Origin of the sequence: Wolbachia endosymbiont (group B) of Horisme vitalbata (assembly GCF_964028625.1) — a bacterium.
Lineage (GTDB): Bacteria > Pseudomonadota > Alphaproteobacteria > Rickettsiales > Anaplasmataceae > Wolbachia.
Map to the genome: position 1 here is coordinate 346,029 of NZ_OZ034797.1, position 57,671 is coordinate 403,699.

Consider the following 57,671-nt stretch of genomic DNA (forward strand, 5'->3'; position numbering starts at 1 on the left):
TTATTATCGTGAGTTTTTATGAAAAAAGTTAAAACGGTTGGTAAGAATACAAAAAGGTTTATTACTGGTATTGTCCATATTCGTGCAACTTTTAATAATACTTTTGTAAATGTGACTGATGTTTGTGGTAATACGCTTTACCAGACTTCTGTTGGTGCATGTGGTTTTTCTGGTTCGAGAAAATCCACACCTTATGCTGCAGGTAAGGTTGCCGATTCTGCTGCGAAGAAAGTAATAGAGAGATTTGGTATGAAGGTTGTTTCTGTAATAATTCGTGGTCCTGGTTTTGGTGCAGAAGCTGCAGTTAAAGCACTTAGGAATTGTGGATTGACTGTCACTTCAATTGCAGATAAAACGGCGATACCTCATAATGGGTGTAGACTAAGGAAAAAAAGAAGAGTATAGGATATTTGGAAGGTTTTTGTATGTATTATAGTGATAATGTCTCTTTCTGTGGAAATTTAGATAGATTAACTAAGCCTAATGCGATTAAGGTAATATCAGGTGATTCAAGTAAAAAAGGTGATATAGTTCTAGAACCTTTGGAAAGTGGTTTTGCTTTAACGTTGGGTCATGCATTAAGGCGTGTAATGTTGTCTTCTCTTCGCGGTAGTGCTGTTTATGGAATAAAAATTGAAGGCGTGAATCATGAATTTACTTCGATCCAAGGAGTTAGGGAAGACATAACTGATATAGCATTAAATATGGGCATGTTGAGATGTAAGCTAAATAACACGTCTAATAAGTGCTTAAATTTGAGCGCTAAAGGGCCTTGTCAAGTATTAGCTGGAATGATAGAAACTGATGACCAATGCTCTATTGTTAATAAAGATTTGGTGATATGTACACTAGGTCAAGATGTGGAGCTTAACATTACTATATATGTTGCTAGCGGAAAAGGTTATCTTCCTGTAAATAAATATAAAGAAAATGAATTTTTAAAGCTTATGAATGAACAAGATTTAATTGGTTTTATTCCAGTTAATGCTTTATATAGTCCTGTCGAGAGGGTTTCGTATAGAGTAGAGAATAGTCGTGTTGGTCAAGTTACTGATAAAGATAAGCTAATATTGTCAATTGAAACTGATGGTACAATCTCTCCAAGTCAAGCTGTTGACTATGCTGCAAGAATATTACAGGAGCAATTTCAGCCTTTTATTAGTTCTGATATAAGTTATAAAAAATCGCAGGTTTCTTTGTCTAGTGGTGCTAAAGATTTGGGCTATGATCCTGTTCTATTGCGTAAAGTAGATGAAATGGAATTATCTGTTAGATCTCATAACTGTCTGAAAAATGAAAATATCACTTATATAGGTGATCTTGTGCAAAAGACGGAAGTTGAAATGTTAAGAACTGCTAATTTTGGCCGAAAGTCTTTGAATGAAATCAAGGCAATTTTAAATAATTCAGGTTTGTCTTTGGGTATGAATATACCAAATTGGCCGCCTAAGGATATAGATGAACTGGCTAAACAACATACTGATGAGGATTAGGTAGTATATGAAACATGGAATAAAGAAAAATAAACTGTCTCGTTGTACCGAGCATAGGTTATCAATGTTAAAGAATCTATCTATCTCGTTAATTAATCATGAGCAGATTGTAACTACTTTACCAAAGGCTAAAGCACTTCGTCCATATGTGGAAAAGTTTATTACAATTGCTAAGAATAACGATTCTTTACATGGTAGAAGGCTTTTGCTTTCACGTCTTCATAATAGTAAGTTAGTAGTTGATAAATTATTAAGCGTTCTAGCTAATCGTTATCAAGACCGTAAAGGTGGATATTCTAGAATAATAAAATTTGGTACTCGAAAGGGTGATTGCGCTCCAATGGCAGTGATAGAGCTAGTTGATAGAGATATTTCAGCAAAAGGTGAGATTTATAGTAAAAATAAAAAAGGAAGCAAAGTAGTTACACAAAGCTAATTATTCTTTTTATGGTAAGTAGGTTACGCTATTTTGTAGGTTACTTTGGAGAATTGTTAGTTTCGATATATTTAAAGCTGAAATTCTATAATGTTATAAAACGTCGCTTCCGTTGTAAGTTGGGTGAAATTGACTTAATTGTATCTAAAAAAAGGGAGCTGATTTTTATAGAAGTTAAAACAAGTTTATTTGGAAAAGAAGTACCGATATCTCATTTTCAGTGTCAGTCTATTATAAATTCTTCTAAATATTTCTTAAGTAAAAATCTTGATTTTTTAGATTATTCAGTCAGATATGATTTATGTTTTCTTTCCTTAAGGAGAAGACCTATTTATATAAAAAATGCTTGGATTGAACAATGGTAGCTAAAATAATTTAGATTTACTAGAACAGGTAATTGAATATGAAAAACAATAATTTAGTTTCATCTTATGCTAGAGCACTGTTTCATGTCTCAGGAAGCAGATTAGGTATTATAAGAAAAGAAGTAGAATTTTTGTTAGCTTTTTTTAAAGATCAAGATGTTTTTGTGTATCTATCTCATCCTATGGTTTCTCTTTTGCACAAAAAAGAAGCGATACTTTCTATAAAGGAGAACTTGAGTGAAAACTTAGTCAAATTTATTATGGTTACACTTGCAAACAAGCGCTCCCGTTTATTAATCCTTATATTAGAAAAATTCTTAAATCTTGTAAGGGAAAGTGAAAATGAATTGGAAATTACTATAAAATCAGCAGAGATTTTAAAGAAACCTGATATAAAAATAATTACTGAATCTTTGAACTTTCTTGGTAAAATAATAAAAGTCAGTCATGTGGTTGATCCTTCTATACTAGGTGGCTTTGTAGTTAGGTATGGTTTTAACGTGATTGATGCTTCGCTTAAGAGTTATTTGGATAGATTGGTTGATTTGAGTAAAATGGAAATGTTGAAAATAAGGAATTGTATATGAAGAATAGCATAAATGCCTCTGAAGTAGTAAACATAATAAAAGAGAAGGTTGAGACATTTGATAATCCTATAAAACGAGAAAATATAGGTGAAGTAATTTCAGTAACGGATGGTATCACATTGGTCTATGGGCTGGAAAAAGCAAAGTTTGGTGAAAAGGTATCTTTTGCAAGCGGTGTAGAAGGAATAGTTCTTGATTTAGATCATGATACAGCTGGAATAGTTGTGCTTGGCAATGACCGTGATGTAAAAGAAGGGGACGTTGTAAAATGTAGTGGTGATGTTGTACAGGTGCCTGTAGGTCATGAATTATTAGGGAGAGTTGTAAATGCATTAGGCGATCCTATAGACGATGGCGGAGAAATTAGAGCCAAGAACAAAATGTATATAGAATCTAAAGCGCCAGGTATTATTGACCGTAAATCTGTGCATGAACCTCTGCAGACAGGAATTAAAATTATAGATTTGTTGATTCCTATAGGTAGAGGGCAACGTGAATTAATTATTGGCGATAGACAAATTGGTAAAACCACTATTGCGATTGATACTATTATCAATCAGAAGAAGATTAATGATGAGGTAAACGAAAATCAAAAAATTTACTGTGTTTATGTTGCTATTGGACAAAAAATTTCGACAGTAGCAAAAGTGGTGAATAAGCTAAAAGAAAGTGGAGCATTAGAGTATACAACCGTAGTTGTGGCTAGCGCATCTGACTGCGCGCCTATGCAATTTTTAGCACCTTATACCGGTTGCACTATTGGAGAATTTTTCCGTGATAATGGAATGCATTGCTTGGTGGTATATGATGATTTATCTAAGCATGCTGTGGCATATAGGCAGATGTCCTTATTGCTCAGACGTCCTCCTGGTCGTGAAGCTTATCCTGGAGATATATTCTATGTACACTCTCGCTTGCTTGAAAGAGCTGCCAAAATGTCTGATGAAAAAGGACAGGGATCTTTGACTGCTTTGCCGATTATTGAGACTCAGGCTGGCGATGTATCTGCATATGTTCCAACTAATGTGATTTCAATTACAGATGGACAAATTTTTCTTGAGTCTGAATTGTTTCACAAAGGATTTCGCCCTGCAGTGAATATAGGTTTATCGGTTTCTCGGGTTGGCTCTGCTGCACAATTGAAATCTGTGAAAAAAGTTGCTGGTTCTATAAAGCTGAGTTTGGCCCAATATAGAGAACTGGAAGACTTTGCTAAATTTGGTTCTGATCTTGATGCTACTGTTCAATTGTCCTTAAACAAAGGTAAATACCTTATTGAATTATTAAAGCAAAAACAGTATTCACCTATGCAAATAGAAGAGCAAGTATTGCTTATGTATATCTTTTCTAATCTGTATGGTCAATTAAATAAGGTACAGGTGAGCAACATCAATAGGTTCGAGTGTGATCTTATCAATTATTTTCAAACTGTTCACCCTGGAGTTTTAAAAAAGTTGTCAGGTGACATGAATGATGATATAAAAGATGATATTCTTGGTATTGTGAGTGATTTTGTCACTCAATTTAATTGCGTTTAGGCGGTGATTATGACTTCATCCATTGTTAACAAGTTTCCTATTACAAGGGAAGGTTTTGAGAGTATGCAAGTCGAACTTGAGAAATTAAAGGAAGAAAAACCTTCTATCATACAGGCTATTTCTGATGCTCGTGATCAAGGCGATTTATCTGAAAATGCAGAATATCATGCAGCACGGGAAAGATTAAGTTTTATTGAAGGCCGCATAATTGAGGTAGAGAGTAAACTTTCACATGCAGAAGTGATAGAAGTAAAAAATTTGTCTGGTGATACAGTAATGTTTGGTGCAACTGTTACGGTAAGCATGCTCGGTGATGATAACAGTGAAATAGAATATGTTTATAAGATTGTAGGTGGGTATGAAGCTGATGCTTCAAAGCAGTTGATCTCTACGGATTCACCACTCGGTAGTGCTTTAATTGGCAAAAAAGTTGGTGAGTATGTGGAAGTGATAGTGCCAAATGGAGAGAAATTGTATAAAATAGTTAAGATTGAGTTTAAGTAAATCATGGTACAAGTAACTTATCCTTCAATTAGTCTACCCGGTATTTCTTCTGTGGAAGATGTATTGAGGGATGCTAGTTCTGGTAAATTATTCATTTTAGTTGACGATGAAAACAGAGAGAATGAAGGTGATCTGATTGTATTAGCTGAGAAATTAGAGCCAGAACATGTGGCTTTTATGGTTAGATACGGTACAGGGATTGTTTGTTTAGCAATGACTAAAGTTCACATGAAAAGGTTAGGCCTTAGTTTCATGGAAAAAAAAAATGTTGGTGAAAATCATACTGCTTTTACTACATCAATTGATGCACGTTATGGTATTACTACGGGTGTTTCAGCTGAGGATAGAACAAAAACTATACGTGTTGCTATTGATAAAAATAGAACTCAGGATGACATTATAACTCCCGGTCATATTTTTCCTGTGATTGCACATGAGGGTGGAGTAGAGCAACGTGCTGGTCATACTGAAGCAAGTGTTGAGATAGCTAAGTTAGTGGGATGTAATCATTCTGCAGTTATTTGTGAATTAGTGAATGATGATGGCTCTATGATGCGCTTACCCCAGTTGCTTGAATTTGCTGAACAACATAATATTAAGTTAACTACCATTGATAAACTTATCAGTTACGTTCAAAATTTAAACTAGCGTTTATAGATTCGTATAGTTTAAGTGTTAAAATATAAAATTCCTCAAAGTTATACAAACAAGGAATTTCCATGTCTAAGCTTTTTGTTTTACTATTTTTTTTCGTATACTGTAATAGCGCTTACTCTGTTAGTATTATTAGAGATAGTGAAGTGGAAGCGGTAGTTAAGGATCTAGCGCAACCTTTATTTTCTGCTGCGGGTATTGATAATGATAAAATAAAAGTTTTTATAGTTGATGATAGATCGATTAATGCTTTTGTAATTAACAATAATAGCATTTTCATTCATTTAGGGCTTTTACAATATTCGACTGAACCTTATGTCTTACTTGGTATATTAGCACATGAAATTGCTCATATATCTGCTGGTCATGTATTACAAATGAGTAGTGCTGTAGGTTATTTTCAATCAATAGCAATGATTAGTTATATGGTAGGATTAGTTTCTAGTATTGTCATTAACCCTCAGGTTGCGAGTGCAATCTTGCTTAGTGGTGTAACGCTTAGTTCAAGGTTGTTTTTTAACTATTCTCAAGAGCAAGAGAGTGTAGCAGATAGCTATGCTTTAAGATACCTAGATGAATCTGGCTATGATAATTTGGGTATGAAAGAGATTTTTGACTATTTTAAGAGTATTGAGCATGAAAACACTGAAGAGTATTTCCGCACTCACCCACTTAGTGATAAGCGTATATTTGCTGTACAGAATTATAAGGTTAAAAACAATATAAAACCAATCCTTGCAGATAAATTGCTGAAGTTTGAGCGTATGGTTGCAAAGCTAGACTCTTTCTTTGCTCCTATTCATGTGTTATCTAATAAATATGAAGGTAGTTCTAAGTATGTAAATGCTGTAATTCACTATAGGCAAGGAAAGATAGAAGAGGCTATTACTAAAGTTAATTCATTGATTCAAGAGTCACGCAATGATCCTTATTTATATGAATTAAAAGCGGAGATGTTATACAAAGCTGGAAATTTAAGTGAAGCAATAAAAATGTATGAAGAATCACTTAGATATTTATCTGAGAAGAATAACTATTTAGTGAAACTTGCATTATCTCATACTTTATTGTTATACGGTGACGTAGAGAAGGCAATTTTTTACCTGGAGCAGATTGCAAGCGTAGAAGCAAATAACGCTTTTGTCTGGAAGTATTTAAGTATTGCATATAAACGTAGCGCTGATATGGCAATGTATTACTTTGCTTTGACGAAAAAGGCTTGTATTGAAGGTAATTTAGAGAAATTTATGAAGTACGCTGAGTTAGCTATTAAAACTTTACCGAGAGATAGCTCTTGCTTGCTGCAAATTGAAGATATGAAGGAACAATACACACAAAAAAATCCTGATTTTTAAGTTATTTTTCCCCACACTTGCTCAACATACTATCTTGTTTAATGCTATCGGGTATAATTTTCATTATAATCGCTTTGGCACCAAAAAATACACCACAAAACATACCTAGGGCAAAGAGAGCTGGCCATGGCATTCTACCAAATATTGCAAGCAAAGCTGCACCTATTATGACTACAGTCATAAGTGGCCCACCTATTCCCCAAATATAACCAATAATATTGCATATTACTTGGGCAGTTGTATCATCTATATCAGTAGCAGCATTTGCGTAATCTGAAAAAGAGAGAAACAGCACTATACATAAAGCATTAAAAAATTTTTTTATTATATAGCTCATTCTTTTGCCTCCAAGTAATAAACTAGTGTGAATCTAAATTTATATATATATTTATTTTAGGGTAAAACTCATAGTTTGTCCATAAATAAGTGTTGCTACATAAATAGCCCACCATTGATGTTAAGCACATGCCCCGTTATATATCTTGCTTCGTCGCTTGCTAAAAACAATACTCCTGCTGCTATTTCTTTCCCTGTTCCCATTCTTTGCATTGGAATATTATCTAATATTTTTTCTTTTTGTTTTTCATTTAAAACTTCAGTCATCTTAGTATCTATAAACCCAGGAGCAATGCAATTTACTGTTACACCGCGACTTGCAACTTCTTTTGCTATAGATTTACTCATGGCTATTATCCCAGCTTTAGAAGCTGCATAATTTGCTTGCCCGGCATTGCCTGTTAAACCTACTATTGAGGAAATATTTATAATTCTTCCCCAATTATTTTTAATCAGTTTCCTGCATGCTTCTCTATTTAACTTAAACGTGGAGTTCAAATTAATGTCAATCACCTTTTGCCATGCTTCATCTGTCATTCTCAGCAATAAACTGTCTTGTGTAATGCCTGCATTGCATATGAGCCCATCAAAGCCTTTCATCGACTCACCTGCTTCATTTATTAGTTGATTTACCTCTTCAGCATTTGATAAGTCACAAGGGAGTACATGAATGTTTTTTTCATATTTTTTAGCAACTTCTTCTAGTACTTCTTTTTTTGTGCCAGAGATACATAAAGTTGCTCCGGCTTTATGCATAACCTCTACAATTGCCTGCCCTATTCCGCCTGATGCACCAGTAATCAGAAATTTCCTGTCTTCTAATCCGAACATGATAATTTTTATATTATCCCAGCTCTTAACAGAATATTAAAAGACTTGCAATAGATTTTTTTCATAACTTTCATTTAATAGAAGATTCTTGACAAATCTTGTGTTTATTGGCGAAATTATGGCGGCTGCATGCCTTTTTTTATTTTTTTCTATTCAGCCTAAACACGCTTCGTTTAAGCGTTAGCACATTATCAATTACAGTAATAAAATCAGCACCATGTGGATTCTTTTGCCTTTTTTTGATTGGTAAATTTCTTAACACTTATAGCTAAAGTAATTTAAGAGAGCCAGCGCGTGACTAGTTCTTATTACTTGATCAGTCTTCTGGATCCCAGTGTCTGGGCACTGGGATGACAGGAGTGTGAGATAAGGCTACATTCATACTCCAACAGGAATGACATCATAGAGGTCATTGAGATGACAGGAAAGAATACTTGAATGACAATAGGGACACTAGAATGAAAGGAAAAGAGGCTATTTAATTGTGCTGAATTTTACAAAATTTATTACTCCTGCCTGACAAATTTATTAGAATAGTATGTATAGTATGTTTATTAGTGAAAATCCGAAAAAAATGCAAGAAAAGTTAATATATTACTTTAGCCAAAGCAACTGTGAAGGTAATGCAGCAATGAGAAATCTACTAGGAGGGAAGGGAGCAAATCTGGCAGAGATGTGTAACATTGGCATTCCTGTTCCACCTGGTTTTACAATTTCCACTGCTGTTTGTCAGGCCTATTGTCAAGATAATGAATTGTCTTGTGATCTACGTAACGAGATAAAAAACTACATGGCGATGCTCGAAAGTGACATCGGTTGTAAATTCGGGGATTCAAATAATCCTTTATTAGTTTCCATACGCTCTGGTAGTGTGAATTCAATGCCGGGCATGCTTGATACTATTTTAAATGTTGGTCTAAATGATGAAACCGTTGTTGGGCTTGCAAAAAAAAGTGGCGAACGTTTTGCTTACGATAGCTACTGCCGTTTCATCATGATGTACTCCAATGTTGTACTACAGCTTGATCATCACCTATTTCAAGATGTTATTGATAATGAGCAGCAAAAGAGTGGAGCAAAAAGCTTAGCTGATCTTGATGTTAATGTTTTAAAGAAAATTGTTAATGATTTTAAAGAGATAGTATGTGAGAAAATAGGAAAAAATTTCCCGCAGAACGTTGAAGAGCAATTGTTAAACTCAGTTAATGCAGTATTTGCCTCTTGGAAAAATGATAGGGCTGTTTCCTATAGAAGAATACATAATATTCCTGAAAACCTTGGAACAGCGGTCAACGTGCAAGCAATGGTTTTTGGTAATTTAAATGATAATTCTGCAACCGGCGTGATATTTACACGTAATCCTTCAACTGGAGAAAAAAAGCTTTTTGGTGAGTTTTTAGTTAATGCTCAGGGTGAGGATGTGGTTTCTGGTGTTTATACTCCTATGCCAATTGACGGGGAGCAAGAAAGTACCATGGAGAAGTTGCTACCAAGTGTCTACCGAGAATTATGCGCGGTATGTGAAAAACTTGAAAGTCATAATAAGGACATGCAGGATATCGAATTTACTGTACAGGACGGTAAGTTATGGATTTTGCAGACTAGGTCTGGCAAGCGCACAGCCGAAGCTGCTATTCGCATAATAGTTGATATGGTAAACGAAGGAGTGATTACAAAAGAGGAAGGAATATTGAGAATTGATCCAAAAACTTTTGACAATTTATTGCATCCAGTTCTTGATGTTAAAATCGATCAAGAAGTAATAGGCAAAGGACTGCCAGCTTCTCCAGGTGTTGCTTCTGGATATGTAGTATTCAGTGCAAGTGATGCTGAAAAAGCTGCAGAGCAGGGTAAAAAAGTAATTTTGGTAAGATCAGAGACGAGCCCTGAAGATATTAATGGAATGAATGCTGCAAGTGGAATAGTAACAGCGCGAGGAGGTATGACCTCGCATGCCGCTGTTGTAACTCGTGGAATGGGTAAACCATGCATTTGTAGTCTAAATGGACTTTATATTGATAAAGATGAAAAATTTCTTTCTATGGGGGATATAAAAGTAAATAAAGGTGAATCAATCACCATCAATGGAGGAACAGGAGAGGTTATGCTTGGTATTCTTCCTACAATTTTGCCTGAATTATCTCAAGAATTCAAAACGATAATTAACTGGGTAGATGAAATCAAAACAGTGAAGGTGAGAGCGAATGCTGATACTCCAAAAGATGCAAAAATTGCAAAAGAATTCGGTTCAGAAGGTATAGGATTATGTCGCACAGAACATATGTTTTTTGCTAGTGATAGAATCGAATTCATTCAAAAGTTGATAATAGCTGATGATGAAAATGAAAGGACAAATGCATTAAATAAACTCGAAGAAATGCAAAAGTCTGATTTCAAAGAAATATTTTCTATTATGGAGGGCAGGGAGGTTACTATACGTTTACTTGATCCACCTCTACATGAGTTTTTGCCCCACAATCAATCTATTATAGAGAAAATTGCCAAATCACTGAATAAGTCAGTTGAATCAGTAAAAAATAGAATAGCACAGTTATCAGAAAAAAATCCAATGCTTGGCCATCGAGGTTGTAGACTTGCTATTTCTCATCCTGAAATATATGGCATGCAAATTAGGGCAATACTCAGTGCTGCAAGTGAATTAAGGAAAGAAAAGAAGATAGAAGTGAAACCTGAAATCATGATTCCTTTTATCATGAGTGAGAAAGAGTTTATTCTGATATGCGAGTTAATAAAGAAAGAAGCCGAAAATTTCGATGTGAACTATTCAATTGGAACGATGATAGAACTGCCAAGAGCAGCACTTATTGCTGACAAACTCGCAAAACACGCAGAATTTTTTAGTTTTGGCACTAATGATTTAACACAAACAACTATGGGACTTTCACGAGATGATTCAGTTAATTTCCTCGATTCTTATAAGGAAAGCAACATATTCAAAAACGATCCCTTTGAGGTGCTAGATGTCGAAGGGGTAGGGGAATTAATCAGAATAGCTATCGAAAGGGGCAAAAAAACCAGAAAAGAAATTAAACTTGGTATATGTGGAGAGCATGGAGCGAATCCACAGTCCATAGAGTTTTTCATCAAATCAGGGGTTGATTATGTGTCATGCTCGCCTTATAGAGTACTGGTTGCAAAATTAGTGGCAGCACAGCTTAGCATAAGTTTGTTGGGTAAATAGCGATAACTAACTGTGCGAACATAGATTCCGCTAACAAGTAGCGGAATGATGATTTTTCAAATTGTCGATAAATCTAAGTCAGTTTAGCTATTTTGCTGCTGCTTTTTCTTTTCTTAATATCTTAAGAAAGATTGACTTTTTGTCTAAAATAATATAGGATAAAATAATAGTGAGTGAGGTAAAAATGTCAATATCAAAAGAACGTAAGGAATATTTACTAGAAAAGTTTAAATATGCTGCCAAAGAATTTGGCAAGTCTGGTACAAAGTCCAATCATCTAGCAGTACCAAAAGAACAGCAACTCTCTATTGATTTAGGTAATAGAAAAGTTTTTGGTATCATAAATAAGATTCTGTATTGGATAGAGAATAATTTTACTTATTTTTTTCCACGATATAATTTGTTTCCAGAAGTTGGAGTTGAAGGAAGAAAAATTCCTGGAACTAATACAAGGGTTAAGTATTTTAACTCTGATGAACAATTTGATCAAAGAAAATTTATTGGCGAGCAAGATGGGGAACTTAAGTTATACAACTTAGAGGGCAAATTATATGATACAACTGATAAAATTAGTAAGGGTAAAAAAGGTTGTGTAGCTTATGTTATCACGCTTGATGGAAAATTAGTAACTCATGAACATATTAATGTTAACAAAAGCGAATGGGCTTATCGTCATTCAACTCTTGCAGGCGGTAAGCCGATTTTATGTTCTGGTTTAATGAAAGTGGTAAATGGTAAAATAACTTATATAGACAATAATAGCGGGCATTATAAACCAGAATCAGCAAACTTATACAATGCAGTGAAAAAGTTAGAAGGTCTATTTTCGAAAGATGCGAAAGTTGTTTGCTTACCATATTGGATTAGCTTGAAAAAACAAATTCCGCTTACACGCAAAATTAATCTAGCCAAACGAGAGCCAGTAGAGGAATTCTTGAAAAGGATGGAGAAAAAAGGGAAAGATGGATTGACTCAATATGAAAGACATTTTGAAAAGATAAAGAAATTTAATGAGCAATATGAACAAAAATTGCTTCTTGCAAACTATAAGTCACCTACAAATGAACTGTCCTACAAACCAACTATACATAAAAAACACAGATTGAAATACTCTGAATATATTAACTTACACCTTAATTTTTTGAAAGAGTTTGATGAAAGTCCTGAAGTGCAAAAAATAGCAATAGAACATTCAATAAGAAGGGTTATTGGAGCAAATTATGGCCATAAGCCTACAGTTGCGCTTGCTAAGGCACAGGTAATAGATAAAGATGGAAAGCTGCAAGAAACGGACGAAATAGTAGGTATAAATGTTGCTTTTCACCATGAGAATGATCGTGATGGCTTTGCTAAACTTCTAGATTTTAAAAAGTATAGCTATATTTGCGAACCTCATTTGCAAGATAAAAAAAATAGAGCAGATATGGAAAAATTAATGCCCAATAAACATACAGTTTTTATGAGTACAGACCAGGCTAATAAATTTATAAAGGGCACTTTACAAATTAAAATTGATAGTGTTGAGCAATTGGGTGTTGGTTTAGTGATGGGCTAAAGCTCTGTTTAAATATATATTTAGTTTTGTTACAATATTCTTATTTTCATCATATAATATGATGGAAATTTTATGCACAACTTTTTTATTTGATTAAAAATTGCATTTTTGCAATAAAAACTTATTTATTGTAAGAAAACTTGCTCATATAAAACTATTTATAGAGTGACAATAGCTGTGTTATACTTACACTTCTGATTCGAAAACTTATGCAGTTATTTCTAACAAGATTGGTCAATAAATTTTACTGTTTAAGGATGAGAAACAAAGTAATCATCGTTTCTGGTATTGCTCTTATTCTACTGTTTTTTATCAACAGTACATTTTTAAAAAAAGATCAGGCGGTTCATAGTGATAATCCAATTAGTAGTTTTTCAGTAAAAACTCAGGATTATACTCCACAAAATCGCACTGTATATTTAAATTTTTCTGGTACGGTAAATCCCTTGCATAGGGTCAGCCTTGTCTCAAGAACAAGTGGTCAAGTTATTGCTATTTATTTGTCTGATGGTGAAAAAGTAAAAAGAGGCGATGTAATTTTAAAGATAGAAGATTATGACAGAGTTGCACAAGTTGAGAAAGCCAAAGCTTTATTAAATCAGCGTGAAATTGAGTATGATTCCTCTCGAAAATTGAATAAAAAAGGCTATGGAGCACAGATAAGAGTGGAATCAGCTTTTACTGCATTGCAGAGTGCAAAAGCTGACCTAAAAAGGCTAGAATTGGATTTAGAAAACACTGCGATTAAATCTCCTATTGATGGTTATATAGATAAGATCAACGTAAATGAAGGGGATTTTGTTAATCTTGGACATAAGATAACTGACATAGTTAATTTTGATCAGGTTCTTGTAGTGTTGTATGTTTCAGAAAATGAAGTAAATAAAATAAAAATGGGTAGTGCAGCGCAAATTAATTTGCTAGACGGGAGGGAATTAGTAGGTGAAGTGAGTTTTATTAGTAAAATTGCTGAGCCTAAAACTGGATCTTATAGAGTGGAGGTCAAGGTAACTGATAATGAAATTATATCCTTGCAAGGACTGACTGCTAGTGTAAACCTACCTTCAGGTGAAAGATTTGCATATAAAATTCCTTCTTCGGCCTTAAGCTTAAGTGACGATGGTGTTCTTGGAATAAAGATTGTTGATGACAATAATTATGTAGTATTTACACCAATAGAAATTGTTGATCATGAAAACGATGGTGTTTGGGTGGTGGTAAATAACGAAGATAAGCCTATAAAGTTAATAACATTGGGCCATCTATTTGTTAAGCCTGGTGATAAGGTTTAAGACATAACTTCAGTATCAGTTATAGCCCTTCCCATAATAGTCCAAAAAGGTCATAAGAAAGAAGAATCGACAGCATGACGAAAAGATTTGAATAAAGGAATGTTTTTCCTAGCTCTGTTTTTTATAGCAAACCAATAATGTTCAATTTTGTTAAAATCTGGAGAATATGGAGGAAGATATAAAATTTCTGCACCAACTCCTTTAGCAAATCTTATTAGACTTATGAAAAGTAGCATTATCAAGGATAACAGTTTGTCCAGGTTCCAAAATCGGTGTCAGAAACTGCTCAAACCATTTATTAAAGATATCCATATTGCAGTGGCCTTCAAAGGTTAACGGAGCAATTATTTTTCTTCCACTTAAGGCTGCAACCATGCTAATTCGTTGAGTTTTCTTCCCAGATTTTAGGGCATAAAACCGCTGTCCTTTCTGGCAATACCCATAGGTTCAGTGTCCAGACTCATCTATATACACTAATTCTTTAGGTTCTTTTGTTGCTATAACCTTTGAAAATTGAGCTCGCTTTTCTTCATTTCTTTCTTTATATCCGTAGGTCTTTTTTTTCTTGTGAATCCTATATTTTTAAGTGCTCGATGAATTGTTTGTCTACTAATATTGCCCCAGCATCTCTGACTGAGTTTTGCCACCTTGCTCATTTGCAAATTCGGCAAATGCATTCCAGTCGGTAATTTTATGCGACGCTTCCAGGCTTTTTTGACTGAAAATCTCCCGTTTTCTCACGTCTTTTCTTCCACTCATATAAAGTTGTTTTTCCGATCTTAAATCTTGCTGCCACCGTTTCCCTGCTTTCTCCTTCTTCTAGTGCTTCCATTGCTTTTTTTATAACTATATGCTACTGGCATCCTTACCTTCCACTACTATCAATCCATATCTTACTCTTTTTGGACTATTATGAGAAGGGCTATAGTACTCTCAACCAGAACTTCACTTTCAGCCAAATAAAAACCCAAAACTTCTTTTCTGCCATTTTGCTAATATGTTATACATACATTTGCTTACACAATCTCCTTGACCTTAAAAAACCATGAACACTATTGGATATACAGATTGCAGCGGACGACTGCGCCATTCGTTGATTACCGGTAACAATTTGTCAGTAATACTTGATATCTCTGCTGCAGATATTTTATATTTCTTCTACATGCGATGCTATATCCCATGCCACTGGCATATGTACTTAAAACCTTTGCTTCAAGTTCGGTTGTTTGCCTTTTTCTGACTACTTGTAGCTCGAAACTTCCTTCTCTATCTCTTGGTGTCAATAGTTCAAATACTTGTCCGTAAAGTCTTTGAATTTCTTCGGTTGTTTTCTTCGCTTTCAGCCGACAAATGGTTTTCTATCTCGCCTTCCCTCTAGCAGTTTTTTTATAAATGGTGTTAATGTTCCATCTCTTCCTGTCAATGGTCTTCCTTCTCGTATAGATGATAAGATATTTGTTTCTAATTCTTTATAGTCTACCAAACCGGTAGTTGTGTTTGCTTGACTCATTGTCAAACCTCCATTTTTTTATCAATTTATTACTTTACTTCTCGGTTTGACACAGTTTATTTAACCATACGCGTCAAGTTAAGGAACTGTGGTAATAAACTTAGTGTAAGGAAGAGAAAAAAAAGATATAAGTTCTCTTAAATCTAACAAAGAAAACGGAGAACTTATACAATGAAAAGAATAGTTTGCATCTCAAAAAAGCTCAAAGAATTTTTTAATGAAAAAGCAGATAAAATCTCAGCTACAACAGGGTTCATAAAAAGAAAGAGGAAGCTAAAAGGCTCGTCGTTCATAAAAGCCATCGTTTTGGGTAATATAGGGGTTGATAATTGTAGTATAGAGACAGTGTGTCAATTATTGAATGAAGACTCGATAAATATAACAAAACAAGGTCTGGACTTTAGATTTACCAAGGAAGCAGTGGAATTTATGAAAAGAATGTATAATGAATCTTTAACGTTACTTAAAAATACCTTACAAGTTGATTGCAGAATCTTGAAGCACTTTGGAGGTGTTAAATTATTAGACAGCAGCTACATTAGCTTACCTAACAGTATGGAAGAAATGTATAAAGGTTATGGTACCAGCTACAGTGGTTATGAAAGCAATACTAAGTCTGGAATAAAGTTACAATTAGTTTTTGACTACCTAAACCAGACATTAGACCAGCTTAATATAACTGAGGGAATAAGGTCAGATCAGGGTTATAGAAGCCATTTAAGCAATATATCGAACAACGATTTACTAATATCTGATTTGGGTTATTTTGTGCCAAGTTCTTTTAAACAAATCAATGAAATAGGAGCTTATTTCATAAGTCGTTATAAATCCGATACTAACATATATGATATAGAGACAGGTCAAAAAATAGATTTACTAGAACATTTGGGAGATCGATCTTTTCTAGAACAGGAGGTATTGTGAGGAAAAGAGACAAGGGTTAAAGTAAGAATTATATTTAAAAAACTAACTGAAGAACAAGCTATGGCTAGAAGAAGAAAGGCTAATAGGTTAGCAAGATCACATGGATACACATCTTCTCAAAGGAACCAAAAGTTACTAAATTGGTCGATATTTATAACTAATGTTCCAAAAAGTAAGATTAATGCTGAGCAAATACTAGTAGTTTACCGAATAAGATGGCAAATTGAATTATTGTTCAAATTATATAAGAGTAATATAAGGCTTGATAAGCTGAGAGGAAAGCCATACAGAGTATTATGTGAGCTATATGCCAAATTGTGTGCAATTCTTATATTTCATGGAATAGTGGGTTGCACAGAACTGAAAAAAAATACGGAGCTTAGCTTAACAAAGGCATTTATTGAGCTAAAAAGACGGGTTAGAGAGTTATTTTTAGCACTAAATAATAAAATTAAAGGCTTAAATATTTTTCTCAAAAAGCTTACCATAACTTGGTCGCAGTTTTCATTAAAAGACAAGTACAGAAAAACTAGAGTATCCACCTTAACTTCTCTAAATTTGCTCACAATCTCTTAACTTGACGCGTATGGTTTATTTAACACTCCCCTTTTTGTTTAGTAATGGTTAATGCTTCCTTCTATAATGCAAAACCCATACTCACCCAATCCAATCAATTACTTGCAATCTGGATTCCAGTTTTAAGCTACTCGTATGACAGAGAAAGGGCTACTTGCATGAAATGAAAAGGAGCACCGAGCAGATCACTTCTTCACAAAGATCTTATCAGCAACACGCATATCAATTATGCTCCAATTGCTAAAAGTAAAGTCGGTTGTATTTTGCAAGTGGCTTAAATAATCCCATGCGCTATAAGGATTATCTTCAGGCAATTTTACTGTGGCACTGTTATCGAGTATGATATTCCATCTTCTATTGCCTACATAAACACAAGAAGAAATATGATCACTTAATTGAGTTTTCCTCTCTAGTATATCTTTAATGAATTTTAGGCTTGATAACGAATTTTGTCCTTTGATTATAACGAGGTTATCTATCTGGTAATCATCTACGATTACTTTACCTTCAGAGTCAATTACTGAAGTTCTGTTATCATCTTTCCAAAGAGCAAAAGGTTTGTGTTCATTTACATCAATGCGTAAGGTGTTGGGTAAAATCCTATAAATTCTTACATGTTTTATCCATTCGCTTACAGATTGTATATTATCTGTTAGTTTTGAGAGTGATACATACATGATAGGTTGTGTTCTATCTACTAAACTTAGAATGTCCTGTTCATTTGTAAATTTGTTTCCAGTAACGGTTACTTTGTCGATTGAAAATCCATTGCTAATTAATAAGCTCGATAAGCGATCGTTACACCAAGTAAAGTAGTAATTGAATCGATTTGTTATTTTATCAAGTGAACTATAAAGTACTAGTGTAAGGAAAAGTGCAGTTATAATCATGAAAGCACACTTGCGCAAAAAACTCCTTTGGCTTCTAGTAACATTGTTCAACATCGGCTTGATCTCTAATATTCTTGTGGTGTAAACTGTCTTTGACAATAATTTTAATTAATTCATTAAAATCAATTCCTTTTGTCAATTTTGCAATTTCTGGTACTAACGATAATTCAGTAAAGCCAGGATGTGTATTAATCTCAAGCATTTTTAAAGTGTTATTTTGGGGATTATAACGGAAGTCTGAGCGGGAAACAGTTTTGCATCCTAAAAATTGATGAACTTTTAGTGCGTGTTCCAAGGTCATTCTATATATGTTGTCAGGAATTTTAGCAGGAAATATATGTTCTGCAAATCCATCTGTATACTTTGCTTCATAATCATAGAATTTATTTTTTGGTCGTATTTCCATAGTGCCAATTGCTTCATTCAGCAACACAGCAGTATGTAACTCTATACCCGGTATGTATTCTTCTATGATCATCTTTTCCATTATAGTAGAACTGTTATTTTTCAGCTCTAAGTAATCCTCATGTGAGAAAATCATGTGTACTCCAATGCTTGAGCCTTCGTTAATCGGTTTTAAGACGTACGGATAATCAACTTTAATATTATTTTTTAGCACATCTTCTCGACTAATTACATAACCTCTTGGAGTGTCGATATTAAGAGAATGGAATATATGCTTTGACATCACTTTATTCATAGCAACAGCCGAAGCCATAACTTCTGAGTGTGTATATTTTATACCTAAAATCTCCAGTAAACCTTGAATACAGCCATCTTCACCATAAGGTCCATGTAGAGCAATAAAAGCAAGAGCGGGATTAGTTTTTTTAAGCTTTTGAGCAATGTTGCTATCAACATCTATTTCTATTGCATTATATGAAAGGCTATCAAGCGCCTTCTTTACTGCTTTTCCGCTCATAAGCGATATTTCTCTTTCGCAAGAAAATCCACCACTTAAAATTGCTATAGTTGGAACCATAAGCACCCTAATATTTTGCTATATATCATATATAAAAGATACTTTTATCTTCAATAGAAAAAACGCTTTGAAAAATTCCACAGCTGTACAGATATTGCAATTTGCAGGTGGCAAGTAGTTTTATGTAAACTGGTTCCTTTGTGATTAGACACCAGATTGCAAGTAATACATTGGGTTTTGCATTATAGAATAGGGTTATTGCAAAACATATTTCCTTCAAACGTAAATGGTGTCCCTATATCCTATTGTAACGATAGTTACTTCATGTTTTTGGTGTCTGTATAATACACATCGCCAACTCTTAGTCTTCTAAATCCTTTAAAGCTATGGTGCAAGATTCACTGAATCAACTGTAAGACGTTCCTATATTGCTTTATTTACTCTTGATTTTATATTTAATATAATATTAATACTTTTATATTAAAATAAATATAATTTTAATTAAGGAGAATATTATGGTAACAGATAATAATGAATGTACATTAAGTAAAGATTGTATTAAATCAATCACTGGACCGTTATGGGGAGCGCATTATAACTCAAAGAAGACAATTGAAACAATTCAAAAAGATTTCAAGAATCTAAGAACCTGTCTTGAAAGGAGTTAATTGGCTAATTTAGTAAGCATAGAAGTAATCATATTAAATAAGATATTGTTTTTTGAAGTAAGAGGAGAATGTTCGTAATCCTTGCTCATGCGTCTAAAATTGGAAAGCCAGGCAAAGGTTCGTTCTACAATCCAACGTTTAGGAATAACTTGAAATCCTGTATCAACCAATTTCTTGGTAATCGTTAGCAAACATCCAGTTTCCAACAAACATCGATTTTGTAATTTACCTTTATACCCTTGATCAGCAAAAAACCTACGTAATGTTGGAGCTTTGCATTTAGCTTGAACAAAAAGATTGGTAGCACCATCACGGTCCTGAATGCTTGCGCTGTGTACTTCTGCAGTAATTACAAGACCTAGTGTATCTACAATAATATGACGTTTTCTACCCTTTATTTTTTTACCGGCATCATATCCTCTTGATCCCCTTTTTGAGTCGTTTTCACTGATTGACTGTCAATTATACCTACTGAAGGTGTTTCATTTTTGCCAACCATTTTTCTTACCTCTTTTACTAGCATGTCATGTATTTTTTTCAATTTTCCATTATTACGCCACCTGAGAAAATAGTCATACACCGTTTTCCATGGAGGAAAATCTTTTGGTAGCATTCTCCACTGGCAACCACCCCTCATTATGTACCTTATTGCATTAATAATTGTTCTTATGTTATGTTTTCTTGGTCGTCCTATCGCTCCTTGTGCAACATAGGGCTCTAAAATTTCCCATTCCTTGTCACTTATATCACTTGGATACAACTTACCCTCCTATTTTTTGCTTACCTCATCATACTCTTTTCTTCATTACCTTTCAAGACAGGTTCTAAGCAATAATATTCATTTAACCAATACCAAGTTATGGGGAGAGTATGGTAATTTAAAGAAGACAATTGAAACAATTCAAAAAGATTTCGAGAATCTGAACAATGAACTTAAACCAGACAATATTGATAGTAATATATCATCTGCTGATATATTTTCTGATGAAACGCACATTTACGATTCAATGTCTATTTAACCAAAAAGATGTGAGGCTTCTTTTGTACTCTCTATTTATTCTGAACTTTTCAATAAAGTAATAAACGTATCTGAAAAGTAATTATGCTAATATAAATATTACAATTTTATTAACACATAAATGCTACCGTGGAGTTAGTTTTTTAATTTAGGAGTATATTATGGTTATGTCTACACAAAACTCGAATTCATTAACGTTTCAGGCACGCAACCTATCTCATATTTGCCATAAAAACTGTGAAGAGGCGTTCAATGAAACAGACAAACCTCTGTGCAAGGCTAGATGTGATGCTTTCTTTTCAGTGCCTGAACCTCGTTCACAAATTAGTGAGAAATTAATAGACATTGCAAACAATCTCCGTTTTGAGAGTGCACAATTATCGTCTATGGCAGATGAAATAGATGCTTACAATTCAATGTCTATTTAATCAAAAAAGTGTGAGTCCACTTTCGTACTCTATTACCCTAAATTTTCGTCAAAATAAGCTGTTTTATCCTTTTTTTCTTTATACTCTTCTGCTGTATCTAGGGGTTGCTTTTTAGCTGTGACATTTGGCCACTTTTGCGAATATTCTACATTTATGTTGTAAAATGATTTAAAGATTTTTTGTTCATTGTTCAGTAAGCCTTCATCTAGCTCTAGAATATCTTTTATGGAATCATCAGTTACAATTGCATCTACTGGACATTCAGGTATACACACTCCACAATCAATACACTCATCTGGGTTAATCACGAGCATATTTTTACCTTCATAAAAGCAGTCAACGGGACATACTTCTACACAGTCCGTATATTTACATTTTATGCATTTATCTGTAACAAAATGCGTCATAAAATACTGTATATTTGCATTATCTTGGGTACACTAAACTGATAAGAAATTCAAGCCTTTTATGAAGATAAATAAATTAAATAACGAAGAATTAGAAATATGGCTAAGCTTGGCTAGAACTGTGGGACCAGTAAAGTTTTTTAGTATACTAAGAGCATGTGGCTCACTAGATGAAGTGCTTAAGTATCTTAATGAATTGGCTAACAAGGATTATGGAATTAAAAATGTACAAGAAGAAATTAAGAATGCAGAAAAAATTGGAGCCAAAATAATACCAGCATGTGATCCAGATTACCCTGACATTTTAAGGAATATACCGAGTTGTCCTCCTGTAATAACTACACTTGGTGATATATCATTGTTAAGCCGTGAGATAATTGCAATAATCGGTGGACGTAATTCTTCAATCAATGGAAGAAATTTTGCCAATAAGTTGGCACTTGATTTAAGCGAAGTTGGTTTCATCGTAATTTCTGGACTTGCAAGAGGGATCGATACTGCAGCAAACAGTGTAATATACAAAAATCACCCAACCATTGCTGTCACAGCAAACGGAATTGACGTAGTATACCCAAGAGAAAATTTTGATCTATACAAAAGAATCACTGAAAATGGCGGGTTAGTAATTACTGAGCTTCCATTTGCTACTAAACCAAAGCCTCAGTATTTTCCCCAAAGAAACCGAATTATATCTGGCCTTTCACTCGGTGTTGTGGTAATTGAAGCATCAAAAAAGTCTGGTTCTCTCATCACAGCAGATTTTGCTTTGAATCAAGGAAGAGAGGTGTTTGCAGTTTCTGGTTTCCCTTTAGATTCACGCTGTAGTGGTAGTAATTATTTAATTAAGAACGGCGCTAAACTTGTTGAATCCGCTGATGATATAGTAGAGAGCGTGAGATTTAGTTTACCGCTTCAGCAAAAAAATCTATTTGATACCGTTGCTGACCAAAAACAAGAAAAATTACAACAGGCAAAATCTGTTATAGTTGATCATATTAACTCTGTACCTGTTGATATAGATGAACTTATATTAGCAAGCGGACTTTCTACCAACATAGCTCTAATGGCTCTTTTGGAACTAGAGACGGAAAATAAAATAGAGCGTTTGCCGGGGAATAAAATATCATTAATTTTCTAGATTGCTTTAGTTATAAATCCACAACCGTACAAACATTATGATTTGAGTCCACCAAGAAAGATGTCATTCCAGCGTGTGACGCTGGCTTTCCGTAATCTCACTAAAAACGTTGTATTTTTACATAACTTTTATACTTACTAACTTAATATATAATCAGAATTCCTAGATTCCAGACTCATGCATCAATAGACCTGCTGCAAAAGGTAATGATAAAATGATGAAAGAGGAATAAGCAGATAGAGTAAGGTAAAAAAATGAGCTTTAGTTACTACAATATAAAGAAACACCCAAGAAATTTTCGTAATATAACAGGCTTAACTGTAGAAGAATTTGAAAAGGTGATAGAAAAAGTGGGGAACGTTCAAAAAAGTGTGTCAAGCCGAAAAGAAAAGTAATAAATTGATATAAAAAATGGAGGTTTGAAATGAGTCAAGCAAATAGAACTACCGGATTAGTGGACTATAAAGAACTAGAATCAAATATTTTATCATCTATAGCTAACCCAAGAAAGGTTTAGCTATATGGCAAAATTGGTTAGAATGGTATAATAAGTAATGAGAAAGAAGAAGATGCCAAGTCCATATAGTGAGGATCTGAAAGAACGTGTTCTCAAAGGAGTCGATAAAAAAACAATGACGATAAAAAAATCAGTCAAATATTCAAAGTGAGCATAAAACCAATATATTTGTGGAGGAAAAGGAAAAAAGAAACAGAAACAGAAACCATCTTCAGGCTATCACAAAGGATATGGTCATAAGATTAAAGACTTAGATAGATTTGCCAAATTTCTGAATGGAAATTAAGATATTAGAATTGAAAAGATAATTGAAGAATTTGGTAATATGTGTAGAAGCACAGTATATAACTACCTTAGCAAAGTAAACTATACATATAAAAAAAACTTTTCTTTATCGAGAAAGAGATAAAGAGAAACGCAAAGAGTTCATAAAAAAAGTAGAAGAAATAAATAAAGGAAACTTGATATACATAGATGAGTCTGGAATAGAGGACAATGAATTTTATGAATATGGGTGGTCTCAAAGAGGCAAGAGGTTATTTGCCCAGGGTTTAAAAGAAAGAGGGTAATCATAATTGGAGCACTGAATGAAGGAAAAGTTAAAGCATCATGGATAATTGATGGCTACTGCAACAGGGAGATTTTTGATGCTTATGTAGAAAATGTACTTGTTCCTGTATTTAAACCTGGACAGACTATTGTTCTCGACAATGCGAGCTTTTATAAATCTGCAAGGATGAAAAATTTGATAGAAAATATTGGGTGTAAAATTTTGTTCTTGCCTCCATACTCGCCAGATTTAAATCCGATTGAGAAGTTCTGATCAAGCACGCCATAAGAAAGGCTCTACAAACCTTTTGGCCCAATATTAATTCGGCTATTGATTTTGTTTTTTAGTGCTCGGGCAAATCTTACTTCGGTTAGCTATAGCAGCTATAATGTGCTTGCAACAACTAATTCACTACGGCAACTGCACCGTGACAGTGTTTGTATTTTTTTCCAGAGTTACAAGGGCACTTGTCATTTCTTGAAACTTTTGGAAGTCTGCTATTTTTAGTAGAGCGTGACCTATTGCCTATTTCTTGATTGTCTAGCAACTTAAAGTGCGCTAGGCGGTGAATGGTAAGCTTCCCCCACTTTTCAAGCATCGACTCAAACATTAAGAAAGCTTCGCGTTTAAATTCATTCAGTGGGTCTTTTTGCCCCATGGCACGCAAATTTATGCTTTGTCTTAGGCTCTCTAAGACCGAAAGGTGCTCCCTCCATAAATGATCAAGTGTCATGATCATCACTTGTTTCACTATCGTATTCCACAAATCTGTAGTTTGTTGACTATTGAAATATTTTTCTTTCTCAGTAAAAAATTCTTGTATCTTGTCATTTATATAATCCAAGGCTTCTTGTTTATTCAAAAACTCTTCTAGATTAAGCGTTATCCCGTATCTTATGTGGAATTCTTTTGCAATATCTTCAACATAATCTTCGTAATAACCACTTTGTACTATACCTTCTATTATATCCTCATTTACTTCACTATATACTTCAACTAAATCATTGATTTCATTGTTTAAAATATGATTTCTCTGCTTAAAAATAACTTTACGTTGATTGTTGATTACATCATCAAACTTTAGCAAAGACTTCCGCACATCATAATTTCTAACTTCAACTTTCTTCTGTGCTTTTTCAAGTGCTTTATTAATCCATGGATGATGAATAGCCTCGTTGTTCTTTAGTCCCACTTTTTGCAAAAAATTCCTCATTCTATCAGAACCAAATATCCTCATTAAATCATCTTCAAGTGATAGAAAGAACTTAGAAAGTCCAGGGTCACCTTGGCGGCCAGAACGTCCACGTAATTGATCATCTATTCTCCTGCTTTCATGCCTTTCGGTTCCAATAACACATAAGCCACCAGCTTTTATAGCAATTTCCTTATCTTTTTTTACTCTTTTGACTATTTCTTGATATTTTTTTTCTCTTTCATCAGCATTTTTTATTTTCTCGAGCTCTATTTTTGCAATCATTTCAACATTTCCACCAAGCTGAATATCAGTTCCACGTCCTGCCATGTTTGTTGCTATAGTAATGCTGCCTGGTATTCCAGCTTGCGCTATTATATACGCTTCTTGTTCATGATAACGAGCATTCAATACTGAATGCTTAAGAGAATGGCTTTTCAAAAGATCGGAAAGTTTTTCAGAATTTTCAATACTCACAGTGCCAACAAGCACTGGTTGAAGGCGTTTGTGACATTCCGCTATAAACTTCAATACAGCACTAAATTTTTCTTTTTCTGTGCCATAAATTTCATCATCAACATCTATTCTTTTAACAGGCACATTAGTTGGAATTTTTACTACATTTAATCTATATATATCACGAAATTCTTCTGCCTCTGTTGCTGCTGTTCCTGTCATACCAGAAAGTTTGTTGTACATACGAAAGTAGTTCTGAAATGTGACTGATGCTAAAGTTTGACTTTCATGCTGAATTTCAAGATTCTCCTTTGCCTCCAGTGCCTGGTGAAGACCATCAGAATATCTCCTACCTTCCATCATGCGCCCAGTAAACTCATCAATAATTACCACCTTACCGTTTTTCACTATATAATCTTTATCAGCAGTAAACAGCTTATGTGCACGAAGTGCTTGATCTATATAATGAGTCAGTATAATATTGCTAGTATCATAGAGCGAGGAATTTTCAGGAATGAGGTTATACGATTTTAGTAATTCCTCCACTCGTGAAATGCCATTTTCAGTGAGGAACACTGCTCTACTCTTTTCATCGACTTCATAGTCAGAATCAACTAATTTGATTACTATTTTATTGATATGCTTATATATCTGATTATTTTCCTCAAGTGGGCCAGAAATAATGAGCGGAGTACGCGCTTCATCAATCAGTATGGAGTCTACTTCGTCTACTATTGCATAATTGAAGCCTCTCTGAACCATATCTTCTTGAGAAAATTTCATATTATCTCGTAGATAATCAAAGGCAAGTTCATTATTTGTTGAGTATACGATATCTGCGCTATAAGCCTTTTTTCTCTCGTCGTCTGTCAAATTATTTGTAATAAATGCAACAGAAACTCCAAGAGAATTATATAATTTACTCATCCACTCTGTATCTCGTTTTGCAAGATAGTCGTTAACAGTTACGACGTGCACACCTTTTCCTTCTAAAGAATTTAGATATGCGGCTAAAGTTGCGACGAGTGTCTTTCCTTCTCCTGTTTTCATTTCTGATATCATGCCATTATGGAGAACCATGCCACCAATTAGCTGAACGTCGAAATGCCTCATGTTAAGGAATCTTCGTGATGCTTCTCGTACAACCGCAAATGCAGGTACGAGAAGGTCATTTAGTGTTTTTCCATTTTTCAGTTCTTGTTTTAATTCCGCAGTTTTACTAGCAAGATCCTCATCAGATAAGCTCTGCATTTCTTGCTCTAGCGCATTAATCTGCTGAGCAATTTTTCTGAAGGATTTTATTATCTTCTTGTTCGTTGATCCAAATATCCTTTTTATAAAAAAAAGTGACAACGTAAAAATGAAGAATATAAGAATAGTTGTTAAAACTAACGTAGAGTCTGGCATAAACTTAGGTAAAGTTTTATTTAATATGAGATTATATTACTAAACGTAACCTGCGGCAATTAGATTCAGAAAATCTTTATTTACAAACTAAGCAAAAGATTCTTGCAGATGAAATGTAAAAGAGTCTATTTATTTTATTAAATATTATAATTAATAATTAAACTTTCTTAATAAATTATTAAAATAGTGTTAAGCTACATGTATAAAACGGTTAGTGGAGTTACAATGTTAAGCAATATTATAAAAGTAAAATTAGAGGAAAATAGTTGTCCTTTTGAAGAATTAGAAGAATTTTTTGCTTCATTAAAATTTGGTACAAAAGGGTTTAAAGATTCTTCAATAAAATTAGTTTGCCAAGTATTGGAAGATTTCACCTTAATTCTACCAAGAGAGGCAGTACCTAATTCTTTCGCTTTGAAGCTTTTATCTTTGCTTAGTAAGGGAAATGAGCTAGCTTTACCTATTATATTAAAATACCTTTCTTGCAGAACTGTATTTAAAGATTTTGGTCAAAAACTACAGGATAAAGTGGATCAAGATATAAAAGGACAAAACGATTCTAAAATTTCTCAGGAGATTGAGTTATGCAAAAAAGACATTTTAAATCTTCTCAATGGTGGTAAATCAGTATTAGACGTTCAATTGAAGCAGCGGTATAAAAAATACTATTCGTTAATAGATAATGAGATTGAAGAGTTAAAGACTCAAATTTTAAAAGAACTAGAAGATTATATTAGCAATACTAACGTTAATAAAATGTATCGAAGCCTTAATAATAAAAAGAAAAACGAAGAATCATTAAAAGAAGTAGCGTTAGGATCTTGTTCATTGGGTGGAATTTGCGTGTTAATATTTTTTTCACTTGGTTTTTTTATTTTTTTGGCAACAACCATTGACCCACCTGCTCATATGAGTATGTATAAAGTAAAGGTTTTTAGGTGTATAGGAGCTTCACCTTTAGTTTTTGTAGCATTAGCACTAACAGTAGCAGGTGTAGCTTACTTAACAAGTTGTTATCTAAATCATAGTTTTACAAAAGAAATACAAGACTATATAGAGCAACCAATAAAATGTATGGATAAGGCAACTAATAATAAAGAATTAGACAATTTTCCTTCTGACAATTATGAAAAAGTACAACCTTCAGCACCGCTTGAGGAACTACTACCTTCATACGAAGAATCGTGTTACAGTAGTTTAGGTTATATTCAACCATCTAATCCAATACAGCAAAATAAGTTGTTGTAGTGAAGGTATAAAGAGAATAAGCAAAATTATATTTGTAATTTTGATTCCTTTATCATTACTTAGAACATGCAGCAACATGACGATTTTTCTATACTTTATCAAGTATATTAATGGGTAAATGAATTTTAATACAATCTTATTATACTTATAAATACGTTATATGTGAGAAGATATGGAAGATTTTATAACTGAAAGAAGGAAAGATGATGCTGTGATATCTGTTTGTCAGGATAATGAGAAAAAGAACGTATTAATCTTGGGACTCAATCAAGCTGCAAGGAATTTATTAAAATGTGAGGGAGAGAATTTACTTAATAAGCCGTTAATCAATATTTTAAGTAAAAGAGCAGCTGAAGATATGAAAAGCTATTTGGAGTATACTGAAGATGGGCGCGATTTGCCCGATATATTGCCAAAAGTGATAGGCTTTTCTTTAATCGACGCTAAAGGAGAAGATATAAAAACAAAGGTAAAAGTTTTTCGCACAACTCAATTTACTAATAGCAAGATTAATTATGAGCTATTGATACGTGACATTAGCCTGTTTCATAAGCTAGCAATGTTTAGGGATAAATATCTGATGGGTAAGAAATATAAAAAACACAACTTGTTTGATATACCAGACAATGATTCAACGATTTTGGAGTTATATGTCATATTGAATTTTGCCTTTGAATATCAAATTAATGCAGTTATAGGAATAATAGGCTTCAATAATAAATTTAATGAGATAAACGATGCATTGAGTATGATCACAGAGCATTTTTATAAAAATTGCCGTAGTGATGATTTTCTAGGATTTATTGATGAGAATAAGGTGCTTTTTATTTTGATTAACTGTGATGCAAAGAACACATCTAAAATAATTAGTCGTATATATTCTACCATTAATAAGCAGTTACTAAAGCGAAAGTTACCAAGTATATCAATTATTTATGGAAATATAATTCAAAAACATAGTGTGAAGAATGCTTAAACGCTTTTGTCATTAATTGGTTTGTAGTATCTAAGTTCTACACAATATAAGAATTGTTTTTTATTTCTATTAAGCTTATATTAAAAATTTAAGCTTAACTATGAGGTTACTGATCAAACTATTTTCATTATTATTCGTGGTAGGGAGTGTCAATGCTAGGGTAATTCTAGATAAGGAGATATTTTATGCAGAACTAGATGGAAAAATAGATTTAAGATTTGGCTACGCTTTCAACAGAGATTCTTTTAGCTCTACAAAAGACAAGACCTCAAGCTATTCAGACCTGCGCTTGCTTTATTTACAGCAAGTTTATCCAAATACTAAAATGGGTTTTGATGTTAAGGCAGGAGTTTCTGGTATTGCAAACTTAAAGGCACTAGACATAGAAAAGTTAGAAATGGAGAAGTGGTATTTTATCATAAAGAATCAGGAGTTTGGATCATTTGAATATGGTAAAGGAAGTTTAGTTAGTCAGAGTATGTTAATTAACACTTCAAAAATTTATACAGCTGCTGGGGGAATAAATGGTCATTGGACAAACTATGCAAATCTGCGCGGTAATGGAAAAAAAGATGATGACCCTGGGTATGATAAGGACAAGGTATTTTGGGTAAAACCCAATGTTTACAGCGACTATAATGGACTAGAGCTGAAGTTAAAACAACCAATGATAAACTATATTTCTCCTGAAATTCATAACTTTCAACTTGGATTCAGTTATGTTCCAGGTAAAAATAATTTACAATATAATAATTTAATAGCCGCTGGTCTTTCCTATAAAAATGCCCTATCAGATGAAATAAATTTTACTACTGCTTTGACTGGTGAATTTGCAAGGGAAAATTTAACTGATTGTACAAACAAAAATTCTAGCGATCTTCAGTGTCATAATCAATTACTACACTGGAATTTTGGTGTGAAACTAAAGCTTTTTGAACTTGATTGCATTTTGTCGTACGGGAATGGTGGTAAATCTGGTGAGAAGCGTAGTCATGAAACAAATAATATGCATTATGTAAATGCAGGTATTGCTTATCATTCTGATTCTCGTAAAGTGAGCTTAACATATTTTAGTAGTAGCAGGGATATTGCAGACAAAGGTACAAACGAATTAACATCACAGGCTTTCAGTCTTGAATATCCATTAGCTGTTGGTACTTCATATTACTTTGATATTGTAAGATTTAGTACTAAGGAGCTTGCAGTGGAAGATAATAACTCCGGATATGTGCTTTTGGCCGGATTGAAGCTAAGTTTTTAGTGAAGTAACTGGTATGTAAGTATTGTAATAATGAGAGTAAAATTGAGTTGTTAATATATGTGCTATTTGATATTATAAAAATAACTATTACATAAGATTTTCAATAAAAAGACATTCTGTTACTAATCCAAGTGTAGAAGAAAACGGTTATTAATTAGCAAACCAAGCCCTTCAGTAAGCGCATCTCTTCAGGTGCTCTTTTTTTCTTTTTTATATATAAAAAAATTAGATAGTATTGTGAGTGCGGTTTTTTCTGTGTTCTGATGCTTTTCAATTCTATAGCTTTTGTATTGAATTTCCTTTTTTTACTACTATTTCTCTATATTGTTGTAAGAAAGAACAGAAAATTTAGTGAGAATCTTGAGAAGAATTTACTTAAAGTAGAACATGAACTTCAAGAGGCAAAACAGTCTTTAGTAGATAAAAATAAGGAAATAGTTGATTTGAAAGTGAGGAACGCAGAACTTGAAGTAATTCTTCAAAAAGAGCGTGAAGAAAAGAAAAAGGAAATAGAATTACTAACAAAAGCAGAGGAGAGGCTTACGAACACTTTTAAAGCACTTTCTCTTGATGCTCTTCAGGTAAACAATAATAATTTTCTGAACTTAGCAAAAGAAGTGATCGATAATAAGCTAAAAGAAACAGAAAGTGACTTCAAAAAAAGGCAAGCAACGATCAACGAAGTTATCACTCCAATAAAAGAAAAATTAGAAAAATTCGACAGTGAAATACGTGAGCTAGAGAAAGAGAGGGTAGGGGCCTATGAAGGTTTAAGGGAGCAAATTGGAGCATTAATGAGTCAAACCTCTAACCTTGCTAACGCCCTGAGGAAACCTCACATTAGGGGTAAGTGGGGTGAAATGCAGCTCAAAAGAGTGGTAGAAATGGCGGGAATGGTTGAATATTGCGATTTTTTTACTCAAGCTTCAGTGGTTGATAAAAATGAGGATAATTTGTTACGTCCTGATTTAATAATAAAAATGCCATCAGGAAAGCAAATAATAATAGATGCTAAAGTGCCACTTGATTCTTATATGGATGCTATGTCACAAAATGATTTGCAGATACAAAGGGAAAAGTTGAAGAATCATTCTCTGGCGATAAAAAAACATATAAACGATCTAGGCAGAAAGGAATATTGGAACCAATTTGAAAATACGCCAGAGTTTGTGGTGCTTTTTTTAACAGGAGAAGGGGTTTTCAGCGCAGCACTAGAATGTGAACCAGCTTTGATAGAAATTGGAATAGAAAAAAAAGTAATTATTGCAACACCAATCACTTTAATCGCGCTACTTAGGGCAGTAGCCTATGGATGGAAGCAAGAGATGATAGCTGAAAATGCAAAGAAAATAAGTGAACTAGGCCATATTTTATATGAGCGAATCTGCACAATGGGCGAAAATTTTGATAATTTACGCAGAAGCTTAAAAAGTGCTGTTGATCATTACAATAAAACTGCTGGTTCGCTTGAGGCAAGAGTGTTTCCTGCTGCCCGAGAATTCAATAAGCTTGGTATACATGCAAAAAATAAAGAACTCACTGCTGCAAAAGAGTTGGAATCTTTACCACGCAGTTTACATGCTGAGAGGTTGAAAGTAGATTAGTATTTCAGGTCTCCTTAACTTACATTTGCTGATTAAAACAACTTTCTAAAAATTTTTTTTATATAGCTCAATTTCTGCACATCATTTGCTGCATAAACAGGTATAGTTTGTTGCTCAGTACCAGGTATTTCTACAAAAATTTTGCCCACTTCTTGACCTTTTTTAATTGGTGCGGGTACCATATCTTTATACTCAATACGCACTTTAATTTTATCATGTAATCTGCGGTTATAAGTTATGGTAACATCGTTTGCAACTGTAACGGGCACTTTTTTATCTTTTCCATAAACAATATTTATTTCTTCAACTACGCTATCCTTAGCAAATATTTTCTTGGTATTAAAATGATTTAAGGAATATTGTATTAGTCTTTTTGCTTCCTCTATTCGCTCTTTCTCGGTGTCCAAACCATTCACGACAGCAAAAATTCTTCTATCGTTCCGTTTTGCAGATGCTATAATGCCATAACCACCAGCACTTGTATGACCTGTCTTTAGACCATCAACTCCAATATCATGGAAAAGTAAAAGATTTTTATTTTTTTGTACAATATCGTTATATGTCAAATATTGTTCAGAGAATAGATCATAGTATTCAGGAAAATCAGTAAAAATCCTTTTTGCCAGTGTTACCAAGTCTTTTGCGCTCATAAAATGGTTTTCATCTGGCCACCCGCTTGAGTTAACAAAATGACTATCATTAAGATTTAAATCTTGTGCAACTTCATTCATTTCAGCAACAAAATTCTCCTCTGATCCTGCAATACCCTCGGCTAGCGCTATGCATGCATCATTACCTGAGGCAATTGTAACTCCTTCAAGTAGTTCTTTTACCGTAACAAATTGACCTTCTTTCAAAAACATAGAAGAGCCTTTCCTTTCCCATGCTTTTCTACTTACTCGAAATTTATCTTCCATTTTTATTATTCCAGCTTTTAGATAATCAAAAGCTACATATAAAGTCATCAATTTGCTCATTGAAGATGGGGCCATTTTTTCCCTGGAATTGTGTTCAAAAATGAACGAGTCTGAAGCTAAATCTAAGACAATTGCTTGCTTTGCTTTGGTTCTAAACTGATATGAGTATGAGTAAAAAGGAAATATAAAAATTAATAGCAAAGTTACTAATTTGCTTAACATATTTATAATTTTAAATTTATAGTGTACTAATTAATAGTATGATTTTGCACGAGCATTTCAATAGATCTCTCGCATAAAACTTCCTTGACAAACTGCGCCAGCCCCCTTATTATGACAATAACAGTATTTATCCTTGTTTTCGATCCGCGCGGGTTCAACAACAAAAATTCAGTAAAAAACTCAGATATTTATTGGCAAATTACATAAAAATTATAGCGGCTGCATGTCTTTTTTATTTTTTCTACATTCAGCCAAAACGCGCTTATTTTAAGCGTTAGCACATTATTACAGCGCCAATTTACATTATTATAGGGTCAAAACTCGTTACACGGGGATTTTTTTGCCTTTTTTTTCGCTTGGTAAATTTCTTAACATTTACAGCTAAAGCTTCAGGCCAGCACTTGATGCTGGAAATTTTTTGAGCACAAAAGTTATGCTAGGTTTTTGTTGGTAAGAAACCAGTGTCAAGCACTGGGATGACATAGAAGGAGCACTGGGATGACATAGAAGGAGGGAGCAGGAGATGACAAGAGAGGGGCTACTTTCATTTGCTGTTTTCAAAAATTTACAATTATGCTTCATATATTTTATTAAATATTTTACTTAAAAATTCAATTTCTTATTATAAGAGATAAGCAATTCATGAATAATGAAAGATTACAAAAAAGGTCATAGAAAGCGCCTAAGAGAGAGAATTATTTCAGATAACGGACAATCATTACTTGATTATGAGATTTTAGAACACATTTTATATTCAGCATATAGTAGAATTGATGTAAAGCCAGTAGCAAAGAGTTTGATAGAAAATTTTGGTAGTTTAAATAAGGTTTTTAATGCCGATTTAGAAGCACTGCAGAATATCGAAGGAGTTAGTAATGCAGCTATATCTGCTATCTTTTGTGTTAAACAGGCTTTTGTTCGTTCTGCACGAGAAGAAGTAAAGGACCTACCTATAATCAATAATTGGGAAAAATTGCTTGATTATTTAAAAGCAAGTATAGGAAGCCTTAATAAAGAAAATTTTCGCGTTATCTATATGAATAAAAGATATCGTCTAATAGCAGAAGATCTACAAAACTTTGGTACAATAGATCAAACTCCTCTTTATGTTAGAGAGATCATAAAACGCGCTCTTTTGATTGGCTCAACATCGATTGTAATATCCCACAATCACCCAAGTGGAGATATACAGCCTTCAAGTAGCGATATGTTTCTCACCAGACAGCTTGCAGAAGCTTGCAAAAGCATAGGAATAGAATTAATAGATCATATTATTATCACATTTAGTAGCTATTTTAGTTTCAAGGAAAATAGGCTTTTATTAGAGTAGATCTAAAATTGCTTTTGCCATTTTTCTTATTATGGAAGTATAGCTCTTCTTATAATAGTCCGAACGGAGGTAAAAACGTCTTTATAGCTATTATAAGCCAAGAGGCCAGCAGTATGTTATTATGACCTGTTCGGATTATTGTGAGAAGAGCTATAAAGCTATACATGAGGTGGTTGCCAGTGGAACAAAAATTTTCCTTCTGGAAGACAATGTGTGATTTAGATGGCGTAATAGTGGCAAATTGAAAGAAATACATGGTATTTGCCACTATTAGAAATCTCCTGTTTTGATAAGACTTATGAGGTCTTTATTGGTTTTTTGAATTTTGTTGAAGCACTCACATGCTTACTCTAATATTTTGTTCACAGAGCCTAGTTAGCTCAATTTCAACGTTAATTTGTGAAGCTCTGAGTTCTGTTAGGGGATTTTCTGGTTGAATATCTAGCTTATTCTGTATGTTCGGTAAACAAATTAAAGCCGAATCAAAAATTTCATCATACTGCTCTGCTTCATGCACACAATTGATTATTTCCTCCACATCTTGCGGCGTATCTTTTAATATTGCTCTTATTTGGTTTAGGTTTTGACGAATTTTTTCCTGATATCCAGCAATTCTCTCTTGATATATATCAATCATTTTTTGACATGAGGTGCCTCTAAATGGGTGTTCTGCTTTTTCCTTTATGTAGGAGCTCTGAAAATTTTTGCAATTAAGGACTGCTTCTCTACATTTTTTTATGTCACTAATTATACTGGTTATTGACTTACTTGCTTTCTCATGCTCTTCTTTTTTGATTATACATTCATTCTTTGTTTGGCTCATTTTATCATACAGATTTCTGCATTCTTTATATGATACCAGCGGTTGTAGTATTCCTTCCTCTACACCTTTATTATAAAAATTCTTCAACTCATCGCTTGATAGTATTCGTATAGCATCTTCCCTTTTAGCTTGTGATTTAGGATACTTTTTGTTCAGTGAACTAATATAATTTAATAGGAAACTCTTAGTTAAATCTTCCTTTTTAACTTCTGATAATTTTTCTAGTGTTTCTATATATTTCAAAGTTTCCGCAAAAAGCTGCGCACCAGATGTAGCAAATCCTGGCAGTGGTTTGCTCTGCGCCTTATAAAAATCGGTTTGTAAAAAATCTTCGGCTTGTTTTTTTATTACTGAAAGTTCATTGAAGGCTTTTTCTGGATTGATTTTTTTTAAAATACTAGTAGCTTTTTTAATCGCTCTTTCTCTCTTTTTATTATCTTGTTTTTCGTTTAAGATTAAGCTTTCAGCTTCAGTAAAAGCATTGCCTTGGGCACTTTTGGCAATATTACAAACAACGTTTTTTACAACTTGCTTAGTTGCTACATAATCTATTTCCTTTGTAAAGCAATCAATAAATAGCTGCCAAATTTTTTTGTTAACGGACTTACTTGTCTTATATTCTAAATCTTCTACATCTTTGAATCCTAAAATAGTATAGAGATTTTTTTCAATTATTGGTTCAGCATGTTGTTTTGCCACTTTACCTTTTATATTGAATAGAAATTCACTAATCTTAGTTGTGCCCATAATATTACCTCACAATATTAATGTTATATAATATAAAGTATAAAAGCTTAATGCTTAATTTTTACTTACTATTAATATAATTGAAGATTAACTTTGTTCCTATATTAAAACTTTAACTCCCAATTTATTATTAGTAATATCATTATATGAATCTTATGCCTGAATTTGGGAATATGTTGTTATTGGTAGCCTGTTTGTTATCTTTAACGTATTTGTTTCTACCGTTTAGTTCTTACCGATTCGTCTCCTCTGCCATATTTTTTTGTGTGTCAGCATCAATGGCTATTTTGATCTACTGCCACATTAAAAATGATTTCTCACTTGAAAACGTATATTACCACTCACACACAACAAAACCTTTGATCTATAAGATTTGTGGTGTTTGGGGAAATAAAGAAGGGTCTATGTTGCTTTGGACCTTAGTGCTTGTCATGTATTTATTACTAATGGATATTTATATACCTTCTGTCATCCCAGTGCCCAGACACTGGAATTTAATTGCAAATGAGTACATCAAATGGCAGTGTAATAAAAACTGGATTCCAGTGTCAAGCACTGGAATGACACCAGAACGAACTAATGGTAGTAAATTAAAAAAAATATCTCTTATCACCCAAGGCTTGATTTGCTTTTGTTTTTTACTGTTCACTTTACTTGAATCCAGCCCCTTCACTAAAATGCCAGGCATTGAAACAGATGGACTGGGTTTTAATCCGATATTGCAGGATATAGGCCTTGCTATTCATCCACCGGTATTATATTTGGGGTACCTTGGATTTAGCGTTCCTTTTTCGCTCTCTATAGCTGGATTAATTTTCAATACTGAAGGAAATGTTTGGGCTAAAATTGTCAGGCCTTGGGTACTTATTTCTTGGTCGCTGCTCACTTTGGGCATCAGCTTGGGTAGCTGGTGGGCATATCGTGAACTCGGTTGGGGTGGATTTTGGTTTTGGGATCCAGTGGAAAACGTTTCTTTGATGCCGTGGCTAATTGCAGTGGCGCTGACACATTTGTTGCTCGTTGTACGAAATTTCAATACTTTAAGGAATGTTGCTATTTTACTTACGCTCACAACTTTTATATTGAGTGTGACTGGAACATTTCTAGTCCGCTCAGGAATACTTACCTCAGTGCACACGTTTGCAGATGACCCAAGATATGGATTGTATATATTAGCTCTACTTGGTGTAATTACAGTCAGTAGCTTAGTAATATTTGTAGTGTTTACGAGAAAGAATCACACATCTTTCCAGTATTCGATATTGGAATCTGAAAAGAAATCTGCTACTCAAGTGACAGAGGGTAGAAGATTCTTTTCACGCCTTACGATGATGCTGATGAACAATTTATTATTCATCACTGCCTTTTTCATCGTGTTCGTTGGCACTTTATACCCTACAGTGCTTGAGTATTTAACCGGTGAATTAATTTCAGTTGGAGCACCATATTACAATTCTTTATTTAACTCTATTGCACTAGCTATTCTAGTGCTCACCATGATAGGGCAATACTGCAGTTGGCAGGGAAATAGTCTATTGCCAATATTCCGTGAATATAGATTTTCATTTTGTAGTGCTGCAGCTGTTTTGCCGTTTATCTTTCACATGGAGCTAATGATTGTGCTATCAATTACCATCTCCATAGCATTATTAATCTTTGTTTTAGAAGCATATAGTAAAAGAATTTGTTTATTTAAGGTAGCATTTGGTGAATCAATTTTATTAGCAAGAAGAGTTTCTAAGTCCTACTATGCAATGATGCTTGCTCATGCTGGAGTGGCAATTCTAGTGCTTGGTATATCTTATTCAGTTGGTTGGCAGGAGAAAAAAGAAAACTACTTGGGAATAGGAGACAGCATAACAGTCAATAAATTTAAAGTTACTTTACGAAATATTGAGCTAATAAAAGAAAAAAATTTCCATGCAGTGAGGGGTACAATGGATATCAGGAATTTGCTGAATAATAAGATATTAGGTGAAGTAACTCCTGAATATAGATTTTACCTTGCGGAAGGTCAGAAAAATGTTGAAAGCAGTATCTACCACAATTTATTTTCTGATATTTATGTTGTAATTGGAGAGATTGATAAGAGTAAGAGCAAAATTGCAGCTAAAGTGCACTATAAACCTGGAATGTCTATAATCTGGCTTGGATCCTTTCTTATCACTTTTGGTTCGCTCCTTGCTGCTTTGCCTTCTAGCAAAAAAGTAGTTCCTTCAGTATCATAAAGTTTGCATTTTTTTGCAATTTAAACTTAAGCTAAGCAACACTAACCTTGCTGGCGAATTTTCTCTATGTTCTGTTGTACAATAGGAAATAAAGATATATTTTCTAATGAAGAACTTACATGATATATGGAATCTACTTCCTCAGGCCTTTTAAAATATCCCTGCTTAATAGCGTCGTAGACAGAAGAACCACCAAGCAAGCAGTTCTCACCTAACTCTTCTTTATAATTTTTAAACTTTTCCAATATTTCCTCCTTGTTACTCACTTCTACTATAATTTTTCCTTCATCTTGGACATCAGAATACAATCTAGCATCTACTTTTCCCAAATCAGTATGAAAAGTCAGTACTATATTACCTATAAGGTCAGTATAATTTCTTACCCCACCTTCTGTTAAAATTTCTGTCTCGCTTTCACCGATTGCTATCACGTCTCTTCGAAATTCTGTGCTTTCATCTGTTCCATTTACGATTTTTGCAACCTCGACTATACTATTCTTTGAGTATTTCAAGTAGAAAGTGAAGTTGTCCATTTTTGCCTCTTTTACCTTACCAGTAGTTGCGTTTTTTGCAGCTTCCAAAAACCTTAGAGAGTAATGTATATAGCTTTTACGTGCTTCTTTAAGATTAGCTTTGTGGTCTTTAAACTTCTCTAGTTTATCAATTACAATTATACTACTTAGAGTTTCAAATACTGCACCTCTTTTTACCAAATTACATACTATGCGACTAGCAACTTCTATGTCCCTTTCACCTTGAAAAATCTTTAATTCACTAATTCTTCTTATTACATAATCTGTAAAATTATACCTACTCTCATAAGTATTTTCATATATATTTCCCTCACGAGTAAGATTGAACCTTACCCTAGATTTTATAGCTTCATTTACAACCTGTTCTAGCTGATTTATGTCTTGAACTTCATCTAATTTACAAAAATATTTACCTGGATCTTGCTCATCTAGTAGAAAATCCTCCCCCCATAGATTTACACTTTTGCACAAATACTTTTTTCCATTATAGTCAACTTGTGTTTTTTTACGAAAAGTTCCATAAATAACATCATCAGTTAAAAAGTACTCTTTAATATTAAGGTTGGGATTATTAACTGCAAATTCTATTGGGGTTTTACCTTTTTTATCCTTTATATCAAGATTAGCTCCTTTCCTTAGAAGCAATTTGATAATTGTATCACAATGACCAGAACGAGTAGCATAATGTAAAGGTGTTCTTCCTGTGTCGTCCTTTTCATTAGGATCAGCACCTGAATTCAACAGTAAATCTATGAATTCTCCCGCATTGCTACATTCCATACTTGATAGAATATGCAGTATTGTCAGTTTAGATTCTCCTCTTTTAAGGTTGAGGATGGTTTTTAGATCTTGATTACTTTTATGATCCAGTAAAAATTTTTTAATTTTTTCAACATCGTTCTTATAATCCTTATAAGTAACATGTGGAAAGTCTTTAAAAGTACTTAAGAATTTTTTATTCAACTCCTTCTGACTCTCTGTTAAGTTGGACATGTCAACAAGCCACGTAGATATCAACTTACCAAATGCACCTCTTTCAGCAATATCAGTTAAAGAACAGTCATTGCGAAGTACCAGTGAGTATTTAATCAATTCATATTCATCATCCTCTTGTTGCTGTGTTTCTTCTGCTTTCTTAGAGTGCTTAAAATCATTTTTTATTAATTCAATCAAGAGCTTTAATGTGTTAAAACTTTTATGTCCCAATAAAGGATCTGCTTTGTTTTCAAGTAGAATTCTTGCTATTTCTGAATAGCCATTTCTAATAGCCCAGCATAACGGAGTACGCCCGTATTTATCCGCTATGTCAACAGCAGCTTCCTTTTCTATGATAGCTTTTACTATTTCCACTTGGCAATTTTCAGCAGAAACAGCATGATGTAATGCAGTACTCTCAGCCTGACTTACTGCATCAACATTAGCTCCCGTGTCTAATAGGAGTTCTACTATCTCTTTATTTTCATTGTGAGCAGCACAATGCAAAGGAGTACACCCATTTTGATCTGCTGTATTAACATTAGCCCCGTTTGCTATGAGAACTTTTATTATCTCTGTATAACCAAAGCGAACAGCAGCGTGTAAAGGAGTTATCTTAACTTTACCTACTGCATCAACATTAGCCCCCGTGTCTAATAGGAGTTCTACTATCTCTTTATGTCCATTGTGAGCAGCACAATGCAAAGGAGTACACCCATCTTGATCTGCTGCATTAACATTAGCCCCGTTTGCTATGAGAATCTCTACCACTCCTATACTACCACTTGCAGCAGCAAAGTGTAAAGGATTCCATCCATCTTGATCTGCTGTATTAACATTACCCCCTTTTTTTATTAAAAGCTCTGCTATCTTTACAAGATCATTTCTAGCAGCTATATGTAACAATGTACTTTGATCATCGAATGTATAATTTATGTTAAATCCATTATCTTGCCACTTTTTATACGTGTCTGGATCTTCTTTTTCCAATTCCTCTTTTACCCTTTCGATTATATTGTTCTCATTTAAGTCACTTATTGTCCTTAATATTTTTAACAACCGTTCATATTCCATAATTCTACCTCAAACTATTTGTTTTTGTACTATAGCTAAAAAAAATTATTGATCCATAATAAAATAACCAACACCAGAGTAAGTGGTTTGCTGCTAACATATTTAAAAATGTTATGAACTTAATAAGAGAAAAAAATACCCCTGTAATGGAGCAATATTTAAATTTGAAAGCTCAATACACGGATCATCTATTGTTTTATAGACTGGGCGATTTTTATGAATTGTTTTTCGATGATGCTATTAAAGCTGCGAAATTGCTGAATATAGTGCTAACCAAGAGGGGCAATTCAAATGGGCAAGAAATACCAATGTGTGGAGTGCCAGCACACAGTAGTGAGTCTTACCTGCACAAGCTAATAGATTTAGGATTCAAAGTAGCAATCTGTGACCAATTAGAAACTGCTGATGAAGCAAAAAAGAGGGGCTATAAATCCATAGTAAAACGTGATGTAGTGCGAGTTGTAACTCCAGGTACAATTATAGAAGATTCACTACTGGAGGATAAAAGCAATAATTATCTCGCATCCATAGTTGAACAAAATGACGAATATGCTATTAGTTGGCTTGAATTATCGACGGGAAAATTTTTTCACATTTTAACGAGTTTGAAAGCTCTAGATAGTGATTTATTGCGTATATCACCAAGAGAATTATTAATTTCTGAAAAATTCACTGAGGACGAAAAAATTAGATCGATTTTAAAAAATTATAAAATATCAATTACGCAACACGCACAGAGCTTTTTTGAGTATAGTAAATCTCACAGAACGTTATGCGAGTTTTATAAAATCAGGGAACTTGGGAGTATAGGAAATTTCAGCAAAGTAGAAATCATGGCGTGTGGTGCACTGCTTGAATATGTCAGAGTAACACAAAGGGGCTCCATTCCAAGGCTTGAATTCCCAAAAACCTATAAGCAACAAAATTTCATGCTTATTGATGCTTCAGCAAGGAGAAACCTTGAGTTGTTTTCAACTCAATTTGGTGAAAAGAAAGGTTCACTAATTTCAGTTATTGATCACACAGTAACAGCCTCTGGTGGACGCCTGCTCAAACAAATGCTCGCTTCACCCCTTGCTTGCTCTAAGGCAATTAATTTGAGGCTCAGCACCGCTCAATTTTTTGTAAATAATCATGAGCCACGCAGAAAAATACGAGAGATATTATCTAACATTCCAGATATTGAGAGGTCTTTATCGCGCTTAATACTAGGGCGTGGTTCACCAAAGGATATGAACCTATTAAAAATAGGCCTAGGAAAAACTTTAGAGTTGTCTGAGTTTCTGTCTACCTTGCATAATTATTGTTTAAGTGAAAAATCAGAAATTAACTCTCAGATGTCATTCCAGTGCTTGACCAGAGAAAAGGAACCAGTGTCTACTACTCAGGTGATAAGTAGTGACGAAAGTGAACTAAGCACAATACATAAAAGCCTTGGCAATCATAAAGACCTATTTGAACTGTTAAATAGTGCTATACTTGATAATAACCTCAGTTCCGTGAAAGAAGGAGGATTTATTCACTCAAAATACAACTCAGAATTATCTGAGTTATCCTACATATTAAATAATAGTAATAAACTAATAACCAAACTCCGTGAATCTTATCGCGACCTAACTGGTATTGCCGCACTTAAAATATTACATAACAACATACTCGGTTATTACGTTGAAGTGTCGGCAAATCACAAAATAACTTCGGATATATTTATTCATAGACAAAGCTTAGCAAATAGCATGCGCTACACTACTAATGAGTTGAAAGAACTAGAAAATAAAATTCTTACGGCACGTGATGCTGCAATCGGCTTAGAAATGAAAATTTTTAGTGAACTGTGTAGTGAAGTCGCTAAAGAATCTGAAAAAATTGCTCTTGCTGCAAATGCTTTGGCAAAACTTGATATTAGAACCGCGTTTGCAGAGCTTGCAGTGCAAAATAATTACGTAAAACCCATCATTGATGACAGCAAAGAGTTCAATATCTGTAGCGGAAGACATCCAGTGGTTGAAGTTAACGATAAATTCATTGCAAATAGCATCAATTTAGCTGGTATACATCTAATTACTGGTCCTAATATGGCTGGAAAAAGCACTTTTTTGAGGCAAAACGCTCTCATTGCAGTTTTAGCTCACATGGGGTCATTTGTGCCAGCAGAGAGTGCGCATATTGGAGTGATTGACAAGATATTTAGCAGGGTTGGTGCAACAGATAATATAACAGCTGGTTATTCTACCTTCATGGTAGAGATGATCGAAACAGCAACGATAGTAAATCAGGCAACAGATCGTTCCTTGGTGATACTTGATGAAATTGGTAGGGGCACAGGAGTGTATGATGGATTATCTATTGCACAGGCAGTGATTGAACATATTCACAATGTAAATAAGTGCCGCGCCATTTTTGCAACTCATTATCATGAATTGACTAAAGTAGGTGAATACTTAGAAAATGTGAAATGTTTTTGTATGAAAATAAAAGAATGGAAAGGAGAAGTCATCTTTTTACATGAAGTAATTGAGGGCGTTGCAGATGAGTCATATGGAATACATGTAGCAAAACTTGCTGGTTTTCCTGATTCTGTTTTAAACAGAGCAAGAGAAGTATTTGAGGAGCTAAAGGCTTGAGGAAAGTAACATTATATTACTCCACAATTATGGAGTTTTAGCAATCTATGGCGCTTTAATTTTAGTCAGCTTTCTGAGTAGCTGAATTAACGTAGCATTGATCTATTGCCACATTGGTCAAGATTCCAATTCCACCACCTACAACTGCACCTACAGCTCCTAATGCTAGTTGAGTACCAATTCCAGCAGAAGACCCAATGATTAATGGAGCAAGAAAATATAATGCTAAAGCGCAAGTTATTGCAGCTACACTTATAACAGCCAGCTTTCTCGGACAAAAATTTTCTGGTGCCTCAGCACTAGATATGAATGATGATTTTACTAGATTTTTTCTACTTTCATGATCTAAAAAGCCACTCACTGTTCTCATTATAGGACGGGTAGAGCCGTCACCAGTCAAGTCAATTCTATCTTCCACTATATCATGAAGTTCTTTAACTTGAGCTTTATATTCGTCCCAGTAGACTGATAACTCTTGTTGGTCATTGAGAAGATCTGGTTTATTTGAAGTTGTTAACCAGTGTGAGTCATGTTCCAAAATATATCGAATTGTAGCTTTCCCTATATCTATATGCCCTTCAGTAATTGCATACTTTAAGACACCTTCTGCTTTTTCCCTTCCAACATTAAGATCAGCACCAGCTTTTATCAATAATTCTACTATCTTTGGAGAATTATGAAATATAGCAATATCTAAAGGGACCATCTCATTACAATCTTTAATATTTAAGTTTGCTTTTTGTTCTATTAAATAACTTATAAATTTTAAGGTTTCATCAGATTTTTGATCGTCTATGTCTTTATATTTGTAATATATTCTAATTGCAAAATTCAACGCAGTTTCACCCTTTAACGCACTACCACCAATAATTAAGTTCTGATAGCTTTTTACCTCTTGATTTATTAAGTTAACATCCGCGCCGTTTTCTATTAAAGCCTTAGCTCCTTTGAAATTGCTTTTTGCAATTTGCAGATGAAGTAAGTAACGACCAAGATGATCAGTTGCATTAGGATTTGCACCTTGTTCAATCAAATACCTTGCAATTTTATCATTAAATTTGTGATCATAAGTTGCAGATTGTAGTGGCTCAGGATTTTGCTGTAACTCATGTTTAGCTATTGATTTATTTATCTCACAGATTGATTTTACTAACCCTAAATTTCTTTTCATAATCGCCTTTTTGACTGCAGCGCTGAAACTTACACCTTGCTCTATTAAATACTTAGCTATTTCTTCATCAACAGCATCACCTAATAAATTTGTACCGCTTTGGGAATTAACGTCAGTAACAACATCTCGAATAATGGAACTATTTTTCTCAAAAATTGACTTTACTTTTTCTGAATCATTTTTGGTAACAGTATCAACAAGATCTTTTATTACAGCATCCACCCTCTTTTTTTTAGCCAACATTTCCTCTAATTCTTCAGAATTCATAAGTATACCTCAACACACACAATCAAAAAAATTATATCCAAATCAGAATTGTTTGTAAAGGATTTTTAGATATTAGCTTGCCCAAAGGTTAATTTATTTTATAATCTTTCTGTATTCTAGAAATTTCAATTAAATGAACTGCTATAAAACTCACGCGTGTAATGAATTAAGGAAGAATGATGTAGAAAAGGAAGTTACTCTCTCTGGGTGGCTGTACCGTAAACGTGACCATGGTAACCTAATCTTTGTTGATTTAAGAGATTTTTATGGAATTACTCAACTGGTATTCAATAATGACAAAGACTTTTTTGATGAAATTTCAAATTTAAAATCAGAAAGTGTGATTACTGTCACAGGAATAGTCAAAGCTAGAACTGAAGACACGGTAAATAGCTCTATTTCCACAGGAGAAATTGAAGTTATAGTTAGTAATTTACAAGTTGAATCGGAAGTTGAGTTCCACTGTGATGAAGAAATAGCAAAAGAAGAAAGGAGTATATTAGCAAGTATTGCCGGTGAGCAAGAATACCCAGAAAACATGAGATTTAAATACCGTTTTCTTGATTTAAGACGTGAAAAGGTTCGTAATAACATTATTCTGCGTTCACAGCTCATTTCAGAGCTCAGGAGGCTCATGATAGAGCAAGGATTTTTGGAAATTCAAACTCCAATACTTACTGCCTCTTCTCCTGAAGGTGCACGTGACTACTTAGTGCCAAGCAGACTAAATCCTGGTAAATTCTATGCATTACCACAAGCTCCGCAGATTTTTAAGCAGTTGCTTATGGTTTCGGGGTTTGATAAATATTTTCAAATTGCACCTTGTTTTCGTGATGAGGACGCAAGGGCTGACCGTTCTCCTGGGGAGTTTTATCAGCTAGACCTTGAAATGTCTTTTGTAACTCAAGAGGATATATTTCAGGTTATTGAGTCTACTTTATATAAAGTGTTTGCCAAATTTTCTCGAAAATCAGTTGATGAAGATTTTCCGCACATTACATACAAAGACGCAATGCTCAAATACGGTTCTGATAAACCAGATCTGCGCAATCCACTATTGATTAGTGATGTAACAGAAATTTTCCATGATTCAGAGTTCAATATTTTCAAAAACAATATCGAGCGTGGTATGGTAGTGAGAGCCATTCCTGCTCCTAAAACAGCAGAAGAACCTCGTAGCTTTTTTGATAAAAAAATAGAACATGCACAAAAAGAATTCGGTGCTAAAGGTCTTGGATATATAACGTTCGATAAAGATGGAATTGCAAAAGGACCAATTGCTAAATTCCTTGATGACAATAGGTTAAATTCCATAAAAGAAATAACAAATATAGAACCTGGAGATAGTGTATTTTTTGCTTCTGATAAGGAAAATGAAGCAGCAATAATTGCAGGGAAAGTGCGTATTCTTTTGGGATCAGAACTAGGTCTTATAGATGACAATATCTTCAAATTCTGTTGGGTGATTGATTTTCCTTACTTTGCGTATGACGATAAAAGTAAAAAAATTGATTTCTTTCATAATCCATTTTCTATGCCACATGGTGGCTTGAAAGATTTAGAAGAAAAGAATCCACTGGATATCCTTGCTTACCAATATGATCTTGTTTGCAATGGAATAGAGCTGTCAAGTGGAGCAATTCGTAATAACAAACTAGATATTATGTACAGAGCTTTTGCCATTGCAGGCTACAGTAAAGAGGAAGTTGATACAAAATTCGGTGCGCTCGTGCGTGCATTTAGGTTTGGAGTGCCACCTCATGGTGGAATAGCACCAGGGGTTGATAGAATGGTTATGCTGCTTGCTGATGAGCCGAACATTCGTGAAGTAATCTGTTTTCCTATGAATCAGCAAGGTGAAGATGTTCTAATGGGTGCTCCTTCTAAAGTAGAGGATAAGCATTTACGTGAGTTGTCTTTAAAGGTTGTTGAATAAAAATTTTTATAGCGGAGTGTGGTAAACTGGAAGTTATGAACAATATTCAAAAAGCAATACTATCAAGCATAATCTGCAATATGATTATATGGTATGAAGTAACTCTGTTTGGAGTTTTAAAGCATATAATAAGCAACGTTTTTTTTCCTTCAGAAAGTGATTATTTAAGCACAATCAAATTTCTTGGCAGTTTTGCAATTGGATTTGGATTTAGACCACTTGGTGCATTTATTTTTGGTTACATTGGAGATAAATACGGCAGAAGGAAAATTTTGCTGACTTCCGTAATATTAGCTTCGATATCATCTACTGCAATTGCGATTATACCAAGCTTTAAAGAAATAGGAATATTTTCTCCTATGCTGCTTCTGCTTTGTAGAATAACACAAGGAATGGCAGCAGGTGGAGAAACAAGTATCAATTCAGCTTTTTTAATAGAGCATTCAAGCGATAAAAAAAATCTAGGCTTTTTAGGTAGCATGAAAGCTTTTAGTGGTGCTCTTGGTTCTATTACATGCTTTGTAATGATAGCTGTTTGCAAAAAGTTTACAGGTGAAAATTATGAAATTTGGGGCTGGAGGTTGCTCTTCTATTTCTGCTCTGTTATGGGTGTAATAGGCTTTTTAATAAGGTACATAATGGAAGAGAGTCTAGCATATAAAACTCATGACCAAAATAAAAGCTTATCTAATTCTCCCTTTTTAGAATTAATCAAGAATTATAAAAGAGCATTTGTGATAGCAATTGGACTTGGCATTGCTCAAAACGCAATTGTTTATTCAGTAATCATGTTTTACAACATATCTGTAAAAGAGCTTATTCTTTCAGATATTGATATTAAAAATGTAGTAAGGATTATGGTTGAAATTACATTTGGGACGTCTGCAGTGCTGTTTGCAATACTGTCTGATAAAGTTGGAAGAAAAAACGTGATCATTCCTACGTTATTAGCTTTAGCTTGTGTCAGTTTGCCGGTACTTTCGCTATTATCAAATGATAACCACTATATTGTAACGCTCACTTTTCTATTAATAAGTGTGCCGATAGGCGCATCTTTTGGAATATATAATTCTCTCGCCTGCGAGTTATTTCCAACAAAAGTTAGATGCACTGGCTTTAGCCTCGCACATAACATATCTGCAGGTATTTTTGGCGGCCTTTCTCCATCGATATGCATGTGGCTTATAGAAAAAACTGAAACAAAACTTGCAGCAGGCATTTATCTTACTATCTGTGCATTAATTAGCCTAATATCTGTACTTCAAATTAAAGCCAAAGATAGAAAAGTTGATTGGTGAAATCGTTTCAGTTGAAAGATAGCACTTCAATAGATTTTTCGATGTGCCTAGGGATAGGAGCAGTAATAGTGATTACTTTATTATTTGGCAATTTTAAAGATAAAGAATGCGAATGAAGGTGGATCTGATTTACTACCCCATCGATAAAAGCTTTTTTACCACCATATTTACCGTCACCAAGAATAGGGCAATTTATATGAGCTAAATGTGCACGCAACTGATGTGTCCTGCCGGTAATTGGTTGTAATTTTAAATAAGCAACATTATGTTTTAATCTTGATATAATTGAAAAATGCGTAGTGGCATTTTGAGGTGAGTCTTCATCAATAACTACTTTTTCTTGCCCTGAAATATATTTTTTCACCAACGGGTAGTCTATTATTCCATTATCTTTGCTCGGTATACCAGAAGTTAATGCTAGGTAAGTTTTTTTTATCCTCCGTCCTTTAAATTCTTCCATAAGGTATCTTGCAACACTGGCATTGCGCGCGAATATTATTACTCCGCTTGTATCTCTATCAAGTCTATGGACAATTTTAAATACTTCCCCTTCTCTTATTTGGTCAAGCAAGTCACTAATGCTAATTTTTACCTTTATACCGCCTTGAACGATTATTCCTGCTGACTTGTTTATAGCTAATATATACTCGTCTTCATATAGTATGTTGTCTCTCAGTAAATTTACTAATTTTTCATTATATTTACGATCAGAATTAGTGTTTTCAATATAATCTAAGTATCTTATCGTTATAGTTTGCCCAGAATTCACTCTATCGCTGGATTTTGCCGTGCAATTATCAACCTTGATTAATCCTTTCCTTAAAGACTTCTCAATTGCAGATTGTTTCAAATTGGGAAAAATTCTTCTAATGTACCTATCGAGCCTAACGTTATTGTCTTCTACTAATATGGTTTTGATACCTTCTGACATCTTACTTATAAAAATTTTATTGTGTAAACTAAAATCTAACATACCTAATGTACTCCTCAGTTTCAGCTACTTGCATCGAGTGCTGCGTGCTGGAATTTAGAGGATTATTTAACTCTTTATAACAGCTTCATATTTTCCTATAGCTGAGTAAAGTGGTAACAATGATAGTTTCTCGATCATAGAGAGGTGAGTATTAGGCTCTTTAGTACTAGGGCCTGGACACGCTTCAGTGTTAGGCCCTGACTTCATACACTCAATGCCGTTAGCTAAAGATGTTACTCTTCCTACATTAACATTTTTAGTGCGATATGACCACCTGTAAGGACTATGTAATATTTGTTCTTTTACTCCATCCATTTCATCTGGACACGCTTTAGTGTTAGTCCCTAACTGCACACATTTAATGCGGTCAGTTATAAGTGCTACTCCTTTTCCATTAAGTTTAGCGTTATACTGTAATTGTTCAATTTGATTAGCTTGATCTCTTATCATACGTTCAAAGCTGATAGATAGATTATGTGATTCTATTTCTCTCAACATATGTGATTCTGTGTGTTGCACTGTCATTAATTTTTTGTTTCTGAGTATACTTGATTCTAAGTCAAGCTGTGTAAGTATAGCTATTGCTCTTTGTTCTGCTTCCACTAGAAGATTACTTATACCTTGACGTTCAGCTAAATCTCTTACAGTTTCACCACAGTGATCAGGCAATGAAGTATTTGCGCGATAACATAGTAAGGTCATTACTACTATCCAGTGTCTACGTTCGACAGCATAAGCTAAAGGAGATTGCCCAGAGCTATCCTGTGCATTAACATCTACTCCATATAAAATTAAGATCCTTACTACTTCCGGATGGTTATACTTGGCAGCTTTATGTAAAGCAGTTGATCCTAAATCATCATCTGCATTAGCATTTACTCCAGCTTCTAATAGAGCATGTACCATTAGTGTATCACCATGTCTGGCAGCACAACGTAAAAACTCAGCTCCCATCAATTTCATCACATCCTTCCATATTCCAAGTTGTATCATAGTAGTTACTGCTTCTAGATAATTATATGGACAAATAGAAAGTAATATTTTCTGTGAATCATTCGTCTCAATACTTGCTCCATGGGCTATTAGATAATACATTACTTTTCTATTGCCTTTTGTAGCAGCACAATTAAAAGGAGTCCATCCCCATGCATCCTTATGGTTAACATTTGCTCCATATTTTATTAAGAGCTCTACTGCTCCCACATTACCATTCGTAGCAGCAATATGTAAGGGAGATCGTCCAATTAAATTATCCTCTAGATTAACATCTGCTCCATGTTCTGATATGCACTTTAATAGGTCTTCTAATATTGAAATATCGTTCTTTGTAACAGCCCAATATAGAGGAGTCCATCCAAATACATCTACTATCTCAATATTTTTGTCGATATTCTTGTCGTTTTTTATTATACAATCCACCATTGCTCTATCAACATTTGCAACAGCAATATGTAAAGGAGTAAGTTTAAGCGCCCCATTCTTTTTAACATCTGCTCCATTATTCATTAATAACCTTACTACTTCTTTATGGCCATTCCTGGCAGCTTCATATAAAGCAGTCAAGTTCATCAGATCTTCCACATTATGATTTACCTTCTTCGTTACTAAGATTTTTATTATTTCTATATCGCCATTTACAGCTGGCTGATATAAAGTAGTCCGTTGAGATGAATCCAACAGATTAACATCTGCCCCTTCTTCTATTAGCTTGCGTGCTACTTCTATGTTCCTATCTTCAACAGCCCAATGTAAAGCAGTCCATTTGAACAACGGACTTGTTGAATTAATATTGACTCCTTTTACTTTAAGCATAGCATTGGTTAAATTGTTCAGCTTAAAATCAATAGCTAAATATAATAACGTGTATGAAAAGCGTTCATGCAAACGATCTATTTCAAACCAATGATTTACATCAAACTCATTTTCCTTCCACTCTCTATACACATTTCCACTTTCTTTCTTTAGTCTATTTAGTGTTTCTAGTATCTTTTGTGTATCTAGCATCACTGGTACCTTTTCTGAGATCTCTCGTGCATTTAGCACATCCTCTAGCGCCACTGCTTTTGATTCTTCTGATGTCTCTTGTACACCTAACCTTTTTAGCATTCTTTTTACCATCTGTTGCGCATTTGATACCCTTAACTCCTTTAGTATCTTTTTTACTTCTTCTTTTGTCTGCGGTACATTTACCACCTTTAGTCTCTTTTTTAATGGCTCTTGTGTCTCTTGTACTCTTGTACTCTCGCCTGATACTTCTAATCTATGCGATATCTCTTCTAACATTCTTGATGTTTCTGCTTGCCCTAGTATCTTTACTTCCTTTAATAGCTCTTTTATTCTTTCAATTACATTGTCTTTACTTAAATTTACCTCTTGATCAATTACACCTAATATTATGTTACACTGTTCATATGTCATTACCATAGCTTTACCTCATACTATAGAGTATTTTTTGATGCTATATATTATGGTAGAATAGTCAACGCATTTTCCATAGCGTAACTTGAGAGTCTAAAAGGACTGTTATTAACTTACAGAAAACCAAGCTTGCCTGAAACCACTTAATTGATTATAATCATAGGTTTTAAGGCAGTAAAATGACAGCTTTTTTTCCTTTGGTTATTTTTTTAATCTTATACCTTGGAAGTGGTGTCTATTTTTCCTTTATTGGAATTGATAATCCGCTTCGCCAAGTTTCACCGGTAATTTGCCTACTACCGGCGCTATTTTTTGCTGTTGCATGCAGTGCAGGTAAAATTCAACGTAACATCGATACTGTCATCGAGGGTATGGGCGATAAAAACACCCTTACTATGTGTTTAACTTTTCTATTGTCTGGAGCATTTTCTGTGGTGACTCAATCAATTGGTAGTGCAGATACTGTTGCTGATTTAATTCTCAATTTCCTTCCAGCAAGATTACTACTGCCTGGAGTATTTTTGGCTTCCGCTTTTATATCAACTGCAATTGGTACGTCTATGGGAGTTGTTGTATTAATGGTACCAATAGCTGTTAACTTAGCAAAAAGTGGGGCTTTTGGTCTTGAAATAGGAACTGCAACTGTAGTTGGAGGTGCCGTATTTGGTGATAATCTTTCAATGATATCTGACACTACTATTGCATCTGTTTCTTCACAGGGGGCCACGATAAAGGATAAACTTAAAGTGAATTCTAAAGTAGCATTTGTTGCCAGCATTATAACGCTTGTCTATCTGTCAATTATGGCAGATAGTACAAAAATTATTCCTACATCAAATTTAGATTATTTATCAGTAATAAAGATTATTCCTTATATTTCTTTAATAATCATGGGGTTATTTGAAGTTACTACTTTAGTAACAATAACTATAAATATAATTGTTGCTAGTGTATTAGGGATGACTTTTTTTGACTATACTATCATTCAACTCTCTCATGACATATATGACGGTTTCAAAAAAGTAAACGAGATAGTGATATTTGCTCTATTTATTGGCGGATTGAGTCATATAATGTACAAGCAGGGTCAAAAGGCATTACACAAACTTATCGATGAAAGCAATATCACAAAAACTAAAGCTGAATTTGTAATAGCGGGCATAGCATCTATGTTTACTGTTTTAGTTGCTAATAATACCATTGCTATTTTATTAAGTGGCGATATTGCAAAAAGGCTCGCGCAAAAGCATAATATTCCGTCATACCGTAGTGCATACTTGTTAGACATTTTTGCTTGCGTTACAAAAGGCATTTTGCCTTATGGTTCCCAGCTGCTGCTAGCAGGTAGCATTGCTTCTGTCTCACCTATTTCTTTGTTAACACAAGTGTATTATTGCTTTATTTTAGCAGCAGTTACAGTAGGTGAAATAATCATCAATGGCAGACGTTGCGCGGCTACAACTTAATGTACGAAGATTTCTCTTCATATTACATTTTTGTGCCCATAAGAAATGAGTTGCCATTTTCATCAGCTACTTGGATAATAGATATATTCACAAAATTGTTCCATTTTTCTCAATAGGTTTTGGTTTTCTTTTCCCCTTATTAGCAGAGCATAAAACTTAGCTTTTTAATAAATCTCATTTTAACTCCAATACACTAACTATGAAACAATCTATATTGCCATCAAAAACGGAATTTATATTGCCAACTTCATGTCCAGTCCTTAAATCCTTTACCATTTGATACGGATGCATAACATACGATCTGATCTGACTGCCCCAACCTATATCGCATTTCTTGCCATATTCTTCGGCCATTTTCTGTTCTTTTTTTTCCAATTCAATTTGATATAAACGTCCTTTAAGTAGTTTAAGTGCTTCATCTTTATTTTTATGTTGAGAACGACCATTTTGGCATTGAGCTACAACGCCTGTTGGAATATGCGTAATACGTACCGCGCTTTCAGTCTTATTTACATGCTGACCACCTGCTCCAGAAGCACGGTAAGTGTCGATCTTTAAATCCTTTTCATCCACAACAATATCTATTGAATCTTCAATCACTGGAGTTACTCCTACACTTGCAAAACTGGTATGACGTTTACCATTTGCATCAAATGGTGATATTCTAACCAATCTATGAACTCCACTTTCGCTTTTTGCCCACCCGTAAGCTTTTTCTCCGATGATCTTTATTGTTGTAGATTTTATACCAACTGCATCACCATCTAATTTTTCTACAACTTCAACTTTAAAATTGTGATAAATTTCTGCCCATCTTGTATACATGCGCATGAGCATCTCAGTCCAATCATTGCTCTCTGTTCCACCAGCTCCTGAGTGGATTTCTAAAAAGCAGTTATTGTTATCTGCTTCACCAGTAAATAAGGATTCTGTCTCTTTAAGTTTGATTAATTTCTCTAGCTTTACTAACTCACCTTTAACTTCAGAAAAAAATTCTTCATCATTCTCATCAATAGCAGATTTCATCAAGCTGATAGAATCGTTGTAATCGCTTTCTAGCTTTGAAAACGATTCTATTTCATGCTTAATTTTAGAGCGTTCTTTTAAAATCTCTTGTGCTTTTTGATTGTCTTGCCACAGATTATCATTCGACGCTTGAGAATCCAGCTCTTCAAGACGCAACTTCAATTTTTCTATGTCAAAGACACCTCCTGATAAGAGAAATACTTTTATTTAAGCCTTGAAAGTATTCAAGGATTTCTGGATGGGTTTTCATTATACTTTAGACTTTAATATATTTATTATCACTAACAATAACAGCAAACAAAATAGAAATTTAACCATATAATAGTTAATTCAAAATAATTTTATTATACTTGAATGTTCAATAAAATCAAGTGTGTATATTTATTAAAAAAATAAGGTAAAGTAATGAATATTAAAACAAGTTCTCATTATGGTTTAGACAAAAAGGCTATTGATGATTTAATAGAGTCTCTCGATAATCAAGAATTAGAGAATGTTCGTAATATTGTAAAAACGATAGATAGCGTTCAGTTAGCTTATTTTTTATCTACTTCGATCAGTGATCACAGGGAGAAATTAGTTAATATCCTCGATCAACATTTGTTAAGTGATGCCTTAGTACATGTAGTACCAGATTTACAAGTAGAGATCATAGAAATATTGGGAATAGAAAATACAGCAAAGTTACTAATGCTTCTTGATATAGAAGACATAGTAGCTATAGTGAAAGATTTAGATAGAAAGTCTATAGAAAATATACTTAACTACTTACCCAATGCAACTCAAAAATTAGTAGAGGAATTGTTATCATACCCAGAAGAAAGTGCAGGAAGGTTGATACATAAAAATATGGTTATAGCTCCATATTATTGGACGATAAATCAGCTAATGGAATTCTTACGCAACTATAAAAAAATACCGGAAACATTTTATCAAATTTTCATCATTAACTCAAAATTAGAACCCATAGGCATTTTCAACTTAAATAAGGTAATATCTCACTCAGGAGAAACAATAATAAAAGAGATAATGAGTCAAGATATAAAAATAATTAAAACTGGAATGGACCAAGAAGAAGTAGCAAGAATATTTAAAGATTACGCTCTATTATCAGCTCCAGTAGTAAATAAGAATGGTAAAATTATAGGTGTAATCCTTATTGAAGATGTAATCAAAATTGTTCAACAAGAAGCAGAAGAGGATGTGCTTAAAATAAGCGGTGTATCTTCTAAATCTGATATAAATGCCCCTATACATAAAACTATAATTAAAAGACTACCTTGGTTACTGTTTAACCTCTTAGCTGCAACAATATGTTCTATAGTAGTTGGCTTTTTCGATAACGTAATACAAAGTTTTATAGTACTGCCAATAATTATGCCAATCATTGCATCGATGAGCGGAAATGCAGGATCCCAAACAGTAACACTAACTATCCGGGCAATCGCAACAAAATATCTAACTGAGCAAAATGCAAAAAGAATACTGATGAAAGAATTTTTAATAGGTCTTATAAACGGGGTGATCTTATCTACTATTTCATTAGTAGTGTTAGCAATAAGGTTTCACAATGTCAAAGTGGAGATGATTTTTGTGGTCTCCATGATTATGATGTCAATTATTGCAACGTTCATCGGAACTTTCATTCCTATAATGCTTCATCGTTTAAGATCCGATCCTGCTGTTTCGTCTTCAATCTTAACATCAGCAACAACTGATATTCTCTCAGCTCTTATATTTTTTGGTCTAGCCACGATCTTTTTATTAAATAGCTGAATCTTGCTATATAAAAAAATTGCTTTACAAGCTTTACCGTCCACGTTATCATTACTCATAGATGCATTGAAGAAGAAAAATAACAGTCGATAAAGAAATAAAAGTACATGAAACTGAGCTGCTTTAGTTTTAAAATAAAAACTAAAATAAGATGCTAAAGTATGCAAAAAAATTCTTGCTTTGCTAGATCTTTTTAGCTACAATGCAGTCTAACGTAATGAAAACATGGGGTGTGAGTTAGATGCATTGTATTATGTATATCACTCAGAAAGCAATTCTCGATTTTTTAAGAATATATCTATTTTAGTCAGAAGTCAAAAGAAAAGCACACTGTTACTCAGCAATTAAAGTTACTTAGGATTACCGTAAGGTTTCTACAGCAAATTGGTTTGGTACAGCTGCATAAGAATCAAATGTTGAAATCAATCTTCAGAAAAGAGGTTTACGACAAAACAATCAAAATATGAATATTAAAATATAGGCGGCTTTATGTTAGGTAAAGAAAATATAGGAGAACAAGTAGCAGATAATCAAATGGATTATGTAGATGCTGGATCAGCAATAGTTGATTATGAAAATATATTATCTAGTGAAGAACTTCAGTGTGGACGAAGTCAGGAGAGCCCTAGAGTAACAAGATCTTCATCTATAGGCAGCAGTAGTACATCGACTGATGATGAAGAAATGTTTAGCTGTATAAGCATTACAAGTGATGAAATAGTGAAAAAAGCAACTTTTTTTGTTAAGACTTTTGTTAAAGAATTCGAGGAAAAACTATCTGAATGTTCTAAAGAAGCAAAACCAGGTTCAAAAGTACGTAAAACAGGTAAAGTAGTAGCTAAGGTTGTATCAACTGTGGGTAATTATATTCCACCAAGTGTGGAGAAAGTAGGTACTTCTCAAGTTATGGAGTGTGTGAGTTTTGTTTCTACAAACCAACATAGGAAAAAAGCAAAAATATTTTCTACAATAGTTGCGCCTTCAGAAGGTAACTTAAGAAAGATTTTAATAGAAGCTGGCTTGGAAATTTTTCAAAGTTTTGAGAAGCAATTCACTAAAATTGTGGATACTAATCAGTTGTCTTGTAATAGGGGGATTGAGAAGTTAGCAATGGATACTGTATCCAGAGTAATAAATTACACTACATCTTGCAACGAGAAAGGAGAATTTCCCAATCTTCACATAACTAAAGGTGTTATTTTAGGTAAATCAAAAAGAAAGTACCCGTTTACTACACGTACTGGACATCAAGTAAAAGATAAACAAAGTGGTGAAATGTTGATGACTTCAGAGTTATATGAAAAGGTGGGAATAGAGAAAGCAGAGGGTGAGATTATTAAGTATTATCAATTGAAGGAGCATGACTTTGCTGAAAAATACGGCTATCGGCTTCCCTTTACGTGGGAATTAGAAAATTGGGAAGAGTTAGAACAAAAATATGTACTTAGTGCAACATCTAAAAAAAGAGAGTATGTGCGTATTTTAGATGAGGAAAAAAAGAAAGGATTGGCTAGTAGTATATTAAAAGAGATCAATGAAAACGATTCAGCAAAAAAAAAGGATATACAAGAACTGCGTGAAGAAATCAGAAATTTACGAATACTTCATGAAAAAGAAGGTAAAAATACATTTTCCTTTAATTTGGGCTATTTACCAAAATTCTTTATAAAAAGAGAAGTGATGTTAGACGAATTAAAAAAGAAGTTAGATAGTAAAAATCAAGAAGTAGAACTGTCACGAATGGTCTTGATTAATGGAGAATATGGAACAGGAAAAAGTGAATTAGCTAGAAGCTACGCATATAGTAAGGAGAGTAATATTTGGACAAAAGTTATATGGATAAATGCTAAAACATATGACACTCTTTTCAATTCATTTCGTAATTTAGCTAAAGAATTAGAAATTCCTACAGAAAATGATAATGATATGGATTTTAATGTTGTTCGAGATAGAGAAATAGAATCTATTGTCCAGGATGTATACCAGTATTTTCGAGACGTAAAAAGTCTTTTCATCTTTGATAACAC

44 protein-coding genes and 3 pseudogenes (1 of these 47 only partly in view) are annotated in these 57,671 nt (G+C 33.8%); 31 read left to right on the forward strand and 16 right to left on the reverse strand.

The window, feature by feature from the left end:
• Nucleotides 1-18: 18 nt before the first annotated feature.
• The 9 genes from rpsK (at nt 19) to ABWU56_RS01915 (ending at nt 6,932) form a co-directional block, all read left to right on the forward strand.
• Nucleotides 19-405, forward strand: a complete 387-nt coding sequence (rpsK, locus tag ABWU56_RS01875; RefSeq protein ID WP_006012273.1) for a 30S ribosomal protein S11 — start codon at nt 19-21, stop codon at nt 403-405.
• Between the two features lie 20 nt (nt 406-425).
• The gene (locus ABWU56_RS01880) at nt 426-1,493 is read left to right on the forward strand and encodes a DNA-directed RNA polymerase subunit alpha (protein WP_265030533.1); all 1,068 of its coding nucleotides are present in this window, start codon (nt 426-428) and stop codon (nt 1,491-1,493) included.
• A gap of 7 nt (nt 1,494-1,500) precedes the next feature.
• Entirely contained in the window at nt 1,501-1,929 is a 429-nt protein-coding gene (gene rplQ / locus ABWU56_RS01885) for a 50S ribosomal protein L17 (protein WP_010404731.1), read from the forward strand.
• Between the two features lie 11 nt (nt 1,930-1,940).
• Complete coding sequence (locus ABWU56_RS01890; RefSeq protein WP_010404733.1) at nt 1,941-2,294, forward strand: YraN family protein; 354 nt, start codon at nt 1,941-1,943, stop codon at nt 2,292-2,294.
• 38 nt (nt 2,295-2,332) lie between these two features.
• A complete protein-coding gene (atpH, locus tag ABWU56_RS01895) occupies nt 2,333-2,881 on the forward strand; it encodes an ATP synthase F1 subunit delta (protein ID WP_007302557.1) in 549 nt (182 codons plus the stop codon).
• Nucleotides 2,878-4,419 carry a F0F1 ATP synthase subunit alpha gene (gene atpA, locus ABWU56_RS01900; RefSeq protein ID WP_007302558.1) on the forward strand — a complete coding sequence of 514 codons (1,542 nt, stop codon included), beginning with the start codon at nt 2,878-2,880 and terminating at the stop codon, nt 4,417-4,419. Before atpH ends, atpA begins: the two co-directional genes overlap by 4 nt.
• Before the next feature lie 9 nt (nt 4,420-4,428).
• Complete coding sequence (gene greA / locus ABWU56_RS01905) at nt 4,429-4,923, forward strand: transcription elongation factor GreA (protein WP_007302559.1); 495 nt, start codon at nt 4,429-4,431, stop codon at nt 4,921-4,923.
• A 3-nt stretch (nt 4,924-4,926) separates the two neighbouring features.
• Complete coding sequence (gene ribB, locus ABWU56_RS01910) at nt 4,927-5,571, forward strand: 3,4-dihydroxy-2-butanone-4-phosphate synthase (RefSeq protein WP_353281676.1); 645 nt, start codon at nt 4,927-4,929, stop codon at nt 5,569-5,571.
• A gap of 71 nt (nt 5,572-5,642) precedes the next feature.
• Complete coding sequence (locus tag ABWU56_RS01915; RefSeq protein ID WP_353281678.1) at nt 5,643-6,932, forward strand: M48 family metalloprotease; 1,290 nt, start codon at nt 5,643-5,645, stop codon at nt 6,930-6,932.
• A 1-nt stretch (nt 6,933) separates the two neighbouring features.
• Here ABWU56_RS01915 and ABWU56_RS01920 read toward each other — a convergent pair whose 3' ends face one another.
• Entirely contained in the window at nt 6,934-7,269 is a 336-nt protein-coding gene (locus ABWU56_RS01920; RefSeq protein ID WP_007302562.1) for a TrbC/VirB2 family protein, read from the reverse strand.
• Nucleotides 7,270-7,364: 95 nt separating this feature from the next.
• Nucleotides 7,365-8,099, reverse strand: a complete 735-nt coding sequence (gene fabG, locus ABWU56_RS01925; protein WP_353281680.1) for a 3-oxoacyl-[acyl-carrier-protein] reductase — start codon at nt 8,097-8,099, stop codon at nt 7,365-7,367.
• Between the two features lie 547 nt (nt 8,100-8,646).
• Between fabG and ppdK the strand changes: the two genes are divergently transcribed.
• The 3 genes from ppdK to ABWU56_RS01940 all read left to right on the forward strand — a co-directional run bounded on the left by ppdK (nt 8,647) and on the right by ABWU56_RS01940 (nt 14,148).
• The gene (gene ppdK, locus ABWU56_RS01930) at nt 8,647-11,301 is read left to right on the forward strand and encodes a pyruvate, phosphate dikinase (protein WP_353281682.1); all 2,655 of its coding nucleotides are present in this window, start codon (nt 8,647-8,649) and stop codon (nt 11,299-11,301) included.
• Nucleotides 11,302-11,485: 184 nt separating this feature from the next.
• Nucleotides 11,486-12,856: a hypothetical protein gene (locus ABWU56_RS01935; RefSeq protein WP_264375908.1), complete on the forward strand. Its 1,371-nt coding sequence runs from the start codon at nt 11,486-11,488 to the stop codon at nt 12,854-12,856.
• 257 nt (nt 12,857-13,113) lie between these two features.
• Nucleotides 13,114-14,148 carry an efflux RND transporter periplasmic adaptor subunit gene (locus ABWU56_RS01940; RefSeq protein WP_353281684.1) on the forward strand — a complete coding sequence of 345 codons (1,035 nt, stop codon included), beginning with the start codon at nt 13,114-13,116 and terminating at the stop codon, nt 14,146-14,148.
• Nucleotides 14,149-14,198: 50 nt separating this feature from the next.
• Here ABWU56_RS01940 and ABWU56_RS01945 read toward each other — a convergent pair.
• A pseudogene (locus ABWU56_RS01945) lies at nt 14,199-15,011 on the reverse strand (IS630 family transposase).
• 81 nt (nt 15,012-15,092) lie between these two features.
• Nucleotides 15,093-15,658 (reverse strand): annotated as a pseudogene (locus tag ABWU56_RS01950) (transposase); the annotation flags it as partial.
• 171 nt (nt 15,659-15,829) lie between these two features.
• Here ABWU56_RS01950 and ABWU56_RS01955 point away from each other — a divergent pair.
• Nucleotides 15,830-17,158, forward strand: a pseudogene (locus ABWU56_RS01955) (IS4 family transposase).
• A gap of 185 nt (nt 17,159-17,343) precedes the next feature.
• Here ABWU56_RS01955 and ABWU56_RS01960 read toward each other — a convergent pair.
• Together ABWU56_RS01960 and ABWU56_RS01965 are read right to left on the reverse strand one after the other, a co-directional pair.
• A complete protein-coding gene (locus tag ABWU56_RS01960; protein WP_010401947.1) occupies nt 17,344-18,102 on the reverse strand; it encodes a cell division protein FtsQ/DivIB in 759 nt (252 codons plus the stop codon).
• Nucleotides 18,083-19,036 (reverse strand): D-alanine--D-alanine ligase, encoded by a 954-nt coding sequence (locus ABWU56_RS01965; RefSeq protein ID WP_039833309.1) that lies wholly within the window; start codon nt 19,034-19,036, stop codon nt 18,083-18,085. Before ABWU56_RS01965 ends, ABWU56_RS01960 begins: the two co-directional genes overlap by 20 nt.
• A 449-nt stretch (nt 19,037-19,485) precedes the next feature.
• Between ABWU56_RS01965 and ABWU56_RS01970 the strand changes: the two genes are divergently transcribed.
• The gene (locus tag ABWU56_RS01970; protein WP_353281686.1) at nt 19,486-19,638 is read left to right on the forward strand and encodes a hypothetical protein; all 153 of its coding nucleotides are present in this window, start codon (nt 19,486-19,488) and stop codon (nt 19,636-19,638) included.
• On the opposite strand, the gene ABWU56_RS01975 is transcribed toward ABWU56_RS01970, so the two are convergent.
• Nucleotides 19,635-20,398 (reverse strand): IS5 family transposase gene (locus ABWU56_RS01975; protein WP_353281091.1). Its coding sequence is split into 2 segments (ribosomal slippage): nt 19,635-20,044 and nt 20,044-20,398, totalling 765 coding nucleotides; the frame shifts between segments, so codons are not numbered across the junction. The two genes, ABWU56_RS01970 and ABWU56_RS01975, sit on opposite strands and share 4 nt — an antisense overlap.
• Nucleotides 20,399-20,414: 16 nt before the next feature.
• Between ABWU56_RS01975 and ABWU56_RS01980 the strand changes: the two genes are divergently transcribed.
• Together ABWU56_RS01980 and ABWU56_RS01985 are read left to right on the forward strand one after the other, a co-directional pair.
• Nucleotides 20,415-20,657, forward strand: a complete 243-nt coding sequence (locus ABWU56_RS01980; RefSeq protein ID WP_353281688.1) for a hypothetical protein — start codon at nt 20,415-20,417, stop codon at nt 20,655-20,657.
• Between the two features lie 160 nt (nt 20,658-20,817).
• A complete protein-coding gene (locus tag ABWU56_RS01985) occupies nt 20,818-21,084 on the forward strand; it encodes a hypothetical protein (protein ID WP_265031015.1) in 267 nt (88 codons plus the stop codon).
• 32 nt (nt 21,085-21,116) lie between these two features.
• On the opposite strand, the gene ABWU56_RS01990 is transcribed toward ABWU56_RS01985, so the two are convergent.
• On the reverse strand, nt 21,117-21,491 hold the full coding sequence (locus tag ABWU56_RS01990; RefSeq protein ID WP_010405211.1) for a ferredoxin family protein: 375 nt from the start codon (nt 21,489-21,491) through the stop codon (nt 21,117-21,119).
• A 61-nt stretch (nt 21,492-21,552) separates the two neighbouring features.
• Between ABWU56_RS01990 and dprA the strand changes: the two genes are divergently transcribed.
• The 3 genes from dprA to ABWU56_RS02005 all read left to right on the forward strand — a co-directional run bounded on the left by dprA (nt 21,553) and on the right by ABWU56_RS02005 (nt 23,969).
• Nucleotides 21,553-22,629, forward strand: a complete 1,077-nt coding sequence (dprA, locus tag ABWU56_RS01995) for a DNA-processing protein DprA (protein WP_353281691.1) — start codon at nt 21,553-21,555, stop codon at nt 22,627-22,629.
• Between the two features lie 254 nt (nt 22,630-22,883).
• Complete coding sequence (locus ABWU56_RS02000) at nt 22,884-23,024, forward strand: hypothetical protein (RefSeq protein ID WP_010405218.1); 141 nt, start codon at nt 22,884-22,886, stop codon at nt 23,022-23,024.
• Nucleotides 23,025-23,660: 636 nt separating this feature from the next.
• Nucleotides 23,661-23,969 carry a transposase gene (locus ABWU56_RS02005; RefSeq protein WP_265041681.1) on the forward strand — a complete coding sequence of 103 codons (309 nt, stop codon included), beginning with the start codon at nt 23,661-23,663 and terminating at the stop codon, nt 23,967-23,969.
• Between the two features lie 130 nt (nt 23,970-24,099).
• Here the strand turns inward: ABWU56_RS02005 and secA are convergent, their stop codons facing one another.
• A complete protein-coding gene (gene secA, locus ABWU56_RS02010) occupies nt 24,100-26,751 on the reverse strand; it encodes a preprotein translocase subunit SecA (RefSeq protein WP_353281693.1) in 2,652 nt (883 codons plus the stop codon).
• A 225-nt stretch (nt 26,752-26,976) separates the two neighbouring features.
• Here secA and ABWU56_RS02015 point away from each other — a divergent pair, with 225 nt between their 5' ends.
• From ABWU56_RS02015 to rmuC, 4 genes are all read left to right on the forward strand, one after another.
• Nucleotides 26,977-27,999 (forward strand): hypothetical protein, encoded by a 1,023-nt coding sequence (locus tag ABWU56_RS02015; protein WP_353281695.1) that lies wholly within the window; start codon nt 26,977-26,979, stop codon nt 27,997-27,999.
• A gap of 172 nt (nt 28,000-28,171) precedes the next feature.
• Complete coding sequence (locus ABWU56_RS02020) at nt 28,172-28,975, forward strand: hypothetical protein (RefSeq protein ID WP_264375901.1); 804 nt, start codon at nt 28,172-28,174, stop codon at nt 28,973-28,975.
• Between the two features lie 100 nt (nt 28,976-29,075).
• A complete protein-coding gene (locus tag ABWU56_RS02025; protein WP_353281697.1) occupies nt 29,076-30,236 on the forward strand; it encodes a porin in 1,161 nt (386 codons plus the stop codon).
• A 263-nt stretch (nt 30,237-30,499) separates the two neighbouring features.
• Nucleotides 30,500-31,840, forward strand: coding sequence for a DNA recombination protein RmuC (rmuC, locus tag ABWU56_RS02030; RefSeq protein ID WP_064085792.1), 1,341 nt, complete (start codon nt 30,500-30,502; stop codon nt 31,838-31,840).
• A gap of 32 nt (nt 31,841-31,872) precedes the next feature.
• On the opposite strand, the gene ABWU56_RS02035 is transcribed toward rmuC, so the two are convergent.
• Nucleotides 31,873-32,979: a D-alanyl-D-alanine carboxypeptidase family protein gene (locus ABWU56_RS02035; RefSeq protein WP_010405178.1), complete on the reverse strand. Its 1,107-nt coding sequence runs from the start codon at nt 32,977-32,979 to the stop codon at nt 31,873-31,875.
• A gap of 649 nt (nt 32,980-33,628) precedes the next feature.
• On the opposite strand from ABWU56_RS02035, the gene radC reads away from it, so the two are divergent.
• Entirely contained in the window at nt 33,629-34,309 is a 681-nt protein-coding gene (radC, locus tag ABWU56_RS02040; RefSeq protein ID WP_264375899.1) for a RadC family protein, read from the forward strand.
• 337 nt (nt 34,310-34,646) lie between these two features.
• On the opposite strand, the gene ABWU56_RS02045 is transcribed toward radC, so the two are convergent.
• Nucleotides 34,647-35,879, reverse strand: a complete 1,233-nt coding sequence (locus ABWU56_RS02045; protein ID WP_353281700.1) for a hypothetical protein — start codon at nt 35,877-35,879, stop codon at nt 34,647-34,649.
• A gap of 146 nt (nt 35,880-36,025) precedes the next feature.
• Here ABWU56_RS02045 and ABWU56_RS02050 point away from each other — a divergent pair, with 146 nt between their 5' ends.
• On the forward strand, nt 36,026-38,107 hold the full coding sequence (locus ABWU56_RS02050) for a heme lyase CcmF/NrfE family subunit (protein ID WP_353281702.1): 2,082 nt from the start codon (nt 36,026-36,028) through the stop codon (nt 38,105-38,107).
• A gap of 41 nt (nt 38,108-38,148) precedes the next feature.
• Here ABWU56_RS02050 and ABWU56_RS02055 read toward each other — a convergent pair whose 3' ends face one another.
• Nucleotides 38,149-40,689 (reverse strand): ankyrin repeat domain-containing protein, encoded by a 2,541-nt coding sequence (locus ABWU56_RS02055; protein ID WP_353281704.1) that lies wholly within the window; start codon nt 40,687-40,689, stop codon nt 38,149-38,151.
• A gap of 113 nt (nt 40,690-40,802) precedes the next feature.
• On the opposite strand from ABWU56_RS02055, the gene mutS reads away from it, so the two are divergent.
• On the forward strand, nt 40,803-43,313 hold the full coding sequence (mutS, locus tag ABWU56_RS02060) for a DNA mismatch repair protein MutS (protein WP_353281706.1): 2,511 nt from the start codon (nt 40,803-40,805) through the stop codon (nt 43,311-43,313).
• A 61-nt stretch (nt 43,314-43,374) separates the two neighbouring features.
• On the opposite strand, the gene ABWU56_RS02065 is transcribed toward mutS, so the two are convergent.
• A complete protein-coding gene (locus ABWU56_RS02065) occupies nt 43,375-44,751 on the reverse strand; it encodes an ankyrin repeat domain-containing protein (RefSeq protein WP_264704452.1) in 1,377 nt (458 codons plus the stop codon).
• 133 nt (nt 44,752-44,884) lie between these two features.
• Here ABWU56_RS02065 and aspS point away from each other — a divergent pair, with 133 nt between their 5' ends.
• Entirely contained in the window at nt 44,885-46,687 is a 1,803-nt protein-coding gene (gene aspS / locus ABWU56_RS02070; RefSeq protein ID WP_265041644.1) for an aspartate--tRNA ligase, read from the forward strand.
• A 35-nt stretch (nt 46,688-46,722) separates the two neighbouring features.
• Nucleotides 46,723-47,985 carry an MFS transporter gene (locus ABWU56_RS02075; RefSeq protein WP_064085500.1) on the forward strand — a complete coding sequence of 421 codons (1,263 nt, stop codon included), beginning with the start codon at nt 46,723-46,725 and terminating at the stop codon, nt 47,983-47,985.
• A 7-nt stretch (nt 47,986-47,992) separates the two neighbouring features.
• Here ABWU56_RS02075 and ABWU56_RS02080 read toward each other — a convergent pair whose 3' ends face one another.
• Complete coding sequence (locus tag ABWU56_RS02080) at nt 47,993-48,916, reverse strand: RluA family pseudouridine synthase (RefSeq protein ID WP_353281709.1); 924 nt, start codon at nt 48,914-48,916, stop codon at nt 47,993-47,995.
• 108 nt (nt 48,917-49,024) lie between these two features.
• Nucleotides 49,025-51,382 carry an ankyrin repeat domain-containing protein gene (locus ABWU56_RS02085; RefSeq protein ID WP_353281710.1) on the reverse strand — a complete coding sequence of 786 codons (2,358 nt, stop codon included), beginning with the start codon at nt 51,380-51,382 and terminating at the stop codon, nt 49,025-49,027.
• A 173-nt stretch (nt 51,383-51,555) separates the two neighbouring features.
• On the opposite strand from ABWU56_RS02085, the gene ABWU56_RS02090 reads away from it, so the two are divergent.
• Complete coding sequence (locus ABWU56_RS02090; protein WP_353281712.1) at nt 51,556-52,842, forward strand: Na+/H+ antiporter NhaC family protein; 1,287 nt, start codon at nt 51,556-51,558, stop codon at nt 52,840-52,842.
• A 174-nt stretch (nt 52,843-53,016) separates the two neighbouring features.
• Here ABWU56_RS02090 and prfB read toward each other — a convergent pair.
• Nucleotides 53,017-54,118 (reverse strand): peptide chain release factor 2 gene (gene prfB / locus ABWU56_RS02095; RefSeq protein WP_230440360.1). Its coding sequence is split into 2 segments (ribosomal slippage): nt 53,017-54,051 and nt 54,053-54,118, totalling 1,101 coding nucleotides; the frame shifts between segments, so codons are not numbered across the junction.
• 155 nt (nt 54,119-54,273) lie between these two features.
• On the opposite strand from prfB, the gene mgtE reads away from it, so the two are divergent.
• A complete protein-coding gene (gene mgtE / locus ABWU56_RS02100; protein ID WP_064085731.1) occupies nt 54,274-55,644 on the forward strand; it encodes a magnesium transporter in 1,371 nt (456 codons plus the stop codon).
• A gap of 489 nt (nt 55,645-56,133) precedes the next feature.
• On the forward strand, nt 56,134-57,671 hold the 5' portion of the coding sequence (locus ABWU56_RS02105; protein WP_353281714.1) for an ankyrin repeat domain-containing protein. It continues 1,687 nt past the right edge of the window; only the first 1,538 of its 3,225 coding nucleotides appear in the window; it begins with the start codon at nt 56,134-56,136; its stop codon lies beyond the right edge, outside the window.

Coding starts and splice junctions, on each gene's coding strand:
- dprA (WP_353281691.1), top strand. CDS start 21,553: ATGAAGATAAATAAATTAAATAACGAAGAATTAGAAATATGGCTAAGC.
- ABWU56_RS01880 (WP_265030533.1), top strand. CDS start 426: ATGTATTATAGTGATAATGTCTCTTTCTGTGGAAATTTAGATAGATTA.
- ABWU56_RS02020 (WP_264375901.1), top strand. CDS start 28,172: ATGGAAGATTTTATAACTGAAAGAAGGAAAGATGATGCTGTGATATCT.
- ABWU56_RS01915 (WP_353281678.1), top strand. CDS start 5,643: ATGTCTAAGCTTTTTGTTTTACTATTTTTTTTCGTATACTGTAATAGC.
- ABWU56_RS02035 (WP_010405178.1), bottom strand. CDS start 32,979: ATGTTAAGCAAATTAGTAACTTTGCTATTAATTTTTATATTTCCTTTT.
- ABWU56_RS02000 (WP_010405218.1), top strand. CDS start 22,884: ATGAGCTTTAGTTACTACAATATAAAGAAACACCCAAGAAATTTTCGT.
- greA (WP_007302559.1), top strand. CDS start 4,429: ATGACTTCATCCATTGTTAACAAGTTTCCTATTACAAGGGAAGGTTTT.
- radC (WP_264375899.1), top strand. CDS start 33,629: ATGAAAGATTACAAAAAAGGTCATAGAAAGCGCCTAAGAGAGAGAATT.
- atpH (WP_007302557.1), top strand. CDS start 2,333: ATGAAAAACAATAATTTAGTTTCATCTTATGCTAGAGCACTGTTTCAT.
- rmuC (WP_064085792.1), top strand. CDS start 30,500: ATGCTTTTCAATTCTATAGCTTTTGTATTGAATTTCCTTTTTTTACTA.
- aspS (WP_265041644.1), top strand. CDS start 44,885: ATGAACTGCTATAAAACTCACGCGTGTAATGAATTAAGGAAGAATGAT.
- ABWU56_RS02090 (WP_353281712.1), top strand. CDS start 51,556: ATGACAGCTTTTTTTCCTTTGGTTATTTTTTTAATCTTATACCTTGGA.
- mutS (WP_353281706.1), top strand. CDS start 40,803: ATGAACTTAATAAGAGAAAAAAATACCCCTGTAATGGAGCAATATTTA.
- ABWU56_RS01985 (WP_265031015.1), top strand. CDS start 20,818: ATGGTTATGTCTACACAAAACTCGAATTCATTAACGTTTCAGGCACGC.
- ABWU56_RS02025 (WP_353281697.1), top strand. CDS start 29,076: ATGAGGTTACTGATCAAACTATTTTCATTATTATTCGTGGTAGGGAGT.
- ABWU56_RS02055 (WP_353281704.1), bottom strand. CDS start 40,689: ATGGAATATGAACGGTTGTTAAAAATATTAAGGACAATAAGTGACTTA.
- ABWU56_RS02050 (WP_353281702.1), top strand. CDS start 36,026: ATGAATCTTATGCCTGAATTTGGGAATATGTTGTTATTGGTAGCCTGT.
- ppdK (WP_353281682.1), top strand. CDS start 8,647: ATGTTTATTAGTGAAAATCCGAAAAAAATGCAAGAAAAGTTAATATAT.
- secA (WP_353281693.1), bottom strand. CDS start 26,751: ATGCCAGACTCTACGTTAGTTTTAACAACTATTCTTATATTCTTCATT.
- mgtE (WP_064085731.1), top strand. CDS start 54,274: ATGAATATTAAAACAAGTTCTCATTATGGTTTAGACAAAAAGGCTATT.
- ABWU56_RS02015 (WP_353281695.1), top strand. CDS start 26,977: ATGTTAAGCAATATTATAAAAGTAAAATTAGAGGAAAATAGTTGTCCT.
- ABWU56_RS01990 (WP_010405211.1), bottom strand. CDS start 21,491: ATGACGCATTTTGTTACAGATAAATGCATAAAATGTAAATATACGGAC.
- ABWU56_RS01960 (WP_010401947.1), bottom strand. CDS start 18,102: ATGTTGAACAATGTTACTAGAAGCCAAAGGAGTTTTTTGCGCAAGTGT.
- fabG (WP_353281680.1), bottom strand. CDS start 8,099: ATGTTCGGATTAGAAGACAGGAAATTTCTGATTACTGGTGCATCAGGC.
- atpA (WP_007302558.1), top strand. CDS start 2,878: ATGAAGAATAGCATAAATGCCTCTGAAGTAGTAAACATAATAAAAGAG.
- ABWU56_RS01920 (WP_007302562.1), bottom strand. CDS start 7,269: ATGAGCTATATAATAAAAAAATTTTTTAATGCTTTATGTATAGTGCTG.
- ribB (WP_353281676.1), top strand. CDS start 4,927: ATGGTACAAGTAACTTATCCTTCAATTAGTCTACCCGGTATTTCTTCT.
- ABWU56_RS02080 (WP_353281709.1), bottom strand. CDS start 48,916: ATGTCAGAAGGTATCAAAACCATATTAGTAGAAGACAATAACGTTAGG.
- ABWU56_RS02065 (WP_264704452.1), bottom strand. CDS start 44,751: ATGAATTCTGAAGAATTAGAGGAAATGTTGGCTAAAAAAAAGAGGGTG.
- ABWU56_RS01970 (WP_353281686.1), top strand. CDS start 19,486: ATGGTAACAGATAATAATGAATGTACATTAAGTAAAGATTGTATTAAA.
- ABWU56_RS02075 (WP_064085500.1), top strand. CDS start 46,723: ATGAACAATATTCAAAAAGCAATACTATCAAGCATAATCTGCAATATG.
- ABWU56_RS02045 (WP_353281700.1), bottom strand. CDS start 35,879: ATGGGCACAACTAAGATTAGTGAATTTCTATTCAATATAAAAGGTAAA.
- ABWU56_RS01940 (WP_353281684.1), top strand. CDS start 13,114: ATGAGAAACAAAGTAATCATCGTTTCTGGTATTGCTCTTATTCTACTG.
- ABWU56_RS01890 (WP_010404733.1), top strand. CDS start 1,941: ATGGTAAGTAGGTTACGCTATTTTGTAGGTTACTTTGGAGAATTGTTA.
- ABWU56_RS02085 (WP_353281710.1), bottom strand. CDS start 51,382: ATGGTAATGACATATGAACAGTGTAACATAATATTAGGTGTAATTGAT.
- ABWU56_RS01935 (WP_264375908.1), top strand. CDS start 11,486: ATGTCAATATCAAAAGAACGTAAGGAATATTTACTAGAAAAGTTTAAA.
- rplQ (WP_010404731.1), top strand. CDS start 1,501: ATGAAACATGGAATAAAGAAAAATAAACTGTCTCGTTGTACCGAGCAT.
- rpsK (WP_006012273.1), top strand. CDS start 19: ATGAAAAAAGTTAAAACGGTTGGTAAGAATACAAAAAGGTTTATTACT.